Source organism: Actinoplanes sp. NPDC051513 (assembly GCF_044454685.1).
GTDB lineage: Bacteria > Actinomycetota > Actinomycetes > Mycobacteriales > Micromonosporaceae > Actinoplanes.
The window spans coordinates 55100-112049 of sequence record NZ_JBITDW010000006.1 but is presented as its reverse complement, the minus strand read 5'-3'; the positions used below and the strand labels follow the sequence as shown (position 1 = coordinate 112049).

At 70.9% G+C, this 56950-nt stretch carries 53 protein-coding genes (2 of these 53 cut by a window edge); 28 read left to right on the top strand and 25 right to left on the bottom strand.

Translation table 11 applies throughout. The features are described 5' to 3' along the window. Positions 1-259, bottom strand: the beginning of a protein-coding gene (locus ACIA5D_RS20955) for a DUF1996 domain-containing protein (RefSeq protein ID WP_396032188.1). The gene continues 1097 nt to the left of window position 1, outside the view; the window shows 259 of its 1356 coding nt (coding positions 1-259); its start codon is at positions 257-259; its stop codon lies off the left edge, out of view. A gap of 617 nt (positions 260-876) precedes the next feature. Here ACIA5D_RS20955 and ACIA5D_RS20950 point away from each other — a divergent pair. Beyond that, a complete protein-coding gene (locus ACIA5D_RS20950) occupies positions 877-1929 on the top strand; it encodes a LacI family DNA-binding transcriptional regulator (RefSeq protein WP_396031801.1) in 1053 nt (350 codons plus the stop codon). Between the two features lie 71 nt (positions 1930-2000). Here the strand turns inward: ACIA5D_RS20950 and ACIA5D_RS20945 are convergent, their stop codons facing one another. Beyond that, positions 2001-3086, bottom strand: coding sequence for a calcium:proton antiporter (locus tag ACIA5D_RS20945; RefSeq protein WP_396031800.1), 1086 nt, complete (start codon positions 3084-3086; stop codon positions 2001-2003). Between the two features lie 26 nt (positions 3087-3112). Between ACIA5D_RS20945 and ACIA5D_RS20940 the strand changes: the two genes are divergently transcribed. Further along, a complete protein-coding gene (locus tag ACIA5D_RS20940; RefSeq protein WP_396031799.1) occupies positions 3113-4111 on the top strand; it encodes a glutathione S-transferase family protein in 999 nt (332 codons plus the stop codon). Here the strand turns inward: ACIA5D_RS20940 and ACIA5D_RS20935 are convergent. Continuing rightward, a complete protein-coding gene (locus ACIA5D_RS20935) occupies positions 4104-4727 on the bottom strand; it encodes an epimerase (protein ID WP_396031798.1) in 624 nt (207 codons plus the stop codon). The genes ACIA5D_RS20940 and ACIA5D_RS20935 overlap by 8 nt on opposite strands. Before the next feature lie 82 nt (positions 4728-4809). Between ACIA5D_RS20935 and ACIA5D_RS20930 the strand changes: the two genes are divergently transcribed. The 7 genes from ACIA5D_RS20930 (at position 4810) to ACIA5D_RS20900 (ending at position 14735) form a co-directional block, all read left to right on the top strand. Continuing rightward, complete coding sequence (locus ACIA5D_RS20930; protein WP_396031797.1) at positions 4810-7548, top strand: DUF5691 domain-containing protein; 2739 nt, start codon at positions 4810-4812, stop codon at positions 7546-7548. Next, complete coding sequence (locus tag ACIA5D_RS20925; RefSeq protein ID WP_396031796.1) at positions 7545-8606, top strand: AAA family ATPase; 1062 nt, start codon at positions 7545-7547, stop codon at positions 8604-8606. Before ACIA5D_RS20930 ends, ACIA5D_RS20925 begins: the two co-directional genes overlap by 4 nt. Beyond that, a complete protein-coding gene (locus tag ACIA5D_RS20920) occupies positions 8599-10761 on the top strand; it encodes a DUF5682 family protein (RefSeq protein WP_396031795.1) in 2163 nt (720 codons plus the stop codon). The genes ACIA5D_RS20925 and ACIA5D_RS20920 overlap by 8 nt, the downstream gene beginning before the upstream one ends. After that, on the top strand, positions 10758-11927 hold the full coding sequence (locus tag ACIA5D_RS20915; protein WP_396031794.1) for a VWA domain-containing protein: 1170 nt from the start codon (positions 10758-10760) through the stop codon (positions 11925-11927). Before ACIA5D_RS20920 ends, ACIA5D_RS20915 begins: the two co-directional genes overlap by 4 nt. Before the next feature lie 3 nt (positions 11928-11930). Beyond that, positions 11931-12692: a class I SAM-dependent methyltransferase gene (locus ACIA5D_RS20910; RefSeq protein ID WP_396031793.1), complete on the top strand. Its 762-nt coding sequence runs from the start codon at positions 11931-11933 to the stop codon at positions 12690-12692. Positions 12693-12931: 239 nt separating this feature from the next. Further along, positions 12932-13372 carry a nitroreductase family deazaflavin-dependent oxidoreductase gene (locus ACIA5D_RS20905; RefSeq protein ID WP_396031792.1) on the top strand — a complete coding sequence of 147 codons (441 nt, stop codon included), beginning with the start codon at positions 12932-12934 and terminating at the stop codon, positions 13370-13372. Positions 13373-13589: 217 nt separating this feature from the next. After that, positions 13590-14735: a DUF5925 domain-containing protein gene (locus ACIA5D_RS20900; protein WP_396031791.1), complete on the top strand. Its 1146-nt coding sequence runs from the start codon at positions 13590-13592 to the stop codon at positions 14733-14735. A 1-nt stretch (position 14736) separates the two neighbouring features. Here the strand turns inward: ACIA5D_RS20900 and ACIA5D_RS20895 are convergent, their stop codons facing one another. The 5 genes from ACIA5D_RS20895 to ACIA5D_RS20875 form a co-directional block, all read right to left on the bottom strand. Continuing rightward, entirely contained in the window at positions 14737-16155 is a 1419-nt protein-coding gene (locus ACIA5D_RS20895; protein WP_396031790.1) for a multicopper oxidase family protein, read from the bottom strand. Between the two features lie 3 nt (positions 16156-16158). Beyond that, complete coding sequence (locus tag ACIA5D_RS20890) at positions 16159-16587, bottom strand: hypothetical protein (RefSeq protein WP_396031789.1); 429 nt, start codon at positions 16585-16587, stop codon at positions 16159-16161. A 20-nt stretch (positions 16588-16607) separates the two neighbouring features. Further along, entirely contained in the window at positions 16608-17177 is a 570-nt protein-coding gene (locus ACIA5D_RS20885) for a TetR/AcrR family transcriptional regulator (RefSeq protein ID WP_396031788.1), read from the bottom strand. Between the two features lie 17 nt (positions 17178-17194). Beyond that, positions 17195-17581 carry a PPOX class F420-dependent oxidoreductase gene (locus ACIA5D_RS20880; protein WP_396031787.1) on the bottom strand — a complete coding sequence of 129 codons (387 nt, stop codon included), beginning with the start codon at positions 17579-17581 and terminating at the stop codon, positions 17195-17197. Positions 17582-17917: 336 nt separating this feature from the next. Next, positions 17918-20365, bottom strand: coding sequence for an IPT/TIG domain-containing protein (locus ACIA5D_RS20875; RefSeq protein WP_396031786.1), 2448 nt, complete (start codon positions 20363-20365; stop codon positions 17918-17920). A gap of 382 nt (positions 20366-20747) precedes the next feature. Here ACIA5D_RS20875 and ACIA5D_RS20870 point away from each other — a divergent pair, with 382 nt between their 5' ends. Next, positions 20748-22205, top strand: a complete 1458-nt coding sequence (locus ACIA5D_RS20870; RefSeq protein ID WP_396031785.1) for a plasmid pRiA4b ORF-3 family protein — start codon at positions 20748-20750, stop codon at positions 22203-22205. Between the two features lie 110 nt (positions 22206-22315). Here ACIA5D_RS20870 and ACIA5D_RS20865 read toward each other — a convergent pair whose 3' ends face one another. From ACIA5D_RS20865 to ACIA5D_RS20845, 5 genes are all read right to left on the bottom strand, one after another. After that, positions 22316-22609 carry a DUF1540 domain-containing protein gene (locus ACIA5D_RS20865; RefSeq protein WP_396031784.1) on the bottom strand — a complete coding sequence of 98 codons (294 nt, stop codon included), beginning with the start codon at positions 22607-22609 and terminating at the stop codon, positions 22316-22318. Between the two features lie 77 nt (positions 22610-22686). Continuing rightward, on the bottom strand, positions 22687-22821 hold the full coding sequence (locus ACIA5D_RS20860; protein WP_396031783.1) for a hypothetical protein: 135 nt from the start codon (positions 22819-22821) through the stop codon (positions 22687-22689). After that, positions 22818-22964 carry a hypothetical protein gene (locus ACIA5D_RS20855; RefSeq protein WP_396031782.1) on the bottom strand — a complete coding sequence of 49 codons (147 nt, stop codon included), beginning with the start codon at positions 22962-22964 and terminating at the stop codon, positions 22818-22820. Before ACIA5D_RS20855 ends, ACIA5D_RS20860 begins: the two co-directional genes overlap by 4 nt. A gap of 107 nt (positions 22965-23071) precedes the next feature. Beyond that, entirely contained in the window at positions 23072-23419 is a 348-nt protein-coding gene (locus ACIA5D_RS20850; protein ID WP_396031781.1) for a hypothetical protein, read from the bottom strand. A gap of 321 nt (positions 23420-23740) precedes the next feature. Continuing rightward, positions 23741-24049 (bottom strand): hypothetical protein, encoded by a 309-nt coding sequence (locus ACIA5D_RS20845; protein WP_396031780.1) that lies wholly within the window; start codon positions 24047-24049, stop codon positions 23741-23743. Between the two features lie 301 nt (positions 24050-24350). On the opposite strand from ACIA5D_RS20845, the gene ACIA5D_RS20840 reads away from it, so the two are divergent. After that, positions 24351-25961 carry an IPT/TIG domain-containing protein gene (locus ACIA5D_RS20840; RefSeq protein ID WP_396031779.1) on the top strand — a complete coding sequence of 537 codons (1611 nt, stop codon included), beginning with the start codon at positions 24351-24353 and terminating at the stop codon, positions 25959-25961. Positions 25962-26048: 87 nt separating this feature from the next. On the opposite strand, the gene ACIA5D_RS20835 is transcribed toward ACIA5D_RS20840, so the two are convergent. Beyond that, positions 26049-26696: a hypothetical protein gene (locus tag ACIA5D_RS20835; RefSeq protein ID WP_396031778.1), complete on the bottom strand. Its 648-nt coding sequence runs from the start codon at positions 26694-26696 to the stop codon at positions 26049-26051. A gap of 162 nt (positions 26697-26858) precedes the next feature. Between ACIA5D_RS20835 and ACIA5D_RS20830 the strand changes: the two genes are divergently transcribed. After that, positions 26859-28121, top strand: coding sequence for an IPT/TIG domain-containing protein (locus ACIA5D_RS20830; protein WP_396031777.1), 1263 nt, complete (start codon positions 26859-26861; stop codon positions 28119-28121). On the opposite strand, the gene ACIA5D_RS20825 is transcribed toward ACIA5D_RS20830, so the two are convergent. After that, entirely contained in the window at positions 28118-28828 is a 711-nt protein-coding gene (locus ACIA5D_RS20825) for a hypothetical protein (RefSeq protein ID WP_396031776.1), read from the bottom strand. The two genes, ACIA5D_RS20830 and ACIA5D_RS20825, sit on opposite strands and share 4 nt — an antisense overlap. A gap of 173 nt (positions 28829-29001) precedes the next feature. On the opposite strand from ACIA5D_RS20825, the gene ACIA5D_RS20820 reads away from it, so the two are divergent. Beyond that, positions 29002-30795 carry a S8 family serine peptidase gene (locus ACIA5D_RS20820; RefSeq protein WP_396031775.1) on the top strand — a complete coding sequence of 598 codons (1794 nt, stop codon included), beginning with the start codon at positions 29002-29004 and terminating at the stop codon, positions 30793-30795. Between the two features lie 155 nt (positions 30796-30950). After that, complete coding sequence (locus ACIA5D_RS20815) at positions 30951-32873, top strand: S8 family peptidase (protein WP_396031774.1); 1923 nt, start codon at positions 30951-30953, stop codon at positions 32871-32873. A gap of 44 nt (positions 32874-32917) precedes the next feature. Here ACIA5D_RS20815 and ACIA5D_RS20810 read toward each other — a convergent pair whose 3' ends face one another. Further along, positions 32918-33694 carry a hypothetical protein gene (locus ACIA5D_RS20810; RefSeq protein ID WP_396031773.1) on the bottom strand — a complete coding sequence of 259 codons (777 nt, stop codon included), beginning with the start codon at positions 33692-33694 and terminating at the stop codon, positions 32918-32920. 125 nt (positions 33695-33819) lie between these two features. On the opposite strand from ACIA5D_RS20810, the gene ACIA5D_RS20805 reads away from it, so the two are divergent. The 4 genes from ACIA5D_RS20805 to ACIA5D_RS20790 are packed head-to-tail and all read left to right on the top strand — an operon-like array spanning position 33820 to position 37186. After that, complete coding sequence (locus ACIA5D_RS20805) at positions 33820-34419, top strand: sulfite oxidase-like oxidoreductase (protein ID WP_396031772.1); 600 nt, start codon at positions 33820-33822, stop codon at positions 34417-34419. Beyond that, on the top strand, positions 34389-35147 hold the full coding sequence (locus tag ACIA5D_RS20800; protein ID WP_396031771.1) for a ferredoxin reductase: 759 nt from the start codon (positions 34389-34391) through the stop codon (positions 35145-35147). Before ACIA5D_RS20805 ends, ACIA5D_RS20800 begins: the two co-directional genes overlap by 31 nt. After that, positions 35144-35407, top strand: a complete 264-nt coding sequence (locus tag ACIA5D_RS20795; RefSeq protein WP_396031770.1) for a DUF6510 family protein — start codon at positions 35144-35146, stop codon at positions 35405-35407. The genes ACIA5D_RS20800 and ACIA5D_RS20795 overlap by 4 nt, the downstream gene beginning before the upstream one ends. Before the next feature lie 15 nt (positions 35408-35422). Further along, entirely contained in the window at positions 35423-37186 is a 1764-nt protein-coding gene (locus ACIA5D_RS20790) for a HelD family protein (RefSeq protein WP_396031769.1), read from the top strand. Here ACIA5D_RS20790 and ACIA5D_RS20785 read toward each other — a convergent pair. Next, positions 37183-37563 carry a hypothetical protein gene (locus tag ACIA5D_RS20785; RefSeq protein ID WP_396031768.1) on the bottom strand — a complete coding sequence of 127 codons (381 nt, stop codon included), beginning with the start codon at positions 37561-37563 and terminating at the stop codon, positions 37183-37185. The two genes, ACIA5D_RS20790 and ACIA5D_RS20785, sit on opposite strands and share 4 nt — an antisense overlap. Positions 37564-37800: 237 nt before the next feature. Here ACIA5D_RS20785 and ACIA5D_RS20780 point away from each other — a divergent pair, with 237 nt between their 5' ends. The 5 genes from ACIA5D_RS20780 to ACIA5D_RS20760 all read left to right on the top strand — a co-directional run bounded on the left by ACIA5D_RS20780 (position 37801) and on the right by ACIA5D_RS20760 (position 42741). Further along, the gene (locus tag ACIA5D_RS20780) at positions 37801-38592 is read left to right on the top strand and encodes an SGNH/GDSL hydrolase family protein (RefSeq protein WP_396031767.1); all 792 of its coding nucleotides are present in this window, start codon (positions 37801-37803) and stop codon (positions 38590-38592) included. 96 nt (positions 38593-38688) lie between these two features. Further along, positions 38689-39105, top strand: a complete 417-nt coding sequence (locus tag ACIA5D_RS20775) for a PLD nuclease N-terminal domain-containing protein (protein WP_396031766.1) — start codon at positions 38689-38691, stop codon at positions 39103-39105. 78 nt (positions 39106-39183) lie between these two features. Continuing rightward, entirely contained in the window at positions 39184-40233 is a 1050-nt protein-coding gene (locus ACIA5D_RS20770) for a hypothetical protein (protein ID WP_396031765.1), read from the top strand. A gap of 304 nt (positions 40234-40537) precedes the next feature. Beyond that, positions 40538-42109, top strand: a complete 1572-nt coding sequence (locus ACIA5D_RS20765; RefSeq protein WP_396031764.1) for a glucosylceramidase — start codon at positions 40538-40540, stop codon at positions 42107-42109. Continuing rightward, entirely contained in the window at positions 42106-42741 is a 636-nt protein-coding gene (locus tag ACIA5D_RS20760; RefSeq protein ID WP_396031763.1) for a carbohydrate-binding protein, read from the top strand. The genes ACIA5D_RS20765 and ACIA5D_RS20760 overlap by 4 nt, the downstream gene beginning before the upstream one ends. A 55-nt stretch (positions 42742-42796) precedes the next feature. On the opposite strand, the gene tuf is transcribed toward ACIA5D_RS20760, so the two are convergent. The 7 genes from tuf to ACIA5D_RS20725 form a co-directional block, all read right to left on the bottom strand. After that, on the bottom strand, positions 42797-43987 hold the full coding sequence (tuf, locus tag ACIA5D_RS20755) for an elongation factor Tu (RefSeq protein WP_396031762.1): 1191 nt from the start codon (positions 43985-43987) through the stop codon (positions 42797-42799). Positions 43988-44313: 326 nt separating this feature from the next. Further along, positions 44314-46995, bottom strand: coding sequence for a serine/threonine-protein kinase (locus ACIA5D_RS20750; protein ID WP_396031760.1), 2682 nt, complete (start codon positions 46993-46995; stop codon positions 44314-44316). 246 nt (positions 46996-47241) lie between these two features. Beyond that, the gene (locus tag ACIA5D_RS20745; protein ID WP_396031759.1) at positions 47242-47901 is read right to left on the bottom strand and encodes a DUF998 domain-containing protein; all 660 of its coding nucleotides are present in this window, start codon (positions 47899-47901) and stop codon (positions 47242-47244) included. An 18-nt stretch (positions 47902-47919) separates the two neighbouring features. Next, positions 47920-49947 carry a response regulator gene (locus tag ACIA5D_RS20740; protein WP_396031758.1) on the bottom strand — a complete coding sequence of 676 codons (2028 nt, stop codon included), beginning with the start codon at positions 49945-49947 and terminating at the stop codon, positions 47920-47922. Between the two features lie 80 nt (positions 49948-50027). Further along, positions 50028-50765 (bottom strand): metallophosphoesterase, encoded by a 738-nt coding sequence (locus ACIA5D_RS20735; RefSeq protein WP_396031757.1) that lies wholly within the window; start codon positions 50763-50765, stop codon positions 50028-50030. A gap of 9 nt (positions 50766-50774) precedes the next feature. Further along, positions 50775-51449, bottom strand: coding sequence for a GNAT family N-acetyltransferase (locus tag ACIA5D_RS20730; RefSeq protein WP_396031756.1), 675 nt, complete (start codon positions 51447-51449; stop codon positions 50775-50777). A 109-nt stretch (positions 51450-51558) separates the two neighbouring features. Continuing rightward, positions 51559-52458: a Sir2 family NAD-dependent protein deacetylase gene (locus ACIA5D_RS20725; RefSeq protein WP_396031755.1), complete on the bottom strand. Its 900-nt coding sequence runs from the start codon at positions 52456-52458 to the stop codon at positions 51559-51561. Positions 52459-52716: 258 nt separating this feature from the next. Here ACIA5D_RS20725 and ACIA5D_RS20720 point away from each other — a divergent pair, with 258 nt between their 5' ends. Continuing rightward, positions 52717-53835, top strand: coding sequence for a lytic polysaccharide monooxygenase (locus ACIA5D_RS20720; RefSeq protein ID WP_396031754.1), 1119 nt, complete (start codon positions 52717-52719; stop codon positions 53833-53835). Positions 53836-54163: 328 nt separating this feature from the next. Then, positions 54164-54565 carry a hypothetical protein gene (locus ACIA5D_RS20715; RefSeq protein ID WP_396031753.1) on the top strand — a complete coding sequence of 134 codons (402 nt, stop codon included), beginning with the start codon at positions 54164-54166 and terminating at the stop codon, positions 54563-54565. A gap of 109 nt (positions 54566-54674) precedes the next feature. On the opposite strand, the gene ACIA5D_RS20710 is transcribed toward ACIA5D_RS20715, so the two are convergent. After that, positions 54675-55613, bottom strand: a complete 939-nt coding sequence (locus ACIA5D_RS20710) for a ribose-phosphate diphosphokinase (protein ID WP_396031752.1) — start codon at positions 55611-55613, stop codon at positions 54675-54677. Positions 55614-55685: 72 nt separating this feature from the next. On the opposite strand from ACIA5D_RS20710, the gene ACIA5D_RS20705 reads away from it, so the two are divergent. The 3 genes in view from ACIA5D_RS20705 to ACIA5D_RS20695 are tightly spaced (at most 5 nt apart) and all read left to right on the top strand, a layout consistent with a single transcriptional unit that may run on beyond the window. After that, positions 55686-55997, top strand: a complete 312-nt coding sequence (locus tag ACIA5D_RS20705) for an ArsR/SmtB family transcription factor (protein ID WP_396031751.1) — start codon at positions 55686-55688, stop codon at positions 55995-55997. Beyond that, positions 55994-56773 carry an SRPBCC domain-containing protein gene (locus ACIA5D_RS20700; RefSeq protein WP_396031750.1) on the top strand — a complete coding sequence of 260 codons (780 nt, stop codon included), beginning with the start codon at positions 55994-55996 and terminating at the stop codon, positions 56771-56773. The genes ACIA5D_RS20705 and ACIA5D_RS20700 overlap by 4 nt, the downstream gene beginning before the upstream one ends. Before the next feature lie 5 nt (positions 56774-56778). Further along, positions 56779-56950, top strand: the 5' portion of a protein-coding gene (locus ACIA5D_RS20695) for an ABC transporter ATP-binding protein (RefSeq protein WP_396031749.1). 671 nt of this gene lie beyond the right edge of the window; 172 of the gene's 843 nt are visible here — the first part of the coding sequence; it begins with the start codon at positions 56779-56781; its stop codon lies off the right edge, out of view.

The following is a 56950-nucleotide window of genomic DNA, read 5'->3' as shown; positions in this document are numbered from 1 at the left end:
CCTTGGCGTAGGCGGCCTCCCATTGCAGCTGGACGGATGTGATCGTGGCGGCGCCGCCGAGATCGACGCGCAGCCACTGCGGGTCGCTCCAGGCGCTGCCCCAGCGGGTGGACGAGTTGCCGTCGACGGCGGCGGCCGCGGGGGCGCCGCCGTTCTCGGTGGATGAGGCGAGCGCAGGTCTGCCCTGCGAGAGGAGGGTGTCGGCGGCGTGGGCGGCCTGGACGCCGGCGATCGCCAGGGTGCCGGCGAGGGCGGCCACGGCGGTCGAGGCGAGGACGACGCGCGATTTGCTGGTGGAGCTGCTCTTTGGCCGGGCGGCGAGCCCGGCCGTCGCTGGATTCTTCACTCAGATCTCCACAGTTCTCCGCGGGGATGGGGGTTATGCACCCGCCCAGTGCGGGGAACATTGGGCGGCGTGTTTGGAGAGCGCTTTCCGAGTGTTACGCCTGGATGTCACGCCCGTCAATGCCGTGGGGCCGTTGAGCGGTTCCGGAACTGGCGGGCGGGCGCTTTCGCGGATGATCGCCGCGTTCGAAGAGGGCCCGCCGCTTTCGGTGTTGATGAGGTCGCGTTCGAACCGAACAGCAGCTCATCAAGACCTCAGTCCGGCGCCGCGGGCGGGGCCGGCGCGGGCGGAGGCGCGCCACAAACATGGGGAATTGCCGTTAGGGGCGCGCGAGAACTTATCAAGATCTCGACTCGGCTCTGCGGGGCGATGGGCGCGCTGCGGCCTTGGGTGGCAGGCGGTCGCGTGGAGTGGTGGGGCGGGCGCTGCCGGGCGGGGCGGCGTGGGCGCGTACGCGTCGCGAAGACGGTGATCGGCAGCGGGCGTGACGTGGTCGGAGAGCGCTTTCCCTCTGTGCTATAAAGGCGGGCATGGAACGCGGACGCGCCCCCGTTGGCGAACGGCTGCCGACGCTCGAGGATGTGGCGCGGGTGGCGGGAGTGTCGCGCGCGACCGTTTCGCGGGTCATCAATGGGATTCGCAATGTCGACCCGCAGCTGCACGAAGTCGTGTGGGAGGCGGTGGGGCAGACGGGATACGTGCCCAACCGGCTGGCCCGCTCGCTCGTGACGCGGCGGACGGGGACGGTGGCGCTCGTCGTCTCCGACTCCGAGTCGCACGATGACGACCCGTTCATGGGGCGGTTCTTCGCTGATCCCTACTTCGGGCGCGTCGTCGGCGGGCTGATGAGCGTGCTCCGGCGTACGGGTGTGCAGCTCGCGTTGCAGATCGTGGGAACCGAGGAGGGGCGCCGGCGGCTCGTCGGGGACCTGCGGAACGGGCAGGCCGACGGGGCGATCGTGCTGTCGCTGCCGGCCGTCGATCCGTTGCCGCGGATGCTCACCGAGGGTGGTGTTCCGTCGGTGATGATCGGGCGGCCCGGCGAGGCGGTGCCGATCAACTATGTGGACCTGGCGAACGAGACGGGGGCGACGCTCGCGGCGGAGCATCTGCTCGGGCGGGGGTGCCAGCGGATCGGGATGATCTCGGGACCGGCCGACGTGCCGGCCAGCCATGATCGGATCTCGGGGTTCCGGCGGACCATGGCCAAGCACGGGCACGGATGGGTGCCGATCGTGGCGGGGAACTTCACGCAGGAGAGCGGCGAGGCGGCGATGCGGTCGCTGCTGGCGTCCCATCCCGAGCTCGACGGCATGTTCGTGGCGAACGACCTGATGGCGGTGGGTGCGCTGATGGCCCTGCGTGAGGCGGGGCGGCGCGTGCCGGACGACATCGCGATCGTGGGATTCGACGACAGCAGCGCGGCGATAGCGGCTGCGCCGGCGCTGACCACGGTGCGGCATCCGCTGGAAGACATGGCGGCCGAGGCGGCGCGGTTGCTGCTGGCGCGGATCGAGGATCCGGGGATGCGGGTCTCGTCGGTGATCTACGAGCCCACCTTGGTGCGGCGGGACTCTGCCTGACAGAAGGCCGGACAGCTCGGGCGGGGCGTCGATCACGGGGGACGCCCCGCCCGTTTGTCACGGTGCGTGCGTCAGGGGCTCGCGGCCAGGAACAGGAAGACGGCCAGCAGGGAGAGGTGCACGCCGCCCTGCAGGACGTTGGCGCGGCCGGGAACGATCGTCAGCGTTCCGACGGCGGCGGTCAGCGCGAGCAGCACCATCTGGGTGCCGCCGAGGCCGAGCAGCAGCGGGCCGGGCAGCCAGATCATCGCGATGGCGATCGCGGGGATGGTCAGGCCGATGCTGGCCATCGCCGAGCCGACCGCGAGATTGAGGCTGGTCTGCACGCGGTCGCGGACGGCCGCTCGCACGGCGGCGATCGTCTCGGGGAGCAGCACCAGCAGGGCGATCGCGACGCCGACCACGGCCTGCGGCATGCCGAGGTCGCCGACGACCTTCTCGATCGCGGGCGAGACGCCCTTCGCCAGGCCGACCACGCCGATCAGGGCCACGAGCAGCAGGCCGAGGCTGGTCAGCGCGGCCTTGCCGGTCGGCGGATCGAGGTGCTCCTCGGTGTCGATGACCTCGCCGGCCGTGGTGATCGGCAGGAAGTAGTCGCGGTGCCGGCGGGTCTGGACGGTGACGAACAGCGCGTAGAGGGCCAGCGACGTGACGGCGGCGAAGCCGAGCTGGGCCGGCGAGAACTGGGGGCCGGGGCGGCTGGTGGTGAAGCTCGGGAGCACCAGGCTGAGCGTGGCGATCATGATGACCGTGGCGAAGGCGCCGCCGGTGCCCTCGGAGTTGAAGACCGCGACGTGCCGCCGGGCGGCGCCGACCAGCAGGGACAGGCCGAGCAGGCCGTTGCAGGTGATCATCACGGCGGCGAAGACGGTGTCGCGTGCCAGGGACTGGGTCTTCTCGCCGCCGCTGATCATGAGGGTGACGATGAGCGCGACCTCGATGATGGTGACGGCCACCGCGAGGACCAGGGATCCGAACGGCTCGCCGACCTTGTGGGCGACGACCTCGGCGTGGTGGACGGCGGCGAGCACGGCGCCGCCGAGAAGCAGGGCGACGATCACGACCAGGGGCGGTGGCAGGTCGCGGCCCCAGGTCAGGATCAGGGCGGCGACGGCGACGACGGGGACGGAATTGGTCCAGCGAATCTTGGCCAACATCCGACAACTCTGCCAGATTGGAACGCATGGCCTATGCGAATCCAGCGGGCGAGTTCGTCCGGGACCAGCGGTACATCACGACGCGGATCACCGAGGACGGGCGGGACGGCTATCCAGTCGAGCCGGGGCGATATCGGCTCGTCGTGAGCCGGGCATGCCCGTGGGCGAACCGGGCGATCATCGTACGGCGGTTGCTCGGGCTCGAGGACGTGCTGTCGATGGGCATCGCCGGGCCGACCCACGACAAGCGGAGCTGGACCTTCGACCTCGACCCGGGCGGGCGCGACCCGGTGCTGGGGATCGAGCGGCTCCAGGAGGCGTTCTTCAAGCGCTTCCCCGACTACGACAAGGGCATCACGGTGCCGGCGATCGTCGACATCCGGACCGGGCAGGTGGTGACCAACGACTTCGCGCAGATCACGATCGACCTCTCGCTGGAGTGGGCCAAGCATCACCGGCCGGGAGCGCCGGCGCTGTATCCGGTCGCGCTGCGCGACGAGATCGACAAGGTCAACCGGTTTGTGTTCGCCGATGTCAACAACGGGGTCTACCGCGCCGGTTTCGCGGGGTCGCAGGAGGCTTACGAGCAGGCGTACCAGCGGCTCTTCGACCGCCTCGACAAGTTGTCGGCGCATCTGGCCGAGCACCGCTATCTGGTCGGAGACACGATCACCGAGGCCGATGTACGTCTGTTCACGACGCTCGCGAGGTTCGATGCCGTTTACCACGGCCACTTCAAGTGCAACCGGACCAAACTGAGCGAGATGCCGGTGCTGTGGGCGTATGCGAGGGATTTGTTTCAAACGCCGGGGTTCGGCGACACGATCGACTTCGTGGACATCAAACGGCATTACTACGTGGTGCATCGCGAAATCAACCCGACCGGCATCGTGCCGGCCGGGCCTGACCTGCGGAACTGGCTCGAGCCGCACGGGCGAGAGGCGCTCGGTGGGCGGCCGTTCGGGGACGGCACTCCGCCGGGGCCGCCCCGCGAGCCGGTGCCGGCGGGCCACGGGGCTATCTGAGGTCGCGGTTCTCGAGGATGCGCCGGGGGAAGCCGACGCGGGCGACCTGGAGCATGGCGCGGCTCAGGCGGTCGGTGGTGGTGACGTAGCCCGGCGCCAGCCTGTCCAGCACGGGGAGAAGCGGCGCGGTGGCCGTGTAGATCGCGTTGTAGAGGCGCGTCTTGGACCGTACGCCGTGGGTGGGTTGAATGATGCCCGGACGCACCGCGTAACCGTTGGGCAGAAGATCGATGATCTCCTGCTCGGTCCGGGCCTTGACCCGGGCCCACATCTGGCGGCTGCTCGGGCTGGTCCCGGCGCCGGAGACGTAGACGAAGCAGGCGTCGTGGTCGACCGCGCGGGCGGCGGCCATCGGGTACGTGTACGAAATTTCGGTATAAGCCGCCTCGTCCATGCCGACCGAGCTCACGCCCAGGCAGTAGAAGCAGGCGTCGTACGCCTTCAGGTCGTCGATCTGGGCGAAGTCGTCCACCCGGCGCTCGTGGAGTTTGGGGTGGCGCACGTCGGTGGGGGTGCGGACCACGGCGAGCACCTCCTCGACGTCGGACGCCAGCAGGCTCTCCCGCAGCACGCCCTGGCCGACCATCCCGGTCGCGCCGAAGATGACCACCTTCATCCCGTCCTCCTCGTCTTTTCCTGCGTGATCATCATCGGCTACCACGTCCGAAAATGTCGTACGGCGCGTCTAGGGTTTGCCCGTGGTTGTTGAGCGATGGTCCCTTTCGCAGGTCGAAGCGCTGGCCCCCGATCCCGCGTCGGTGAAGGCCGCGCGCAGCCTCTCCGGCGAGGGCTCGTGGTCGGCGAGCGGGCGGCTCGACGACATCCTGTGGGGACTGTGCCGCAGCTACCAGGTCTGTGTCGACCTCGCCGGGCCCGCGTTCCGGTGTTCCTGCCCGAGCCGCAAGATCCCCTGCAAGCACACGCTGGGGTTGTTGATGCGGTGGGCTTCGTCCGATGTGTCCTCCGCGCCCGCGCCGGCCTTCGCCCACGAGTGGCAGGCCGCCCGGGCCGCCGCGGCGGCCCGGCCCAAGGCCGCTTCCACCCCCGACCCTGAGGCCGCCGCCCGCCGGGCGGAGCAGCGGGCCGCGCGGGTCGCCGGCGGCATGGCCGAGCTGAGCCGGTGGCTCGACGACCAGGTCCGGCAGGGTCTGGCGGGGGCGCAGCGCACCGGGCCGCAGCCGTTCGACGCGATGGCCGCGCGGCTGATCGACGCGCAGGCGCCGGCCGCGGCCGGCGCGGTGCGGCGGCTCGGCACGATCGCTGGAATCGGGCCGCATTGGGCCGACCGCCTGCTCGGCGAGCTGGCGCTGCTGCAGCTGCTGATCGACGGCTACGAGCGCCTGCCCGACCTGCCGCCCGGCCTGGCGGCAACCGTGCGCTCGCGCATCGGCTTCCCGGTCGCCACCGACGATGTTCTGGCCGGCCCGCGGGTCACCGACCGCTGGCAGGTGCTGGGCCAGGTCGAGGTCGACGACGGCGCGCTGACCACCCGGCGCACGTGGCTGCGCGGCGTGGCGACCGGGCGGTTCGCCCTGGTCCTGGCGTTCGCGGCGCCCGGCCAGCCGATGGTGGCCGACCTCGTGCCCGGCACCGAGTTCCGCGGCGACCTGACCTTCTATCCCGGCGCCGCGCCGCTGCGCGCCCTGGTCGCCGAGCGGGCCAGCGCGGCCGAGCCGTTCCCCGCGCCCGACGGCGCGATCCCGCTCGCCGAGGCCCTCGGCGGCTGGGCCACGACGGTGGCGGCCGAGCCCTGGCGGTACGACGCTCCCGTGCTGCTCGCCGGGGTGACGCCGAGCGACGACGGCTGGCTGGTCGACGAGTCCGGCGCGGCCCTGCCGCTGGCATCCGGGCACCGCGAGCCGTGGTGGCTGCTCGCCGCGGCCGGCGCGAGCCCCGCGACCGTGGCCGCCGAGTGGTCGCCGTCCGGCCTGCGCCCGCTGGCCGCCTGGGTCGACGGCCTCTACGTGCGGGCCGGCCTGCCCCTTCCCGACGCCGGCGCGACACGCCACCCCGAGCTTCCGCCCGACCTGCTCGCCGCCGCGCTGGTCGGCACCAACCGGCGTCCCTGGCCGACCGCGTCGCTGCTGGAAGACGCGGCGGTCGCGCTCGCGCGCCACCGGGCCGGCGTGACCCCGGGCGCCGGGCACGCGCCGGTGCCGGCCGCGCCGGCCGAGCCCACTCCCCCGCTGCCCGCGGCCGCCGGCGCCCGGCTGGTCCGCATCCTCGGCGACGGCGTGCCCGGCGGCGCCCAGATCGCGAACGAGTTGTTGTCGCAGTGGCTCGAGGCCGCCGCGGCCAAGGGCGGCCACGCGCCACCGGTCGCGCTGCCCGCGCTGCTCGACGCCGGCCGCCGCAACTCGCTGATCCGCCCGGCGATGGCCCGGGTGGCCGGCCGGCGTGGCGCCTGGCTGGCCGGTATGCGCGGCGACTGGCGCTGGCTGCGCGACGAAACCGTCTCCTCGCTGGACTGGGAAACCGGCACGATCGGGGAACGGCTGGGCTACCTGATCGAGGTGCGCCGGGCCGATCCGGCGCGCGGCCTCTCGTTGCTCGAAGCCTCGTGGCCGCAGGAATCCTCCGACGACCGCGCCCGGTTCGTCGCGGCTCTCGGCACCGGCCTCAGCCTCGACGACGACGCGTTTCTCGAGCAGACGCTCGACGACCGGCGCAAGGAGGTGCGCGAGGCCGCCCTCGATCTGCTGCGCGGCCTGCCCGGCTCGTCCCTCGGCAAGCGGATGGCTTCCCGGGCCGCGGCGGCAGTGCGGCTCGACCCTCGCGGCCGGCTCGTCGTCACCCCGCCGGAAGATCTCGACGCCGGCCTGCGCCGCGACGGCGTGGCCGCAACGCCGGCGCGCGGGCTCGGCGTGAGCGCCTGGCTGCTGGAAGAGGTCCTGGCCGGCGCGCCGCTCGACACCTGGTCCGACCCGGTCACGATGCTGCGACTGGCCCGCGGCAACGACTGGGAATCGGCGCTGCTGCAGGGCTGGGCCAAGGCCGCGGTCGCGCAGAACGACGCGGGCTGGGCCACCGTGCTGCTGCAGGAGGCGGCCGGTTCGCTGCGCGAGTCGGTCCGATGGGACCTGCACCTCGTGCTCCCCGCCGACGAGCTCGGCCGCCTCGCCGCCGAGGCGCTGCGCCAGGAAGACCCGATGGCGCACCGGCTGCTCTCCATCCACCCCGGCCGGTGGCCCGAGGAGCTCTCGATCACCGTGCTCGAGACCATCGCCCACCGGGCCCGCACCGACCGGCACAGCTGGCAGCTCGGCGAGCTGTGCCGGTCCGCCGCGCTGGCCATGCCCCCGGCGTACGCCGATCTGGTCGGCCGCCTCGCCGTCCAGCTCGACCAGGAGCCGGCCGACCAGTCGCGGGTGCGGCCGGTCGCCGAGCTCGCCCGCACGCTCACCTTCCGCCACGAGATGTTTCAGGAGTTCGAGTGACCGCTCTGCGCCCGCACGCCGAGGACCAGTACTCCGAGGAGCTGGCCCAGCTCGCCCTCGACGACGACCGGCCCCGCCCGCCCGGCTGGCGGCTCTCCCCGCAGGCCGTGGTGACCTACCTGCTCGGCGACGGCGCCAAGATCACACCGAAGTACGTGGGGCCGCGCCGGCTCGTCGAGGTCGCGGTGGCCACGCTCGCCACCGACCGGGCGCTGCTGTTGCTCGGCGTGCCGGGAACGGCCAAGACGTGGGTGTCGGAACATCTCGCGGCGGCGATCTCGGGCGACTCGAAGCTGCTCGTCCAGGGGACGGCGGGCACGGCGGAAGAGGCGATCCGGTACGGGTGGAACTACGCCCGCCTGCTCTCCGAGGGGCCGACCGACGCGGCGCTGGTGCCCAGCCCGATCATGCGGGCCATGCGCACGGGCGCGATCGCGCGGCTCGAGGAGCTCACCCGGGTGCCGTCCGACGTGCAGGACGCGCTGATCACGATCCTGTCGGAGAAGACGCTGCCGGTGCCCGAGCTGAACACCGAGGTGCAGGCGCAGCGCGGGTTCAATCTGATCGCCACGGCCAACGACCGCGACCGCGGGGTGAACGAGCTGTCCAGCGCCCTGCGGCGGCGGTTCAACACGGTGGTGCTGCCGATGCCCGCCTCCGCCGATGAAGAGGTCGAGATCGTGGCGCGCCGGGTGGCTCAGCTCGGGACGTCGCTCGACCTGCCCGCGGTGCCGACGGCGCTGGAAGAGATCCGCCGGGTCGTGACGGTCTTCCGCGAGCTGCGCACCGGGCTCACGGAAGATGGGCGCACCAAGCTGAAGTCGCCCACCGGCACGCTGTCCACGGCCGAGGCGATCTCGGTCATCACCAACGGGATGGCGCTGGCCGCGCACTTCGGCGACGGGACGCTGCACGCCGGCGACGTGGCGGCGGGGATCCTCGGCGCCGTGGTGAAGGACCCGGTGTCGGACGGCGTCGTCTGGCGGGAGTACCTCGAGACCGTCGTGCGGGAGCGGCCCGATTGGATCGACTTCTATCGGGCCGCCCGCGATGCCTGAACAGATCTACGGGATTCGCCACCACGGGCCGGGATCGGCCCGGGCGGTGGTCTCGTCGCTGTCTGTCCAGCGACCGTCCATCCTCCTGATCGAAGGCCCGCCCGAAGCCGACGACCTCGTGCGGTGGGTTGCCTCGTCTTCGTTGGAGCCGCCGGTCGCGCTCCTGGGTTACGCGGCGGACGATCCGCGGCAGGCTGCCTTCTGGCCGTTCGCGGTCTTTTCGCCGGAGTGGCAGGCTCTCAACTGGGCGGTGTCCGCGGGCGTTCCCGTGCGGTTCTTCGATCTGCCGTTCGGTTACCGATTCTCCGGGGGCGATTCGTCCGATCTGCCGCACCGCCCGGTCGATCCGATCGGCGAGCTGGCCGCCGCGGCCGGGTACGACGACCCCGAGCGCTGGTGGGAAGACGTGGTCGAGCACCGCGGGATGCCGGCCTTCGAGGCAATCGCCGAGGCCATGGCGGCGATCCGGGAAGACTCGCCGGACGATCCTTCCGACCTCGTGCGGGAGGCCTACATGCGTACGGTGCTGCGCGAGGTCCGCAAGACGCACGACGAGATCGCGGTGGTCTGCGGCGCGTGGCACGTGCCCGCGCTGACCCGCAAGGTCGCGCTCAAGGACGACGCCGCGCTGCTCAAGGGGCGCAAGAAGGCCAAGGTCGCGTTCACCTGGGTGCCGTGGACCTACGGGCGGCTGGCGTCCTGGTCCGGGTACGGCGCGGGGGTGCGCTCCCCCGGCTGGTACCACCACCTGTTCACCTCGGCCGACGAGGTCGTGCCGCGCTGGCTCGTCGACGCGGCCGGCGTGCTGCGCGCCGAGGGTGTGCCCACATCGTCGGCGCACATCATCGAGGCCACCCGGCTCGCCGAGGCCCTCGCCACGATGCGCGGCCGGCCGCTCGCCGGGCTGGCCGAGGTGACCGAGGCCGCCGAAGCGGTCATGTGCGACGCCGAACCGCTGCGTGTCGAGCTGATCAACAAGCGCCTCGTGGTCGGCGAGCGCCTGGGCGGCGTGCCCGAGGAGATGCCGGCCCTGCCGCTCGCGAAGGATCTCGCGGCGCAGCAGCGCAACGTGCGGCTCAAGCCCGAGGCGCTGGAGCGGGCGCTCGACCTCGACCTGCGCAAGGAGACCGACCTCAAGCGCAGCCGCCTGCTGCACCGGCTGCGCTTGCTCGACCTGCCGTGGGGCGAGCCGATGGCCGGCAGCCGGGGCATCGGCACGTTCCGCGAGGAGTGGAAGCTGCGATGGCAGCCCGAGTTCGCGGTCCAGCTGGTCGAGGGCAGCATGTACGGCACCACCGTGGTGTCGGCCGCGACGGCGAAGATCACCAAAGCGGCGGACGACGCGCAGACGCTCGCGGAGGTGACCGCTCTGGTCGAGACCTGCCTGCTGGCCGACCTCGCGGAGGCGTACCCGCCGGTGCTCGCGGCGCTCGACGTGCGCGCGGCGCTGGACGCCGACGTCGGTCACCTCATGTCGGCGATCCCGGCGCTGGCCCGCACGCTGCGCTACGGCGACGTGCGCAAGACCGACGTCGAGGGGCTCGCCACGGTGACCGCGAGCTTGCTCATGCGGGTCTGCGCGGGCCTGCCGTCGGCGGTCGGCTCGGTCTCCGACGAGGCAGCCAAGCTGCTGCGCGACCGCATCGACGGGGTGCACTCCGCGGTCGGGCTGCTCGCCGACGACGACCTGCGCGGGCGCTGGCTGACGACGCTCGCCTCGCTGGCGGGCCGCGGCGATCTGCACGGGCTGCTGGCGGGGCGGCTCACCCGGCTGCTGCTCGACGCGGGACGGCTGGACGCGGCCGAGGCGCGACGGCGGTTGCGGCTGCCGCTCACCGTGGGGACGCCGCCGGCGCACGGCGCCGCCTGGGTGGAGGGCTTCCTCTCCGGGGGCGGGCTGCTGCTGGTGCACGACGACGCGCTGCTCGACCTGCTCGACGGGTGGCTGGCCGACATCCCGGCCGCCGCCTTCGACGACGTGCTGCCGCTGCTGCGGCGGACGTTCGGGGCGTTCGAGGCCGGCGAGCGGCGGGCGATCGGCGAGAAGATCGCGGGTGGTCGCGCCGGCGGGAACGCGTCGGGGCTCGGCTTCGACGAATCCCGCGCCGACCTGGTGCTGCCGACGCTGAGTGCGCTGCTGGGGAGGAAACTATGACCGAGGTTTCGCCGGAGAGGGCGCGGCGCTGGCGGATGGTGCTCGGCGGGCCCGCCGAGGAGGCGCTCGGCAAGGCCGAGGGCCGCGACGGGCAGATGGACGCCGCGATGGCGGCCCTCTACGACTCCGGCGGGCCGGGCGACGGCGAGGCGGGCAACAAGCGGTCGGCCGGGCTCGGCGGATCGGCGCCCAAGGTGGCCCGCTGGCTCGGCGACATCCGGGAGTACTTCCCGAGCACCGTCGTGCAGGTCATGCAGTCCGACGCGATCGAGCGGCTCGACCTGACCCGGCTGCTGCTCGAGCCCGAGATGCTGGCCGCCGTCGAGCCCGACGTGCACCTGGTGGGGACGCTGCTCTCGCTCAACCGGGTCATGCCGGCCAAGACCAAGGACGCCGCCCGCGCGGTGGTGCGGATCGTCGTCGATCAGCTGGAGAAGCGGATCTCGCAGAAGACGCGGGCGGCGGTCAGCGGCGCGCTCAACCGGGCCTCGCGCATCAACCGCCCCCGCCACGCCGACATCGACTGGGATCGGACGATCCGGGCGAACCTCAAGCACTACCAGGCCTCATTGGGGACAGTCATCCCCGAGCGGCTGGTCGGCTACGGGAGGCGGACCACCGCCGTGCAGCGCGATGTCGTGCTCTGCGTCGATCAGTCCGGGTCGATGGCCTCCTCGGTGGTGTTCTCCGGCGTGTTCGCGGCGGTGCTCGCCTCGATGCGGTCGCTGCGCACGTCGCTGGTCGTCTTCGACACCGCCGTGGTCGACCTCACCGAGCAGCTCAGCGACCCGGTCGAGGTCCTGTTCGGCACCCAGCTCGGCGGCGGCACCGACATCAACCGGGCCATCGCCTACAGCCAGCAGCTGATCACGCGGCCGCGGGACAGCATCTTCGTGCTGATCAGCGACCTGTACGAGGGCGGCGTGCGCGAGCAGATGCTGCGGCGGGTCGCCGAGATGACGTCGGCGGGGGTGCAGGTGGTCGTGCTGCTCGCGCTCTCCGACGAGGGTGCGCCGGCCTACGACCACGAGAACGCGGCGGCGCTGGCCGCGCTGGGGGTGCCGGCCTTCGCCTGCACGCCGGACGCCTTCCCCGACCTGATGGCCGCCGCCATCGAGCGGCGCGATCTGATGGCCTTCGCCGAGCGATTGGTAACTACCATGTAGCTTATGAGTGCTTACCTTTCTCGTCCGGACATGTGGCAGACCAGCTGGGACCGGCAGCAAGAGGCGTTCATGCCCGACCGGGAGGAACGGTTCGCCGCGATGCTGCGAGGGGTCGCCGCGATCACCCGCGGCGCACCGCCGTGCCTGCTCGACCTGGCCGGCGGCACCGGCACGATCGCGCTGCGTGCGCTGGCGCGCTTCCCCGGGGCCGAGGTGACCGTTCTCGACCAGGACCCGGTGCTGCTGGCCATCGCGTCGGCCTCGCTGCGCGACCGGGGCACGGTGGTTGACGCCGACCTCGGCGACCCGTCGTGGCGGAGCAAGCTGCCGGTCGAGGGCTTCGATGCGGTGCTCACGGCGACGGCGCTGCACTGGCTGCCGGCGGACCGGGTCGCGGCGCTCTACGGCGAGGTCCGCGAGGTGCTGCGGAGCGGCGGGATCTTCGTGAACGCCGACCACATGCCGGAGGAGTCGCTGCCCTCGTTCTCCGAGCGGCTACGGGCGCACGCGCGGGAACAGCGCGAGATCGCGTACGCGTCGGGCGCGGCCACCTCGTGGGGCGACTGGTGGAGGCACGCCGCCGCGGACGAGTTCCTCCGGCCCAAAGTGGTCGAACGGCAGAACGTCTACCCGGACGCCGGGCACACGCAGGAGTGGACGCCGCCGGCGATCTGGCACGTCGACGCGTTGCGGTCAGCCGGCTTCGCCGAGGCCGGCGTGCTGTGGCGGGGCGGCACCGACGCGGCCGTCGTAGGTGTCCGCTGATCCCTGGGCCTGCCCGAACGCAAGCGGGCGCGGGCTGGCCAGCGACACGCCGACCGCGCCGGGCAGCGGGGCGCCGGGCGACGGCGCCGAGCGACGCCGGCGACCGGGGACAGGCGACGTCACTGACCGGCGCGAGAAGCGCGGGCGCCGGACGGTGGGTGGCGCGGGCGGCCGGCGGCGGCGTAGCCCCACACCGTCGGCGCCGGACGTTTGTAGGCGGCAGCAGATAGGTTGGGGTCGTGCCACTTAGCGGAGAGTATGCGCCGAGCGCGACCGGCTGGGCGCGTAAGCAGGCAGAGAAGATCGAGGACAGCGGCGGCTCGGAGGGCGGCTTCCTGCGTGGGATGCCGGTCATCGTGCTGACGTCTCGAGGGGCCAAGAGCGGGAAGCTGCGTAAGACCGCGCTCATGCGAGTCGAACACGGCGGGCAGTATGCCGTGGTGGGCTCGCTCGGCGGGGCGCCCCAGCATCCGGTCTGGGTCCACAACGTGCGCAAGGAGCCGCACGTCGAGCTCCAGGACGGTCCGGAGAAGAACGACTATGTCGCCCACGAGACCACGGGCGAGGAACGCGACCTGTGGTGGAAGCGGGCCGTGGAGGCGTACCCGGACTACGCGGCCTACCAGAAGAAGACCGACCGGGTCATCCCGGTCTTCGTCCTCACCCGCGCCGACGCCTGAAGCCTGCGGCCGGCTCGCCGTCTGAGGCAGCGAGCCGGCTGAGGCGCCAAGCCGCGCGGGACAGCGGGCCACGCGCGAAAGCCGGCCTCCGGCGGTCGGCGGCTGGGGACGTGGCCTTGTGGGTGGTGCGAGAGGCGGCCCGAGGAGGGCAATCCCGATTGGGCAAACCTCGGGAAAATCGGCTGCCCCAGGGGCATCGATGGCCGATCATGGCACCATGCGCACTCCCCATCAGTCCGTCGACCGGCATGCCGGGCGCGCCGTCGAGCAGGCGGTCACCCCGCCGGCTCACGTCGCGCTGCCGCTGTCCGGGTCCGTCGACGACGGCGACCGGCTGGTGGATGTCGTCGACCTGCTCGCGCTGGACGCGTTCGTCACCGGGCGCGAGCCGTACGGCCGCAGCAAGTACCTCGAGAACGTGCGCGCCGACGCGCCGCTGGCCACCGACGACGCCCGCGTGGTGCGCGACGCCGTCGAGGACGACGGGCAGGGCCGGCTCTGCGTGGGCGACGGGTGGACGCTGCACGTCACCCGCTGGAAGCAGAGCCGGCGGGCACGGGTCACGGTCACGGCGGTGACGGCCGAGCTCGCCGAGTCCGTGCTGGACAAGGTGACGGCCAACGCGGTCGAGGAACCCGAGCCGGCCGACGACTCCGTACCCATCGGCTTCTGGCATTTCGGCGCGCACGGACCGCGACGTGTGCAGCGAGAGATCGACGCCGCGCCCTGGGAGAAGATCCGGGCGAACTACGCGCGGCTGGTCGCGCAGACGCTCGAGCGGCTGATGGCGCTGGACGGCTCCGTCGTGAACGGGCGGCTCCTGCTGCTGCACGGCGAGCCCGGCACCGGCAAGACGACGGCGCTGCGGGCGCTCGCGCAGCAGTGGCGCTCGTGGTGCCAGGTCGACTGCGTGCTCGACCCCGAGCGGCTGTTCAGCGACCCGGCCTATCTGATGAGCGTGGCCCTCGGCAGCGGCGACGAGGAAGAGCCACGCTGGCGCCTGCTGATGCTCGAGGACTGCGACGAACTGGTCAGCGGCGAGGCCAAGGCGAGCGCCGGGCAGTCGCTGTCGCGGCTGCTCAACCTCACCGACGGCCTGCTCGGTCAGGGGCGCAACGCGCTCATCGCGATCACGACGAACGAGGACCTGGCGACGCTGCACCCCGCGGTGATCCGGCCGGGGCGCTGCCTGGCGAGCATCGAGGTGGGCCGGCTGCCCTACGCCGAGGCGGCCGCGTGGCTGGGCTCGGCGCGCGGCATCGGGCCCGACGGGGCCACCCTCGCCGAGCTGTACGCGCTGCGCACCGGCGCCCGGCCGGTCACGGTTCCCACCACCGCCCCGGCGACGGGCATGTACCTCTAGATCACTCGGGCTGGTTGCCGACCGAACCGCCGATGCGGAACGGGGTGGAGACGTTCGTGTACGCCACATGGGCCAGCAGGCCGTCCGCCGCGTGCTTGAGGTTGTGGCAGTGGTCGACCCAGATGCCCGGGTTGTCGGCCACGAAGGCGATCTCGTACGTCTCCCCGTCGCCCACGTCGAGCGAGTCGAACCACCACGGACTCCCGGTCGCGGCCACCCCGTTGCGGCTCAGCACCACCGCGTGATGCCCGTGCAGGTGCATCGGGTGGACCTCGCCGCTGCTGTTCGCGATCGTCATCCGCACGATGTCGCCGGTGCTCACCATGAACATCGGCACGTCGGGGAAGAGGTGCCCGTTGATCGACCACCAGAGGCCGGGCTTGCCGTCGAGGAACCCGGCCCGCCGCCCGATGCGGTAGTCGAAGTTGCGGGTGGCCTTCGCCGGGTCGAAGCCGAGCGGCGCGGGCGTGCCGTAGGAGAGGAGGTCGACGACGCCGGGCGGCTCGGGACCGGCCGCGAGCCCGCCCGCGACCAGCGCCACGCCTGTTCCCACATCGACCCGCGCTGCTCCCGAGGCCGGCATGGTGAAGGTGAGATCAACCCGTCCACCCGCGGTGACCGTAACGTATTTGTCGGAAATATCGGTCGGTGAGGAAACCGGCCGGCCGTCGATCGCTGACACTCGATACGGCGCGCCCGAAACCCAGGCCCGCAACGGCCCGGCGTCGGTATTGATCACCCGAGCCCGCACCACCTGCCCGGCATGCGCGGCCAGAGCGGACTCGCCGACGGCTCCGTTGATCGTGCGGCGGCCGTCGTAGGTGTGCACCTGGACGACCTGGTCGATGCCCTCGGAGAAGACCGGCTCGGCGACGACGAGCGCCCCGAACAGCCCGAGCCGCACCTGCTCGTGCGACACCTGATGGGAGTGGTACCAGTACGTCCCGGCGTCCTGGACGACGAACCGGTAGACATAGCTCTGCCCCGGCCGCACGGCGTCTTGCGTGACGCCGGCGACGCCGTCTTCGGCGTTCGGCACGTCGACGCCGTGCCAGTGCAGCGTGATGCCGTCCTGGATGTTGTCGTTGACCAGCGTCACCTGGACGAGCTGGCCCTTGACCGCGCGGATCTCGGGCCCGGGCGTCGCGCCGTTGAGCGTGTACTTGCCCTTCTCGGCGCGGGCCGTCAAGGTCACCGCGACGTCGGGGTCGCCGGTCGAGGGCCCCTTCAGCGCGGCGACGTCGAGGCCACCGGTCGCGTGCGCGTGGCCCGCCTGCTGCCCGCCGCCGTAGTCGGGATAGCCCATCGACGCCATGTCGTACGTGGACGGAACGAGACTCTGCTGCCAGAAGTAGCCCAGGGGTCCGAGGATCGCCACCGTCGCCCCCGCGGCGATGGCGATCTTGAAAGACTTGCGCACGGGTCAGGCCGCGACGGGCGTGCTCGCCTGAGGCGTGCCGGCGACGCGGGCCTGCCGCATCGCGAGCGAGGCGACCGCGGCCAGGGCGAACGCGTTGATCGCGTGCAGCGTGCCGAGGATCGGCACCGGGAAGCCGGCGTAGGCGAGCACAACCTGCAGCACCATCACCCCGAAGGTGATCGCGGCCCACTTGACCCCGCCCGGGATGCCGGCGAAGAACGACACGATCAGCAACAGCAGACAGATCAGCGGGACGATCATCTCGCCGACCACCGCGTGCACGGCGATGCCGGCGTTGTCGGAGTCTTTGGTGAAGACCTGACCGTCGTCGGTCTTGTTCAAGATGTCGAACAGGGCGTAGGCGATCGCCGCCGCCTGGACCACCACTCCGATCGCGATCAACATGGCGAGAACCCGATACACAGCGCGCACGACACTCCCCCTCCAGTGGCCTACGTTTCCGTAGGCACATCCTGCCCCTCGGGTACGACAAGACGCACGAGGGCACTCAGGAAACGCTCAGTATCGACCTCGTGCGGGTGGTTGCCGCCGAACACGTCCGCCATGATCCAGTAATGGCTGACCGCGGCCATGATCACGGCGGCCAGTGCCGGCGGGTCCTCCGTGGCGGGCAGCTCGCGCTCGAGGAAGGCGGTCACCGCCACATGCACGCGACGCAGCTCGTTCTCCCGTACGAAATCCAGGAGATCGGGAAAGGCGGCCAGGTCGCGAAGCAGAAGCCGGTTGACGTCACGCTCCTGCTCGAGGCGCGCGAGCCCGGCCCGAGCGACGGCGAGAAAGCGCTCGCGCCGCGACAGCGGCGAGGCAAGCGCCAGATCATCCATCAGGCCCTGGCCCGCCGACGCCTGCCGCGCAAGACCTTCCGTGAGCAGCGCCCGCTTGCTCTTGAAATGCCGGTACAGCCCGCCGGCCCCCGCCGAGAGCCCGGCCGCCGCCTCGATCTGGGCGATCGTCGTGGCGTGATAGCCCTGCCGCCCGAAGAGGTCCATGGCGGCCGTCACGATCGTGTCCTTGGTGCTCAGTTCGGCTCCAGCGTCAGCTCGTAGAACAGCGTCGTCAGTCCCTTGCGCTTGTGAAAGGCCGGCACGAGCCGCCCCTGCAGCAGCGGATGCTTGCGCGCGAGCAGCGCCGCGGCGCGTGACGCGTCGGAACTCTCCCCGCCGAGCAAGGTAGCCCGTCCCGCCACGCGCGAACCCGTGACCCGCCCCCGGTAGGTGCACGGCGCGATCCGCACGTCCGGGAAGTTTCGCAGCCGCTTGACCTTTCCCGACGGGTCGTAGGTCTTGAAGAACGCGCGCCCGTCCTCCACGACGAGGTTCACCGGCGTCCCCACCCAGCTGCCGTCCCGCTTCCGCGTCTCCAGCAGCAGGTAGCGTTCCCGCCCCAACGTCTCCAGCTTGCTCATCCGACTCACCTCTTGGTCAGTAAGTAAGTACCTACTTACGAGGTTAGCCACACACGTCAGCTCGCGCAAGTAAGTACTTACTTGCGCGCGGAAACCGGCAAAGCCGGACGTATCTCTCGCACATTCTTTCCACGTACGCGTCGACGGCTCCCCACCCGCAGCGGAGACAGCCCGGGCCTCTGGGGGTCGTCGGTACCGAGGTCCGGGACCATCTTTTCGAAAGTCGAACGGGTGGTGGCCCGGCGCGTACCGCGCCGGGCCACCAAGCGCGTCGTCAGGAACGATGCGATCGTGAAGGGTCGGACTGCTGGTGAGGGCCGTATCGCCGGCCGTCGGTCAGAACGGGCCGACCGTGAAGACGGAGCTGCTCGTGACGGCCGTCTGGAAGTAGTCCGGATCGGTCGTCTGGGCGTCGAGGGCTCCGTTGCTCACCACGGTGAGGTTGTAGGAGCCGCTCGGCACCGGCGACGCCGGGAACAGCGAACCGCTCACGGCACGGTTGATGGTGATGGTGCCCGAACCCACCGTGCCAAGAGCGCTGGTCGCATTGGCGGAGAGGACACCGGCGGTGCTCGGGCTTCCCGTCACCGTGGTGATCGTCGTTCCGACGGGAATGCCGATGGTGTTGGGGCCGATGACACCGTTTTGGTCGGCCGCCGCGAGAGCACCGCTGGCGTACGTGATGTTCGCGGAGTTGTTCGAGGTCGTGACGGTTGCGGTGACCACGTTCGGGTTCGGGCTCGAGGCCGGCGCGGACAGTGTGGCGCTGGCGCCGCCGGGCGCGACCGCCACGATGGTCGTGCCGGTGGGGATTCCGGTGGTGCCGCTGAACACGCGGCCCACATCCGCGGACGTGAACGCCGCGCCGGACGCGAGACTGACGGTGGTGCTGTCAGCCGTCGTGATCACCGCGTTGCTGAAGGAATGCACCGCGGGGCCACCGATGACCGCCGTAAGGGTGGACCCGGCCTGCGACGCCGGAGCCGAGATGACCGCCCTGGTCGGTCCCAGCACCGACGTGATGGTGGTGCTCGCCGGAATGTGGGCCGGCGAGGTGTCCTCCACGATCATCTGCCCGACGTCGTCGGGAATGAACTTGCCCCCGACGGACGTGATGACGCGGCTTCCGGCGGTCGTCCCGATGTCGCTCGCCAGGCTCCTGTTGACCGAGACGGGGTTGAAGGAAGCGCCCGTGGCGTCGAGCCGCCGGTTGAGCTGGAGGTTGCAGATGAGCTCCTCGTCGCTGATCGGCAGGACGTTCGTGCACTCGGTGACCGGGCCGTTGGCCCGCGCGCCCCCGCCGGCATCCGCGCCGTTGTAGACGCCGCGGACCAGGAACACCCGCGCCGAGTTCCCGCCGGTGCCGAAGTTCATCCCCAGGAAACCTATGCCCTGGACGTCGACGTCCAGGGTCGGCGTCGTGTTGGGGGCGGTGTTCGGCGTCACCTTCACCGGGTTCACGAAGGAGAACGCGTTCTGCAGGGCCTTGGTGCCCGCCGGCGTCGTCACGACCAGCGACACGTTGTCCTCGACGGCATGCGCCGGCGTACGTGCCGTGAACATCTTGTCGCCCTGCGGCTGGATGTCGGTGAGTGGCACTCCGCCGAGCGTGGCGGTGATGCGACCAGGCTCGGTCGGGAAGTCCGTACCGACGACCGTGATGACGGTGCCGCCGTTGGCGGGTCCGGCCGAGGGGATGACCCCGGTCGGGTTGGCGACGACCGTGGCGGCATAGGAGCCGCTGCCGACCAGCGAGCCGGTCGTGGAGTTGGAGAAGAAGCAGATCGAATAGAACAACGGCTGGTTGGCGTTCGGCGTCTGCTGGGTCAACGGCGGAATGGTGACGGCCAGCCGATAGTTCGTCAGCTTCCGCACGTACGGCGCGGAAACGGGTACCGGCGCCGGGTTGAAGCCCGACGTCTGGTTGACGTTGCCGGGGCAGCCTCCGCCCGGTACGACGAGCACCCCGGGCGCGGCGACGCCGGACAGGAACGGCTGCGTCGAGCTACCCGTGATGCCATTGCTCGCCAGGTACGAGCCGCCGGCGGGGCTCAGCGTCACGGAGTAGACGTTGTAGTTGGCGATGGACAGCAGCAGCGCGCCCGAGCCCGTGTTCTCGTAGAGGCAGACGTTGTAGTTCGTCGCGTTCGGGGTGCTCCCCACGGCGCCGGGCGGCACGTTGAGACTCACCGACGTGCTCGTCTGCCTGGTGACACCGGTCGCGACCAGGTTGGACGTGCCGGGCGTTCCATACGTGCCGGCGCATGTCCCGGTGGTGAAGAGGGCACCGGGCGTCGCGGCGAAGAGCGGCGCGTTCGCCGGCGTGGTGATGGTGATCTGGCCGCCGGCGCCGGTGGCGCCGGCCATGGGGTTCGCCATCGCCTGCGCGCCCACGTAGAAGGGCGCCGAGCTCTGCGCAGCGCCGGTGACGCTGTCGTACACGCAGGCGTTGTACGCCCTGATCGCATAGTTCGCGCCGGTCGTGGGACCGCTGGTCGAAGGCACCGTGAATTGGACCGTGTTCGTCGTGAGGTTGCCATCGATGGTCCTGGTGGCGCCCGTGGCGTTCCAAACACCGCTGGGCAGGGGAACGGAGGTGACCTTCGAGGCGGCGCAGGGGGCCGTGGATATCTGTACCACGGGAGTCGTCGTCGTGAACGGCGAGCTCTGATCGAAGATGTTCGCATTGGTTCCGGGCATGACGATCATCGGTCCGATATTGCCCACGCCGGCGTACGCGGCCTGCGGCGCGACAAGCAGGGCGGCGCCGACCGCACCCACCACCAGGCCGCACCGTATCGACCTTGTTCGGGATCTGGACTGGGACATACGTGCTCCTCCTGCGGCCCTGTGGGACCGCATCGGTATCGGGATGGGGCCCGCACGGAGAAGTCACCTGCCGGGCCGTCTCGGGGAGGAGCGTAACGTAGAGAAAGTAGACAATTGCGCTGAGTAACCAATCTGACGGATAAGTCCGACATGGGGTGTCTGCAGTTTGCTCCAGGCTGACGGTCGTATCCGTTGTCATGAGGTGTGCAAATCCATCGAGTGTGGGTGGATTGCAGCCATCTGCCGCCGCGGTGGAAAGATGTGGCCGATGAGTCCCGTGAGTCGCGGCCGCAAACGCGGCAGGTCCCGGCGATCCGATCAGCGAACCCTGCGCGCCGTGCCGCCCCTGGTGCCCGGCACCTGCGATTGCCCGGCCTGCTCGGGCGAGGATTTCGACCCGCAGCAACTGATTGACGGCCTGGTCGCCGGCGGTGCCGAACTGCTCGAGGCGGACGATCCGCTGGAGGCGGAGCTGTTCGGTGCGACGTTCCTGGCCGCGGGCAGCGTCGCCGGTGACGGCTTCGCCGACGCATTCGCCGACGGCATCGTGCCCGCCGTAGCCGCGCAGGCGGGCCGGCAGTCGCTCGCCGTGCTGATCGCGCTCGGCGCGCTGGACGATGGACCGGCGGCCGCCGATGCCGCCGCGCGACTGATGAGCGCGGGCGTGCCCTCGCCGGCCTGGGCGAGCGAGCTCGGCGAGCCGGTCCGTGTCGGTCCGTGTCGGCGTTTCACGGATCCGGACGACACCGCCTCGATGCTCGTCTGCACCTTTGACCGCGGTGGGCGCTCACACGGCTTCCTCATCCATGTCGATCACACGGACTGCCATGCCGCGGTCAACATCATGCTCGTTCCCGCCGAGATTCTGGGTGACGTCCTCGATACGATCCGGACGAACGGCCGCCACACCGGCCTGAAAATCGAGGCGGAGGACCTCCTCCCGGCCGAGTTCCGCTGGCAGGTCGAGCGGGCCCTCGACGCCCGCGCGGTGCACGACGCGGACCTCGGCCCGGAGGCGCTGGAGGAGGACGACGACGAGAACGCGCCCGGCTATCACCAGCTGGCAGTGCTGCTGCGAGCCCGGATGCGGGCGCTGCCCGAGCCGCCGCGGCCGCCGGCCCCGCACACCGACGCGTCCTCCCCTCAGGACATGCTGGACTTGCTGAAACAGCTCAATGCCGGCCCGCGCGCACCGCGGCAGCGAAGAGCCACCGCGCCGAAGCTGCCGGTGAAACGGAAGAAGTCGAGCGCGACGGCGCCCATCTACCAGATCAAGGTGGCCCTCAAGGGCACGAAACCGCCGATCTGGCGGCGCCTGGAGGTCCCCGCCGACACCAGCCTGGCCAAGCTCCACGAGATCATCCAGGTGGCGTTCGGCTGGGACGACGCGCACATGCATGTCTTCGAGACCGCGTACGGGGATTTCGGTGTCGCCGACCGGGAGTTGGGCCACCGAGCGGAGGCGCCGGTGACCCTGGAGCAGATCGCGTCCGCCGAGGGTGACAGGTTCCAGTACACGTACGACTTCGGCGACGACTGGACGCATGAGATCGTCGTGGAGAAGGTGCTGGACCGCGCCGCCGGGCCGTACCCGAGGTGCACCGGTGGCCGGCGCGCCGCCCCGCCGGAAGACTGCGGCGGCGTCTGGGGTTACGCCGAGTTGGCCGAGGTGCTGGCCGACCCGGGCCACCCCGAGCACGCCGAACGGCTGGAGTGGCTCGGCTTGGACTCTGCCGCCGACTTCGACCCCGCCCATTTCGACGCCGCCGACATCACCGCGCTACTCACCACCTGAACCCCCTTTTCGTGAATGTCGGCGCCGTCGACCAATAACGAAGGCATGCCTTACCTAAAACGCGAGCGCCCGCCGTCTCGACCGGAGACGGGCGGGCGCGGCGAAATGGATTATCGCTTCTCGTACGTCAGGCAGTCGGCCTTGTCACCCGACTGACCGACGACAATGGCCGGCGCGTGACACTCGAGGTCGGTGTTGTGCATGCAGTCGGCCCGCTTGCATGCGCCCACCTGTGCCAATGCCTTGCCCATGCCGCCCTTGCCGGCCGTGTCGACGAACGTGTCGCACTCCGCCGACTGGGTCGTTCCGATGGTGATCGCGAACGCCGTACAGCCGTCGTGGTTGTAGCCACACTCAGTCACTGTGCAGGTCTGAACTCGCGGCATTTCCAGCATCTGCGTCATGTCGGCCTCCAGTTTTCGAGCTCGGATACGACTTCGACGATAAACCAGTATCGGTTCCGCCGAAAACGACGCCACGATTAACTTATATGAGGCAAGACACCCCTAAATTGCCGCGACTCGATACCGCGCGACGTGAAGACCGAGCTGCTGGTCAGCTCGGACTGGTGGTATCCGGGATCGGTCAGCGCGGCGTCGACCTCGACGTTGCTCACGACGACCAGGTGGTATCCCCCGCCTTGGGCACACCGACGGCAAAGAACAGCACGCCGGACGCCGGACGCTGGAGCTCGATGGTCGCCGGGCCGCCGGAGCTCGTGGCGGCCGCGGAGAGCGTGCCGCCGACGCCGCCGTTCACGCTCGTGATCGTCGTGCCGGCCGGGATGCCCAGGCTGATCGCTCCGACGACACCGTTCCAGTCGGTCGACGTGACCTTGCTGGTGGTGAAGGCCGTCGACCCGCCTGTCAGGGTGACGTGGCGAGAGTGCCCAGCGTGCTCGCGATCGCGGGCTGCGAAATGGTCGCGGTGAGGCCGTCGGCGGCGACCGAGACGACGGTGGTCCCGTCCGGGACGGTCGGGGCGAGGCTGAACATCCGCCCGATGTCGTCCCTGGTGAACCCGCCCTCGGCCAGGCCGATCGTGGTGGTCTGCCGGCGGTGGTGAGGAACTTGTTGTTCAGGTGGTGGCCCCAGGCCGTTCGGCCGTGTGCCATCGCCCGGTCGAGGCCGTTTGTAGACGCCGTCCACCAGGAAGACCCGAGCCGCCGTCCCGCCGTCGCCGAACGCCATCGACAGGAAGCCGGAGCCCTGCACGTCGACCTCGCTCTTCGAGCCCGCCGGGCGTGGTCACCACCAGGCTGACGTCGTCCTCGGCGGAGTGGGCCGGCGCCCGCGCGGTGAAGATGATGTCGCTGATCGGGCGGACGTCGGTCAGCGGGATGACGCGAGGGTGGCCGTGATCTTCGTCGGGTCGGTCGGGAACCGGCTGCCGGTCACGATGATCGTGTTGCCGCCCCGGAGGGGCTGCTGTCCGGCGAGATCGCCGTCGGGGTGGCGAGCGCGGCCGCGGTATAGGCGCCGGACGGCAGGGCGCCGGCGTAGACGCAGATCTGGTACGTGGTGGCTGGCCGTTGGTCAGGGGCAGCGGCGGGGCCACGACCAGTACTCGATTGGTGGAGATTTGCCTACGGCGGCGGGTGCGACCGCGCCCGAGGCGTCATAGCTCGCCAGGCAGGGTCCACCCGGGACGAGAAGCGCGGCAGGCGTGGCGACACCGGCGAGGAATGCGGTGGTCGACGAGGTCATCACCAGGCTGGCGGCGGTCAGATAGGAGCCGCTGGGCGGGTTCACGATGGCGACCGGCGCGGCCTGGGCGGCCTGCGGGCCCGCGAGCAGGGCGGCGACGACGCCCATCCCCGCCGCGGCCGGGAGCGTTCTGGACATGTGCGGTCCTTCCGCGATCGCGGGGAGTCAGGCAGCAGCGTAACCCTCCTTTTCCCGGCAATTGCCGCCAGGCACATAGATCAGACAAACGCCCGGAAAAGCATTCGGCGAACGGCCATCCGCCCCTCGTGCTATAGGCCCATAGGGGGTAAAGGTTGCAAATTCAGCGAACTTCATCACTCTGGGCAAACCCCCGCATACCGGGGGTTAGGCTCCCTTCCGAGATGGCCCGCGACGGTTCACCGGCAGCCGGGCCCCACCCAATCAGCGATGCGGTCTGCGGGCCGCAGGAGGACCTCGCATGCGAAAGATCAAGTCCGAATCAGGATCCCGGGGGCTTCGAACCCGCATCGGGATCGCGACCGGAGCCGCGGCGGCCACGGCTCTGGCCCTGACGGCCGCGCCGGCCTACGCCGCGGCGGGAACGCTGTCTCTCAGCTCGATCTACGGCCCGACCGCCGGTGGCAACACGATCACCGCGACGTTGTCGCCGGGCAGCTCGCCCAACCCGACGGCGTTCACGAGCTCGACGAACGCCCAGTTCGTAGCCATGGCGACGACCTCGACCGCGTGCCCGGCCATCTACACGGCCCCGGGCACCAACCTCGGCGCGACCGTCCGATACCTCAGCGGAACCAAGGTCGCCGTCACGGTGCCGACGGGTGTGGTGCTGGCGAGTGGCGCCGCGTCCACCAACTACAAGCTGTGCACATACAACGGCACGACGATCGGTACGGGCGGCAGCGCCCTGGTCGGTCAGACCACTTACACGGTTGGCACGCCGCCGACCATCGTGAGCGTCAGCCCGTCGTTCGGCCCGTCCCTGGGCAACACGACCATCACGGTCACGGGCACCAACTTCACCAGCACCAACCTCACTGCCACGCTGGACAACGAGCCGCTCGGCGACGTCACCTACATCGACTCGTCCCATTTCAGCGCCAAGACGCCCGCGCACGCGCCCGGCGGCCCCTACACCGTTGCCGTCACCACGCCGGGCGGAATGGTGAACACCCTCGGCAGCGGTGCCCGGGCCGACTTGTTCACCTACTCCAACGGCGTCGTCACCGCGCCGAACACCGCGCCCATGTCGACCACCCCGGTCGACGTCGACCTCCAGGGCGTCGGCTTCTCCGTCCTCGACTTCACCGCCACGACCGGCGCGCACCCCGGACAGAACAAGGCGCACGTCTACCTGGTCCGCGGCGACTACGACCCGACCCTCACGGCCACGGCCACGCTCAAGACGAACGGCCCGGTCGACGAGTGCACCGGCGTCATCGTGATCAGCGACAAGGAGCTGCTCTGCAGCCTCGACCTGAGCGCGGGCGTGCGTCAGACCCGGACCGTCAAGGACGCGGTGACGAACACGGACACCAGCCTCGTGTCGGCCACGGCCAGCTTCGCCGCTGGCGATGTCGGCAAGTCCGTCGTGGGCACCGGCGTTGCGGCCGGCACGACGGTACTGACCTACACCAACCCAACCACGGTTGTCCTCTCGGCGCCCACGACGGCCACCGCCACCGGCGTCACGGTCAGCATCGGCACCTCCAAGACGCTCACGGCCGTCGGCGTCGCGAATTCGGGCAGCACCGCCATCACGGGCGGCGGCACGGGGTACGTCGCCACCACCGGGACCCAATGCGTCACTGGCACCGGTATTCCGCTGGGCACGACGCTCGGCACCATCACCAGCAGCGGCGCGGCCGCGGTGCTGTCCAAGGCCGCCACGGCGTCTGGCACCGGCCTGACGATCAGCATCGTCGACTGCCCGGTTGCGAACGACACCTACACGCTGACCGTCGTCAGCAACGGCCTGTTCGACGTGCAGACCGGCGGCACGAACGTGGACACCACCTACAAGGAGGCCGTGATCTCGAGCGGTTCCACCTTCACCGTCTCGGACTTCTGATCCGACCTCGATGAAGACCAACTGAAGATCTGAAAACGGTGGCCCGGAGCGCAAGCTCCGGGCCACCGTCGATCGTGGAGAGAACGGTCAACGCAGCGCCGCCCAAGCCTTGCCGATCTCCGCGACACTAGCCGCCATCGACGGCCGCGCTTGGGTGTCCACCGCGAGCGTGTAGACGCTCTTCTTCGCGCTGAGCCGCCAGCAGAGCAGCATCGTAGGGCGCTCCCTGGCGGGCACGTTCGCGCTCGGGGTGAACGTCTGGGTGCAGGTTGCGCTCCCAACGGCCCGGCCGTTGCGAGCCCAGGCCAGCTCCCGATACCCGGTGAGATCCTGCCGGGCCGAGGACACCCTCAGCGTGCGCCCCGCGGCGTTCGAACCGACCTGCCGCACCTGGACGGCCGCCGGGTCGACCTGGCCGGCCACCGAGAGCGGATGACGCACCTCCGTGCCGAGGCGCTGGTTCGCATCGCGGGCCGCGTTGGCACGCTCACGCACGCTCTTCGGCGACGCGGAGGCCGCAGCTTTCTCCGGCTCGACCGGCCGGCTCTGCTCGTCGGCGCGCGTGGACGAATGTCGCACCATCGTGGCGGGCGGTGGCGCCACCTCGGCCGTGGTGCCGGCGTCGCGCGTGGCCCGGTCGGTCACCAGAAAGGCGCCCGTACCCAGCAGCGCCGCAAGCCCCGTGACGCCGATCGCCATTCGAAGGCGTCGGCGGCCATGGTCGGTTTTGTTCATGTGCTCAGTCCTTCGCAGGTTTCGGCCAATGGGCCGCCCGGCGATTGGACAGCGGGGCGACCCCCGATCCCTCATGCTCTCGCATTAAGCATGACAAAAACGCTAAAAGTCATTATTTCTCACATTAGGCTGCGATGGAGTCGAGCTTCTGGAGGATCCGTCATGCCCACGCCGCGATTCGTTCGCTCCGCCATCGCCGCCGGCACGGCGAGCGTCGTCACCCTGGCCGGTCTGGCCGGCCCCGCGACGCCCGCCTTCGCCGCGGCCACGATGACGCTCAACACCGCGACCGGCCCGAGCGGCGGCGGCAACACGGTCATCGGGACGATCGCGACGACCTCCTCCTACCCGTCCCCGATCGCCGCGGGAACAGTGCCCAACGTGCAGTTCCAGTACTTCGGACTGGGCAGCACGGCATGCGACGCTGCCCCCGAGACAGAGACGCAGATCGACGGCAGCGGGCTGAACACCAGTGCCGGCGCGCTCACCGTCGACCCGGAGGACGTCTACCGGCTCTCCGGCACCAGGGTCGCCTTCACCGTGCCGACCGGCCCCTATCCTGAGCTCGACGGCAACAACCAGCCCAGCACGATCAACACCGAGGGCCTGACCCTGTTGCCGTCGCAGACGACCGCGAAATGGTTCGTCTGCGTCTACGACTCCGTCTCCAACGTCCTCATCGCCTCCACTTCGTACACGCTCGCCGTGCGCCCCACCATCACCTCGATCGTGCCGAACGGCGGGCCGGCGCTGGGTGGACAGACCATCACGGTGAACGGCACCGGGTTCTTCACGGGCGCGACCGCTACCGTCGGCGGAGTCGCGCTCACCGAGGTCAAGGTGTCGCCCACCGGCACCAGCCTCACCGGGACCACGCCGGCCCACGCACCCGGCGCCGGCCAGACGGTCTCGGTGACCACCACCGGCGGAACGGTGGAGAGCAGCGACCCGGACAACAACGGCCAGCCGCAGGACAACGACGTCGCGACCGACGACGCCCCGCGCTACTACACCTTCACGAACGGCATCGTCATCACGCCGGACACCGCGCCGGCCGAATCGACAATCAGCGTCGACATCCAGGGCGCCGCCCTGGGCTCGCTCATCTTCGACACGAGCGGCCTGGGCTCACCCACCGATGCCACCGCGCACATCTTCCTGGTCAAGGACGCGTACGACCCCGGCAGCAACCGCGGCGTGCAGGAGTGCACCGGCATCGTCCCGATCGGCGATGGTGAGCTCATCTGCACCCTCGACCTGTCGAGCAGCCTGGACCCCACCACCAGCGCACCTCAGATGACCCCGGTGGCGGAGGGCACCTACACGCTGACCGTGGTGGCCACCGGCGACCCCCTCGCATCGGCCGGCGATGCCGCCGCGAGCATCGTGAGCAGCAACGCCACGTTCACGGTCGCCTCGTACTAGCCGAGCTTCGCCCATTCCCGGTCGATGATCTCGAGGCTGTCCTCGGCGGCCGGCTTGTCCTTTCGCGACACCGCGAGCGTCACCACGCTCCGGTCGGCGGACGTCCGCCAGCACAGCAGCAGCGTCGGGATCTCCCGGGCCTTCACCCGGTTGGCGAACGCCACCCGTTTCGTGCAGCGCGCCGTGCCGACCAGCTTGCCCTCGTCCGCCGCCAGTCGCAGGTCGGGCCCGCCGGTGAGGTCGCCCTTCGCCGTCGTGATCCGGATCGTGCCGTCGGCGGTTGGCTCGGTCCTGGTTGCCAGCTCCGGCGCGTTCATTCCCTTCGCGGAGACCGGCTTCTGCGAGTTCTTCTCATCCTGCTCCCGCGCCTTCTTGATCTCCCGGCGGAGCTTGGCCGCGTCGGCCGAGGACATCGGCGCGGTGGAGACCTTGGGCACCGGCGACGAGGCGGGCGCCGAGGACGCGGGCACGGAAGATGCGGGCGCGGAGGTCGGATCCACGGCCTGGGCGGCCGCCGTCGGCACGTCCGAGGTCGGCGCGCTGACCGTGCCGACCGCGTCCACATCGCCGGTCGCGGTCAGGTGGCTGGTGAGCAGATAGCTTCCGACCCCGAGCACCGCGAGCCCGGTCACCGCGCCCACCACGATCCGCGCCCGCCGCCCACGCGGCACGGCGTCGCCGGGCTGATCTTCGTCGTGAACAGTCATGTCCCCATGGTCGCAACGGATCGGACATAGCGGGCGAAAACCAGCAACCGCCGGCTGTGAGTTTGCCGAGTGCGGCATGGTTGCGCTGCAACCGTCCTGCTCCCCCGGCATCACCAAGCAGGGCCACATCCGTCCGACTGTTAATCCTCGATTCCCCTACGCGAGGACGACAGATGAAGCACATGCATCGGTACGCCGCCACCGCCCTGGCGGCAGGACTGTTCGCAGGCAGCACCGCCGTGGCCCTTGCCGTGAAACACGACGAGGCCGGCCGGTTCGGCCTGACCGCCACCCCCGACCAGTTGCTACCCAGCACGGTCAGCCCGACCCACCCGGTACGCGTGGTCGGCACCCAGCTGGACGCGGACGGCCGCCCGGTGGTCAGCGCCGGCACGGCCACCGACCGGCAGACGGCGACGTCGCTGGTCACCGCGGCCCAGCGGGCGAAGAACGCGCTCGGCGTCGAGATCGACGCGCCGATGTCCGCGCTCAGCGCGCCCACCGGCGCCGATGTGCTCCGCGCGGACCAGTGGGGCCTTGCCAAAATCAACGCACCTGAGGCCTGGCAATCGTCGACGGGCGCGGGCGTGACCGTGGCCGTCATCGACACCGGCGTGGACGAGACGCACGAGGACCTCACCGGGCAGGTGCTGCCGGGCATGGACTTCGTGACCGGCATCGAGGGCGGCACGAGCGTCGACCCCAACGGGCACGGCACCCACGTGGCCGGCACCATCGCCGCGCTCACCGGCAACGACACCGGCATCTCGGGCGTCGCCCCGGACGCCAAGATCCTTCCGGTCCGGGTGCTGGACGAGAACGGCAGCGGCTACATGTCCAACGCGGCCAACGCCATCGTCTGGGCGGCCGACCACGACGCCGACATCATCAACATGTCATTCGGCTCCACCGTGCGCACGCTGGCAGTCACCGCCGCTGTCAACTACGCCCGCAACCAGGGCGTCACCGTCATCGCAGCCGCCGGCAACGACCGCGGCCTGGGCAGCCCGGTCAGCTATCCGGCCGCCGACCCGGGCGTCATCGCGGTCGCCGCCACCGACGAGTTCGACCTGGTCGCCGGCTACTCCAGCGCCGGCACCTACGTCGATGTGGCGGCGCCGGGCAACGCCATCGTGAGCGCATCCGTCGACGACCCGTACGCGACCATGTTCGGCACCTCGATGGCGGCCGCGCAGGTCTCCGGGGTGGCCGCCCTCGTGGCCGCCCGGCAGCCCGGACTCACACCCGACGACATCGAGGACGCGATCGAGGGGTACGCGGTCGACAAGGGCGCCCGGGGCAAGGACAAGGACTTCGGCTGGGGCCGGATCGACGCCGCCGCCGCGATCGAGGGCGCGGACACGATCGCCGGCACCCCACCGGCGTCGCCCACGGCGTCGGCCTCCCCCACGGCCAGCCCGAGCCCGACCACGGCCAAGAGCCGCGTGTCCGTCACGGCCGTCTCCTCGAAGGCGAGCGTCACGTACGGCGCGGCCACGACCACCACGTTCACGGTCCTGGTCAACGGAAGGGCGGCGGTCTCGCGCCCGGTCCAGCTCTGCACCGCCGAGTCGGGCGAGGCGTTCGTGTGCTCGGACACCACCACGTCGGGCGTCGGCAAGGTCACCGTCAGCCGCACCGCCACCGGCTCCTACCAGCTCCTGCTCTCCGTCCCGGTCACGGACACGTCCTACGCGGCGGGCTCGAAGGTGGTCAGCTACAACGTGGGAAGCACAGTCGTGGCGACCAAGACGGCCTCGGGCACGATCAGCATCGCGATCACCGGCGACGCCGACCAGGCCGTCCAGGTCCAGCGGCTGGTCAAGAACAAGTGGGTTCTGGTCACCGCGTACAAGGCCGTGCCCAACCGCACCGTGAGCAACCTGATCCGCGGCCAGCAGTACCGCGTCATCGTGCCGGACCTGCCCGGCATCACGGGCGTCACCAGCAAGCCCATCCTGCTCTGACGGTCCGCGCCAGTGTGCCCCGGAAGCCGATGGCTTCCGGGGCGCCGCCGTGTCCGCGCCCGGCCGGCGCCGCAACGGATCTGCTCCCTACGGATCACCAAGTAGCGCTCAGCGTGGCCGATTTTTGGGCTCGTCCCCAACCGGAGGTTGCAAACATGAGGAACCACCTGCGTCGTTACGCGATCGGCGCGCTGGCTGTCGGAGCCGTTGCCGGGGCGTCCGCCATCGGCTTCGCGGGCGCCGGGGCCCAGGCGGCCGCGGCCGCCCCGGCCTGGCGGCCCACCACGTACGGCCTGACCGCGAGCCCGGCGCAGCTGCTTCCGGCCAACGTCTCCACGGGCCGCCCGGTGCGGGTGGTCACCACGACCGTCGACAGCAAGGGCCGGCCCGTGATCACCACCCGGACCGCCACCGACAAGACCGCTGCCACCGCGCTGATCACGGCCGGTCAGCGCGCCAAGGGCGCTGTCAGCGTGAGCCTGGACTCGCAGGCGCACGCGATGGACGTGCCAACCGGCACCGACCCCTACCGCTCCCAGCAGTGGGACTTCACCAAGATCCGCGTGGCGGACGCCTGGCAGAAGTCGACCGGCGCCGGCGTCACGGTCGCGGTGATCGACAGCGGAGTCGACGCGAGCCACCCGGATCTCGCCGGCCAGGTGCTGCCGGGCAAGGACTTCGTGGCCGGCGCCGAGGGCACGAGCACCGACCCCAACGGCCACGGCACCCACGTGGCCGGCACCATCGCCGCGCTGACCGGCAACAGCGCCGGCGTGTCGGCGGTCGCGCCGAGTGCGAAGATTCTTCCCGTACGCGTGCTGGACGCCAACGGATCGGGCTGGACCTCCGACATCGCCAACGGGATCATCTACGCCGCCGACCACGGCGCGAACGTCATCAACATGTCGCTCGGCGGGGCCGGCCAGTCCGCGACGATGAGCAACGCGATCACGTACGCCCGCAGCAAGGGCGTCACCGTCATCGCCGCGGCCGGAAACTCGCGCCAGTCGGGCAGCCCGATCAGCTACCCGGGCGCCGACGCGGGCGTGATCGCGGTGGCCGCCACCGACTCGGCGGACAACGTTGCCAGCTACTCCAACCAGGGCAGCTACGTCGACGTGGCCGCACCCGGCAGCAACATCTGGAGCACGGTCCCCGCCGCGAAGGGCAACTACGCCAGCTACAACGGCACGTCGATGGCGACGCCGCACGTGGCCGCGGTCGCCGCGCTGATGAAGGCGTACAACCCGTCGCTCACCCCGGACGCGATCGAGTCGGCCCTCGAAAGCTCGGCCGTCGACCTGGGCACGGCCGGCAAGGACACCGACTTCGGCTACGGCCGGATCGACGCGGTGGCCGCCCTGAACGCCGTCGCACCCGCGACGACCGCACCCACCACGGCCCCGACGACGGCGCCGACCACTGCTCCCACGACGGCTCCCACGGTGGCGCCCACAGTGGCCCCGACCCCGTCGAAGACGACCACCGTCGCGCCGACCCCCAGCAAGACGGTCACGCCGACGCCGACCAAGACCACGCCCAAGCTCCGCCCGGCCGTCAAGGTCGTCGCCTCCGCCTCCTCGCCGGTCTACGGCGCCACCGTCACCGTCGCCTACACGGTCACCGTCTCGGGCAAGCCGTACGCCGGCAAGACGGTGAAGATCGGCACCGCCGCGCCGAAGGGCACGTTCACCTTCACCGACGCGACCACCAGCACCGCCGGCGTCGTGACCTTCAGCCAGAAGGCGACCGGCAACCTCCAGGTGAAGCTCGTGGTCCCCGCCTCGGACACCACGCTCGAGGTGAGCTCGGCGGTCGGCTCCTTCACGGTGAAGACGAAGATCGCGGTGACCTCGCCGGCCAAGGGCACGCTCAAGGCCACCCTGACCGGCGCGACCGGCCAGGCCGTGCAGGTGCAGCGCCTCGAGAAGGGCCGCTGGCTGGTCGCCAAGACGGTGACCGCGTCGCCCTCCGACCTGACCGTGACCGGGCTGACCTCGGCCGTGCAGTACCGGGTCGTCGTGCCGTCGACCGCCACCCTCACCGGCGTCACCAGCACCGCGGTGAAGATCGCCTGACCTCTCGCCCACCATGGGCCCGGGACCGCATCTGGTCCCGGGCCTCAGCCCATGCTCGCCCACTCCCGCGAGATCACGACCCCGCCGACCGCCGGGTCCGGCCGCCCCGCGGCCCGCGTGGCGACCACGACGATGCTCTTGAACGGCGACGTCCGCCAGCACAGGAGCAGCCCCGGCCGGCTCTCCGGAACGGCCGACCCTTCGGCGCGGAAGTTCTGCGTGCACCGCGCCGCCCCCACCGGCAGCCCCGCGTCCGCCACCCCCAGCAGCTTCCACCGCGGGGTGAGGTCGAAGCGCGCCGACACGATGCGCAGCTGGGAGCCGTCCGGCCCGACCTCGTTGCGCACGGTGGCGCCGATGTCGGCCGCCGCCACCCCGCCCGGGTTGGGCTCGAGCAGGCGGCTCACCTGCGAGGCGGCGAGCTCGTCGTCGGTGAGCCCGCTCGGCGACGGCACCGGCGACGGGAGCCAGGAGCGGCGCGCGGCCGAGATCGTCCCCGGCGGCGGACCGGAGCCCGGCACGGTCTGCGGCTCGTTCGGGGTGGGGACGGGCGTGGCGGGAGTGGGCGTGGCGGGAGTGGGCGTGGCGGGCGACGGGGCCGGCTCGAGGGCGACCGTCGACCCGCGGCCCAGATACCAGGTCGTCCCGCCGTACGCGATCGCCCCGAGCGTCAGCCCCACGGCCGCGACCGTCGTCCCGATCCGTCGCCGACGGCGGCGGCGCTGCCGCGCCGAGACGTAGATCCCGTCGTCGTGGCCCCTGCCCATGCCCAGCTCTCCGTCACGGTCCTTGGTCGCCTCGATGATCTCACCCAGCCGCACAAACCGCTCCAAAACGGCAAACCGCCGCGACGATCGGCCACCCGGTCCGGCTGTGAGCGCGGGCACCCGGAAATGCGCCGCAACCAGTAGTACGGGGAATTCATCGTGGGGTTTACTCATGCTTCATGGGCATCATTTCGAGAGGCTTCGGCGGCCGTCGACGCGAGTCGATCCCCGGCCTGCCACCCGGGCAGTACCTGACCCACGATTTCCCCGTGCTCTCCGCGGGCCCCACGCCCCGCGTCCCGCTCGACCGGTGGAGCTTCACGGTCACCACCGAGACGGGTGAGCGCAAGAGCTGGAACTGGCAGGAGTTCACCGCTCTGAAGCACGACGATGTGACCGTAGACATCCACTGTGTCACGAAATGGTCGAAGCTCGGCACCACCTGGCGCGGCGTCTCTATAGACACGCTGCTCGAGGACGTCGAGACTGCTGCGGACTACACGATGGTGCACAGCTTCGGCGGCTACACCACGAACGTGCCGCTGGAAGACCTGCTGGACGGCAAGGCTTGGATCGCCTATAAGTTCGACGGAGAGGATCTTGAGCCGGAGCACGGAGGCCCGGCCCGGATGCTCATCCCTCACCTGTACTTCTGGAAGTCCGCGAAATGGGTCAACGGCCTGCAGATGATGCAGGAGGACGAGCCGGGCTTCTGGGAGGCGGCCGGCTACCACATGTACGGAGACCCATGGCTCGAGCAGCGGTATCAGGGCGACTGATCTGGCGTGCGGCGACCCTCGCCGAGGCTCGCCAGGAGACACCGTCCGCGCGCACGCTGGTGCTGGATGTGCCCGACTGGCCGGGACACTTTCCCGGCCAGCACGTCGACGTGCGCCTGACCGCGCCCGACGGCTACCGGGCCCAGCGCAGCTACTCGATCGCGTCCGCCTGGGCTTCCGAAAGACCCGGAATGGTCGAGTTGACCATTCAAAGGCTCGACGACGGCGAGGTATCGCCGTACCTTACCGACGTGCTCGAGGTGGGCGATCAGATCGAGTTGCGCGGCCCGGTCGGCGGCTGGTTCGTCTGGCGCGAGACGCAGCAGCGTCCCGTGCTGCTGCTCGGCGGCGGATCCGGCGTGGTGCCGCTGATGGCGATGGTGCGCGCCCGCGGGCTGGCGAGGGCCAAGCAACCGTTCCGCCTGATCTACTCGGTGCGCACGCCGGAGGACGTCCTCTACCGCGACGAGCTGCCCCGGCACGTACGCGATGACCCTGGTTTCGATCTTTATCTGAACTACACGCGCAAGGCGCCGGAGGGTTCGCCGAACGCTCCGAAGCGCGTCGACGTGGCCACGATCAACACGCGCGGATGGCCGCCGGACTTCGAGCCGGACTGCTATGTCTGCGGGCCGACCACGTTCGTCGAGGCCGCCGCCGACATCCTGGTCGCGCTCGGCCACGACCCCAAGCGCATCCGGACGGAACGCTTCGGAGGCACGTCATGAGAGAGCTCGACGGGAATGCGATGGCGGGCGACCTGCGCGAGATCTTCGCGTTCGACGTGACCGCCGCGCAGTACACCTGCGCCGGCTGCGGCCACGCCGAGGCGATCGGCGCCCTGATGCTGTGGGGACAGGAGATGGGCCGAGTGGCCCGCTGCCCGCACTGCGGCGACGTGGTGCTGCGCCTGGTACGGGCGAGCGACCGCGTCTTCCTCGACATCCGCGGCGCCGTCCGCCTCGAATTGCCCCTCGCGGGCGTCTGAACCGGCCGGCCGCCCGTGTTCCGCCAAGCCGACCCGGGCGTTCCCGCCGACGACGACCTGCTCGCCGAGCTGGGCCGCGATCGCCTTGCGGACGGGCCCGATCTGGTCGCGACGATCCGCGCGTTGCAAGACGAGGTGGTTCACGCCCCGCTCGACCGCCTGGTGGTCGTCCAGGGCGGCCCGGGCACCGGCAAGACGATGACGGCGCTGCGCCGCGTGGCCTGGCTGATCGACGAGGGCCTGGTCGACGACGCGGAGACGCTGGTGGTGGGCCCGTCGGCGGCGTTCGCCCGGTTCACCGACGACGTGCTGACCGCCTGGGGCTACGACCGGGTCGAGCACCGCTCGGTGGCCGCGCTGCTGCCGCCTTTGGATCACGCGCTGGAGGAGTCGCCGCAGGTCACCCGGCTCAAGGGCGAGGCGCGGATGGCCGGGCTGCTGGCACGCGCCTTCGAGGAGCGCCCCGGCAGCGCGACCGGCGAGCTGCCCAGCTCGATCGACATCGACGGCAGGACCGTCACGCTCGATCCGGTCGCGCTCAAGCGGGTGATCGACACGGCCCGGGCCAGCGAAGCGTCCCCCACCGACCGGCGCATCCTGCTGCGTGCCACGCTCGTGGCCGGCACCCGCGACCCGCGCCTGGTGCTGGAGGCCGCCAACCGGCTCGCCGAACGGCTGTGGCCGTCGCTCGACCCCGAGGGTTTCCTGCGCGAGCTGTTCGACTCGCGCGAGCTGCTGACCTCGGCGGCCGGCGGCGAGTTCACCGACCGTGAGATCGCTTCGCTGCACCGCGCGCCCGAGGAGGCGTGGAGCGAGGCCGACCTGCCGCTGCTCGACGAGGCGGCGCACCTGATCGACGGCGACCCCAAGGGCTTCGGGCACGTGGTGGTCGACGAGGCGCAGGACCTCTCGCCGATGCAGCTGCGGGCGATCGCCCGGCGGTCGGCGACCGGGTCGATGACCGTGGTCGGCGACGTCGCGCAGTCGACCGGGCTGTGGGCGCGCGACGACTGGCACGACCTGGTGGCGCAGCTGCCGTCGGCCCAGCCGCACGAACACCGCGAGCTGCGCTTCGGTTACCGCATCCCGCGGCAGATCTTCGATCTCGCCGCGGAGCTCCTGCCGATGGCCGCGCCGAGCGTCACGGCGCCCAATACCGTACGCGATGGCACGGCCGACCCGGTGATCGTGCCGGCCGACCCCGGTGATCGTGCCTCGCTGGTCGCCGCCGCGGCGGCCGGGCACGCGGAGCAGGGCCGGTCGGTGGCCGTGGTGTGCCCGGCCCGGTGCCGCGCGGAGATCGAGGCGGCGCTGAACGCGGAGGGCCTCGAGTGGCACTCGGCGGCCGAGGACGCGCCGGGGATCGCGGGGGTGGCGCTGCTGGCGCCGCACGAGGCCAAGGGGCTCGAGTTCGACGCCGCCGTGGTGGTCGAGCCGGGGCACATCCTCGACGACGATCCGCGCGGGCACCGGTTGCTGTACATCGCGCTGACCCGGGCGACCGGGCATCTGCACCTGATCGGGGCGCCCGAGGACCTGCCGATCGAGCAGCTCCCGCCCGCGCTCGTCGAGCCTTCGCCCGAGCCATCTCATGAGCCGGTGGCCGAGGTCGCCGCGCCGGCGCCCGCCATGATCGAGATCGAGCTGGACCCGGCCACGCACGAGACGATCAACATGGTGGTGCAGGCGATGGCGGAAACGCTGCTGGCCGGCCTCACGCCCGAGCTGTGGCCCGTGGCGATGAGCCGGCTGGAGCAGCTGATCAACCCGGAGGTTTAGCGGAACCCTCCGCGCAGGCGCTGGGCCAGGGAGGCCGGCGGTCGCGGCGGGACGGTTGCCGCCGTCGTCGATCTGGCCGGGCGCGAGCGGCCCACCGGCCGGTCGTAGTCGGCGGTCGCGATGGCCTCGACGATCTGGCCGTCACCGTAGTTCTCCGAGTCGGGGATCGAGGCGACGAAGCCCACCAGGATCCCGTTCAGCATGATCTGCGCCTCGAGGCCCGCCGTGCCGTCGTTGTCCCAGATCGCCTCGCGCCCGTCCGGAAGCACCACGCGGATGCCGTACTGAGTGACGCCGGCCTGCGGCAGCTTGACATGGGCGAAGACGTTGCGTGCCCGAAGCGTTTCGACGACCCGACGTGCCCGTTCTTCTTCCATGTGAAGACGGTAATGCGATCAACTGTGCGCACGCTGAGGGCCGCCTGTGGCACTCATGAAAGATCACCACGAGCGGTACGCGGTCGATCACTGCACGACATAGATGCAGGTCACATCGACGGATGTTACTCCGTCGTAACAGGAAAATCACCGTATTTCTTTTCCCACTCCCTTGACTTACGGTCCGGTAACCGGAGCGCTCCGGCTTCCTCTCCCTCATGGACCGGAGGCCATCCGATGAGCAACCGTTCCGTCGTCCTCGGCTGTCTCGTCACCATCGCACTACTCAGTCTCGGCATCGCGGCCCCCGCCGCCGCGGCGTCCTCCGTCGACTACGTCGCGCTCGGCGACTCGTATTCCTCGGGCGTCGGCGCCCCCGGACAGGCCGGGCTGTGCCTGCAGAGCCCGAACGGCTACCCCGGCCAGTGGGTCAGCCGCAACACGCCCAAGTCGTTCACCAACCTCAGCTGCGGCGGCGCCGTCACCGGCGACGTCCGGAGCCTGCAGGTGCCGCTCATCCCCGGCGGCACCGACCTGATCAGCATCACCATCGGCGGCAACGACGCCGGCTTCGCGCCGACGGTGCTCAGCTGCCAGGTCTCCAGCGACGCCGCCTGCGCCCGGACGGTCGCCGACGCCGAGGCCGACATCCGGGCCACGCTGCCCGGCAAGCTCGACGCGACCTACGCGGCGATCAAGGCCAAGGCGCCGCAGGCCAAGGTGGTCGTGCTCGGCTATCCCCTGCTGTTCGACACGTCATCGTCGTCGTGCGGCCTCACCGGCATGAGCCTGGCCAAGCGCCGCGTGCTCAACGACGGGGCCAAGGTGCTCGACGATCTGATCGCCCAGCGCGCGCCGGCTGCCGGGTTCACCTTCTCCGACGTACGCGACGAGTTCGCCGGCCACGGGATCTGCGCGTCCACGCCGTACCTCAACAGCCTGACCATCTCCCCGCCGCAGAACTCCTTCCACCCCAACAAGAGCGGTTACACGTACGGGTACCTGCCCGCCTTCGCCGCAGCGGTGTAGTAACGGTGGCCCGGTTTCCACAAGCCGGGCCACACTACCGATTTGCACCTTTTCCGGGACCACAGGATCTTCCCAGGTTTGGCAGTATCTACGGCCATGATCCGCCTCTACTCGCTGTTCGTCCTCCTCGACCTGGCGCTGCTGGTCGTCGCGCTGATCGACTGCCTGTCGGCCGAGGAGTTCGCGATCCGTGCCCTGCCCCGGGTGGCCTGGGTGTTCATCATCCTGCTGTTCTCGCCGGTCGGCGCGATCGCGTGGTTCGTGGCCGGTCGCCCCGCCCCGCCGGTCCGCCTGAGCAACGGCAAGGTCTGGCGCCCCGGCAACGGCTTCCCCGAGTCCGATCGCCCCCGGCAGCGAGGCGCCCAGCTCGCGCCCGACGACGACCCCGAGTTCCTCAAGAACCTGGCGACGTCCCTGCGCGACGACGAGTCGATGATGAAGAAGTGGGAGGCCGACCTCCGCCGCCGCGAGGAAGACCTCCGCCGCCGCGAGTCGGACGACAAGGAGCAATAGCCTCCCGCGCGCGTCACCCGCCCGGCTTCGTCGCCGGGCGGCAGGATGGCCCACGTGACAACGTGGACGGTTCGAACCGTGGCCGCGGCCGATTCCCGCCTCGGGCTCTTCCCCTCGATGGGCGAGTACCAGGTCTACGACGACCACGTCTTCGACGCCTTCGACGCGGCCGACGACCGCCACCGCGCCTACCGGGACGCCGTCCGCGCAGCCTCACCCGGCAAGGTGGTCCTCGACATCGGCACCGGCCGGGACGCCCTCTGGGCGATCGAGGCGGCCCACGCCGGCGCGCGGCACGTCTACGCCATCGAGGCCGACCCGGCGATGGCCGATCGCGCCGCGGCGGCCGCGGATGCGGCCGGGCTGAGCGACCGGGTCACGGTCCTGCCGGGCCTCTCCCAGGAGCACACCCTCCCCGTACGGGCGGAAGTCTGCGTCTCCGAGATCGTCGGCAACATAGCCACGGCCGAGGGCGCGCTTCCCACGCTGGCCGACGCCCGTTCTCGCCTTTGCGCTCCCGGCTGCGCATGGATCCCGTTCCGCATGCAGACCTGGGCCGCAGCGGTCGACCTGCCCGAGACCGGCCCACCGGCGATGGCCGCCGAGTCCCTCCCGTACCTGTACTCGATCTTCGAGGCCACCGGCAGCCCCTTCGACCCGCGCCTCTGCCTGGCCGGTCCCGCCCACGAGAACGTGATCTCCTCCTGCGCCCCGATCGAGAGCGCGACCTTCGAACCCGACGCCACGAGCGCCGGCAGTGGCGAGGGCAGCAACGAGGCCACGAGCGACGGCAGCAACGAGATCACGCTGCGGATCGCCATGAACGCGACCATGACCGGAATCCTCCTCTGGGCCCGCGTGGCGGTCTCCGCCCGAGGTGGCCGCGAGGTCGACGCCCTGACCGGCGACACCCGAGCCTGGGCGCCGATCTACGTCCCGCTCCCCCGCGCTCACCCGGTCGGCGCCGGCGATCACCTCACGCTCGCCCTGACCCGCACCACCAGCGACGACGGAATCCACCCCGACTACGACCTCACGCTCGACGGCCGCCCGGTCTGGCACAGCCCGCACCACGGCGGCCCGTTCCGCACCACCCCCTTCTACCAGGCGCTCTTCCCACCAGCCTGACCCGTTGACGAGTTGCCCGCCCGCCGCGACTCATCAACGGTGAGTTGCGGCGCGGAGCGTGCAGCAAGTCATCAAGGTCGCGCGGCGTCGGGTGGCTGGCAGGCCGGCGTTGATGAATTGCGGTGCGGAGCGCGCAGCGCACGCGAACTCATCAAACATCGGTGGGCGGCGGGCGGAAACGGACACCGGGGACGGTGCTGAGGGCGTACGCGAAAGTGGTTTGGGGTTTCAGGGGTGTTGCGGCTTAGTTAAAGAGGTTAATAAACTCCGCGGGATAGCGATTGATCTATTCCCGGGAGGTCTCGTGAGGCGATCGACAACCGCGGCGCTGGCCGTCGCTTCGACGGCGGCACTGGTGCTGGCGGCGGCGCAACCCGCCACGGCGCACGGTGGCAGCGGGCGAGGCGAGACTGTCAGCGGCACCTATTCGACCGGGGCCGCCCACGCCTGGGAGAAACTGCCCAGCGCGCGAGTGGGCCACGACGGCGGGCAAGCCGCCGACGCCACCGTCGTAGTGGACCCCAGTCAGGTCGAACAGGCCTACAGCGGCATCGGGTTCTCGCTGGACGAGACCTCGGTGTCCAACCTCTGGAAGCTGACGCCGGGCGAGCGGGAGAAGGCGATCCGCCTGCTGGCCGACCCGAAGACGGGCGCGGGGCTCGACCGGTTCCGGCTGACGATCGGCAGCCCCGACCTCATCGAGCACCTGCCGTTCTGGTCCTACGACGAGCTCCCGGCCGGCGTGAGCAGCGACTTCGGGCTCAAGCACTTCTCCATCCAGCGGGACGTCGACCTGCACATCGTGGACACCGCGCGGCTGATCCTGAAGTACAACCCGAAGGCGACTTTCTTCGCGTCGGCGTGGAGCGCGCCGGCCTGGATGAAGACGAACAACAAGTTTCTCGGCGAGGTGGCGCTCAAGCCGGGCAGCACGACCGACCACTACCAGGTCGGCAAGCTGCGCGACGACTGCATCGACGTTTTCGCGCGGTACTACGTGAAGTACCTGCAGGCGTACGCCCGCCATGGCATCCCCATCGACGCGTTGACGCTGCTCAACGAGCCCGGCATGGACGTGGTCTATCCGGCGATGGACATCAGCGTCGAGCAGCAGCAGAAACTCGCGGTCGCCATCAAGCGCGAAACTCGCAAGGCCGGGTTGCGCACCGACCTCTACGTGCACGACTTCAATTTCTGGGACTGGCGCGACCCGAACAGCACCGCGACCAAGAACTACTACCGGATCATGAACGACCCGGCGACGCGGCAGGCGGCCGACGCGATCGCGTTCCATCCGTACTGGGGCGATCCGACCGTGATGCGGGACGCCTACGAGGAGTTCGGCAAGCCGGTGCACATGACCGAGACCAGCGATCTCAACCCGGGCACCGTGCTGAGTTACTTCCGGCTCGACGCCAGCTCCTACGTGCTCTGGGCGCAGGCCACCGACCAGGACGGCGGCACCCTGCACTGGACCGACAAGCGCGACAACAACGTCGACTGGGACGAGATCGCCGCGACGACCAAGTGGCCCGACCGGCTTGTCAAGGTCAACACCATCACCAAGACATTTTCCGTACGCGATGAGCTGTACCCACTGGGACAGTTCGCTCGCTACCTCTCGCCCGGCGACCGTCGCGTCGAGTCGAGCGGCGCTTCCCATGGCGTGAGCAACGTCGTCTACCGGAACGGCAACTCGTACAAGGCGATCGTCGCGAACGCGAACGCGGTTCCGTCGACGGTGCGCGTGGTCCTCGGCGGCGAAAGTTTCGTGGTGTCCGTGCCGGCGGGTGCTTACGCCACGTACACGTGGAAGTCGGATTTCCGAGGCAGCCACCGCAACCACGCGCCGGTTTCGCGCCGGCGGCCGCGGTGACCGCGGACCAGTACGTGACCACGTCCTTCCGCCTCGCCGCGTCCGACCGCGACCGTGACCGGCTCGCGTTCTACGCGACCGACCTGCCCGACGGGGTGACCCTCGACGCCCGGACCGGCGTGGTCACCGTGCACCCGACCACGGCGGGCACACAGAGTCTCACCTTCTACGTCACGGACGGTGCGGCCCGGGCCGCCACGACGGTGCAGCTGACGGTGGCCCCGCACGGCGCGCCGATCGGCGAGAAGGTCGAGGCCGAGGCGTACGTGGCGCAGCACGGCTGGACCGAGGGCGTCAACTTCGTCGAGTCGAACGCGGCGGCCAGCGGCGGCAAGAACGTGGGCTGGACCGCGGCGGGGAACTGGCTGCAGTACCGGCTCGATGTCGCCACGGCCGGTGCCTATGACCTGGAACTACGGGTTGCCAGCGGGACCGGCGCCGTGGCCACGGACGCGGTGTCGTTGCGGGACAGCTCGGACGCGACGCTGGCGAAGGTGAGCGTGCCCGACACCGGCGGCTGGGGTTCCTACCAGTCGGTGCACGTGCCGGTGACGCTGGCGGCCGGCGACCAGGTGGTCACGGTCTACTGCGAGACCGGTGGCTTCAACATCGACTACTTCCGGTTGAGCTGAGCCTTGGTGGAACCGCGGCCCGGCAGGTTGTGCACCCGCCGGGCCGCGGTCACTCTCAGTCCAGCAGCTCGGTCACCGTGCCGGCCGCGACCGTACGGTTGCCCTCACGCACCGCGAAGCCCAGGCCGGCCTCGAGCGCGATCGGCTTGCCCAGCGTCACGACGACCGCGTCGAGCGTGTCGCCGGGCATGACCAGGTCACGGTCCCCCAGGTCCATCCCGCCGGACACGTCCGTGGTGTGGAAGTAGAACTGGGGGCGGTAGTCGGCCGCGAACGGGGTGTGCCGCCCGCCCTCGGCCGCCGTCAGCGCGTACATCGTGGCCCTGAACTTCGTGTGCGGCGTGACGCTGCCGGGCACCGCGACCACCTGGCCGCGCTGCACCTGCTCGCGCTTCACCCCGCGCAGGAGGATCGCGGCGTTGTCGCCCGCCTCGGCCTGCGCGAGCGACTTGCCGAACGTCTCCATGCCGGTCGCGACGGTGCTGATCGTCTCGCCGAGGCCGACCACCTCGACCGGCTCGCCGATCCGCAGCGTGCCGCGCTCGACCTTGCCGGTCACGACCGTGCCCCGGCCGCTGATCGAGAGCGTGTTCTCGATCGGCATGAGGAACGGCTCGCCAAGCTCCCGCGGCGGCACCGGCACGTACTCGTCGACCGCGTCCAGCAGCCGTCCGATCGAGTCGACCCACTGCGGGTCACCCTCGAGGGCCTTGAGCGCGCTGACGCGTACGACCGGAACCTCGTCACCGGGGAAGCCGTACTCGCTCAGCAGCTCGCGGACCTCGAGCTCGACCAGGTCGAGCAGCTCGGGGTCGTCGACGGCGTCGCTCTTGTTCAGCGCGACGACCAGGTACGGCACGCCGACCCGCTGGGCGAGCAGCACGTGCTCGCGGGTCTGCGGCATCGACCCGTCCTGCGCCGACACGACGAGGATCGCGCCGTCCACCTGCGCCGCCCCCGTGATCATGTTCTTCACGTAGTCGGCGTGGCCGGGCATGTCGACGTGAGCGTAGTGACGGTTCGGGGTCTCGTACTCGACGTGCGCGATGGTGATGGTGATGCCACGCGCCGCCTCCTCCGGGGCCTTGTCGATCCCCTCGAACGCGACGTACCGGTTGGCGGCCGGGTCGCGGTCGGCGAGGACCTTGGTGATCGCGGCGGTCAGGGTCGTCTTGCCGTGGTCGACGTGACCCATCGTGCCGATGTTGACGTGCGGCTTGGTGCGGATGAACTGGCTCTTCGCCATGGTCGTCTTCTCAATCCTTACTGGAGGTAAGGCTGTGGTCTTTCGGTACGCGGCCGCCGCCAGCCTGGGCGGGGGCGCGTCGGAACCCGGTCGTCGCACGCTTTTGCTCGTACGGCAGCCACCCTTCCCCGGGGTTCCGCTGCCGGTGGGGAAGGGTCAGATTCGGGTATCGGCGCCGCTGAACGCGGGCACGCACACGGGAGCCACCGAGGGCAGCTGCAGACCGTGGGCGAACATGCGGATCACGGTAGACCGCAACGCCCGGCGGGTCGAACTAATTTCCGGTCACGCTCTGGTGATGTCTGCCCCCACCAGCCTCACCAGCCTCACCAGGCGAAGATGGATCCCTTCGACGTGCTCGCCACCGTGCGGCCTTCGCGGACGTATCGGAAAGACATCACCACGGCGTATTTCTTGCCCTTCGCCGGACTCGCCCCGGCCGGCCCGCATCCCTGCGTCGCCGCGTCCCCGCCGAACGTCAGGTTGCCGCAGGTCTTCGGGCCGGCCACGGTCCGCCCGCTGGCGGCCTCCTGGAGGGCGACGGTGATGCTGCCGGTCCCGCCGCCGGGCGCGGTCAGCGATGCCTGGTACTGGATGTCGCGCCCGAGCATCTGGCACGGCTTCGGCGCGAGCGGCAGCCGGGTGCTGAAGTCGAACGCGATCGAACGCGTGCACTGCCACGGCCCATAGGGCTTGGCTTCGGGTTGCGGTGACCGAGATTTGGTCACCCTGGGTGCAGAAGCATGTGATCGTACGGGTGACGGAGTAACCAACCGCAACCCGTCGGCGGGCACGGTGCCGGCGGGTTCGGGCCGCGCCGCGGTCCTGGTGACGGCCGCCGTGCTCGGCTTGCCGGCAACGACCGCCCCCCGGTACGGCCGCGCGGACGCGGTCGGGGCCGCGATGATCCGGGTCGTCTCCGGTCCGGCCTGCTTCCCGCCGCCGCCGCGCTGGTAGTGCCACACCGTGGCCGCCACCGCCGCCGCGATCATCGCCGCGGCGATGATCGTCATGGTCGCCCGGGGGCGCGCCCATCGCCAGTTCGGCGCCGCGTTGCCCCTCTCCGGCTTCCGGGGCAGGGGCAGCAGACTCACCGCCTCCGGATCGTCCGCACCCTCGCCAGTGTTCCCGGTAAGACTTCCCGCGGCCCGGCTCATGCCGTTGGCGTTCTCGTGCCCCGCGACGGCGCGACCGTCCGCGGGCGGGCGACCGGCGCCGCTGCCGCCCTGCCCGCCGCCGCCCTGCCCGCCGCCGCCCTGCCCGCCGCCGCCCTGCCCGCCGCCGCCCTGCCCAGCGCCGCCCTGTCCGCTGCCGCTCTGCCCGCCGCCGTCACTGGCCGGGCCGCGCCCATAGTGCCCGCCGCCGTCACCGGCTGGGCCGCGCCCACCACGCCCGCCGCCGTGATCGGCTCGGCCGCGCTCACGCTGCTCGCCGCCGTGATCGGCCGGGCCGCGCCCGCCCTCCCCGCCGCCGTCACTGGCCGGGCCACGCGGGCCCGGCCGCGATCCGTCGCGGCCCTGGGAGTCGATCTGGGCCCCGGCCGGGCGATCCCGGCCCCCACCGTCAGCCGGGTTGTCCACCCAGCGCGCGTTTCCCCACCGCTCGTTCCCTCGGCCATCATTCACCCGAGCGACATTCGCCGGTCCCGCCGAGGCCGCCCCCGCGCTGACGTGGCCCGTCCCCGCCGAGGCCGCCGCGTCACGACCCGCGCCGCCCTGCCGGGGCATGCCCCGCCGCGTCGGCCCATCACCGCGACCCGGCTCATCACCGCGACCCGGCTCATCACCGCGACCCGGCTCATCACCGCGACCCGGCTCATCACCGCGACCCGGCTCATCACCGCGACCCGGCCGCCCGTCGCTGCGGCCCGGCCCATCACCGCGGCCCGGCCCATCACCGCGGCCCGGCCCATCACCGCGACCCGGCCGCCCGTCGCTGCGGCCCGGCCCATCACCGCGGCCCGGCCCATCACCGCGACCCCTCCCGTCACCGCGACCCGGCCGCCCGTCGCTGCGGCCCGGCCCTTCGCTGTGCCAGGCCACGTCGAGCCCCGCGTCGGCCAGGTCCGATTTGTTCGGGTCGATCTCGCTCGCGCCCGACGTCGCCGGCGGGGGCAGCGCGGGCACGTCCCGGAAGAGCCCCGCCGCGTCCGACAGCTCGGCCACGAGCTCCGCCGCGGTCGGCCGGAGCCGTGGCTTGATCGACATGCAGAACGTGATCAGCTCCCAGATCCCGTCCGGGATCCCCGGGTGCCGTTCCGGGTTGCCCTCCATGTGCCGGCGCATCAGGTCGGGGATCGAGTCGCTGTCATACGGCGGACGCCCGCTGACCAACTCGTAGAGAAGCACGCCCAGCGCGTACACGTCAGTCGCCGCGCTCGCGGTGACCCCGTGGAATGCCTCGGGCGCCATGTAGTGCGGCGTCCCGACCACCGCGTTGGGCGTGGTCATGCTGGGCGTGTTGAGGATCCGCGCGATGCCGAAGTCCGTGAGCCGGGTGTCCAGCCTGCCGTCCTCCACGCGCAGCAGGATGTTGTCCGGCTTGAGATCCCGGTGGATCACGCCGAGCTCGTGCGCCTCGGCGAGCGCCGCCGCGACCTGCGCCGCGAGCCGGGCCGCCTCCCCCGACGGCACCGTGTGGTGCTCCCGCAGGTGGTCGCGCAGGCTGCCGCCGTCGACGAGGTCCATGACCAGCCCGAGCGTCTCGCCGACGCTGAAGAGATCACGTACGCGCACCACGTTGCGGTGCCGCAGCATCAGCAGGATGGTCCGCTCCTGCACGAACCGGGTGACCAGCTTCGGCTGCCGCAACAGGCTCTCGTGGAGCAGCTTGACCGCGACCGGCGCCCCCGAGGCCCGATCCACGCCCCGCCACACCGTTCCGGTGGCGCCCTGCCCGATCGGATGCTGGAGGACGTACGAGTTCCCCACGCATCGCCCGCTGAGGTCCATGGTCGACGCGCCGTCGGAATCCGCGCGTGCGACGCTGCTCGTGCGATCCTTGGTCACTCAAGCTTCCTTCCGGGCTGCTAGCGATGCCCCGGAATCCTGCTGTTTGTCCGGATCGCCTGGCAAGTCCGCGCGCCCGAGTTCGCACCTTTGGTAGGAGTGGCCGGATTCGCGTCACCCCCAGCGCCGGCATTCGTTCGTGTGATCGAATCAGCGCTCAACCGCCCGCCGCGGCATGCGCCCGGCCTTTGAACTCCCGCATGTAGCTCGCGGCAACTCATCGATGACGAATGCCGTTCCGTGCAGTCACGCGATGGGCGCGCTATGGCCTCTCGCCGCAGGTGGTCGCGCTTGCGACGGCGGAGACTGCCGCTGCTCGGCGTGGGAGTCGTCGTCGCGTACGCGATGAAGTGATTTCCAAGCCAGGACGGCGAGCCAGGTGAATCCCACCGCGATCGCCAGGCGCTGGAAGATGCCGGTCTCTGATTCGACGCCGCCGGCCAGCACGAACAGGACCGGGACGAGGACGCCGACGGCGCGGCAGTACCACCGCCAGCGCCGCGACGGCCAGCGGCGGGCGGAGACGAAGGCGGCCGCGGCGAGTGAGGCGAACACCACGACCGAGATCAGGTTGTGGACGGTGCCGTGCGCGGTGCTGGTCGTGTGCGGCGCCGGGTCGGAAACGAACACGCCGGCCAGCATCAGGCCGACGCCGAACACGCCGATCAGCCAGCCCGCCCAGCCCGACACGACCCGGCGGGCGGCGAACGCGAACGCCACTGCCAGCGCCCCCGTGACGAGGAAGTTGCCGATCTGCAGCCAGCCACCCGGACCGATCGCGGCCTCGCTCACGAAGTCGCGCACCGGGTCGTAGTGTTCCCGAATCCGGTCGTTGACCAGGAAGACGACGACGAACAGCGGCCCGCCGACCACCCCACACCAGAGCAGGACCCTTTCCCTCGCCATTCTCCGGACGATAGGCGTCTATGCCTGAGCGCCGGCTGAGCGATCGGGTTGCGGGCCGCACAGGTTGCGGATGGCGCCCAACAGCGTCGAGCGGGTGAACGGCTTCTCGATCAGCATGCTGTTCTCGTCGAGATGCAGCTGCGGGCCGAGCGACGCCGCCGTGTAGCCCGACATGTAGAGCACCGGCAGGTCGGGATGGTGCGTGCGCAACGCCGAGGCCAGCTCGGGGCCGGTCATCGTCGGCATCACCACGTCGGTGATCAGCAGGTCGGGATGGGCGCCCGCGGCCACCTGGGTGACCGCCATCAACGCGTCCGTCGCCACCGTGATGACGTACCCGGCCGGCTCGATCAGGCGCTGCACCAGCTGCGCCACCTCGGGCTGGTCCTCGACGATCAGCACGTTGCCGATCACCTGGGTGGCGCCCTGCCGGGCCTCGGCGGGCTGGCGCTCCTCGGCGGCGGGCAGATAGAGGTGGACCGTGGTGCCGAGGCGTGGCTGCGACTCGAGCTCGATGTGGCCGCCGATGCCCTGCACGATGCCGGCCGTGGTGGCCAGGCCCAGCCCGGCCGCGGTCGGGCGGGTGGTAAAGAACGGCTCGAGCGCGCGCCGGCGGACCTCCTCGGTCATGCCGGTGCCGGTGTCGGTGATGACGAGGTGGACCAGGCGGCCCTGGGGCGCGCCCTCGGGCGGCTCGCCGGTCTCGTGCACCTCATTCACCGCGGCGACCCGCAACATGCCGCCGTGCAGCATCGCGTCCCGCGCGTTCGCCGCGAGGTTGACCAGCGCCTGCTCGAGCGGCCCGCGCTCGGCCTTCACCGGCCACACGTCGGGCCCGAATGCCAGGTCGAGCCCGATGCGCTCGCCGAGCGTGCGGCTGAACAGCGACTGCACGTCGGTGAGCAGGTCGGGGATCGGGATGATCTCGGGCCGGTTGCCCTCGCTGCGGCCGAACGCGAGCAGCTGGTGGGTGAGGGTGCGCCCGGTGCCGACCGCCTCGAGGACGTCCTGGGCCAGCCGGTGCTGCGGCGACCCGTCCTCGGTCTGAGAAAGGATCATGTCGGCCGAGCCGCCCACGACCGTGAGCAGGTTGTTGAAGTCGTGCGAGATGCCGCCGATCAGCTGGCCGAGGCTGTCGAGCCGGCGCAGGTGGTCGAGCTGCCGTTTGAGGCCGCGGGCGTCGATGTGGTCGGTGGTGTCGGTGACCATGCAGACCACGCCGTTGAACTGCCCTTGCTCGTCCATCAGCGGCATCATGCTCATCCGGACGCTGCGCTTCGAGCCGTCCGCCCGCATCAGCCGGGTCGCGCCGACCGTCGACCGGCCGGCCTGACACTCCGCGATGCGGCGGGTCAGCTCCTTCTGCCCCTGGTCGTCGAGGAAGCCGCGCAGCGACACCCCGACGAGCTGGTGCCGGGGCATGCCGAGCACCACGCCGATCGGCTCGTTCGCGTACGTGGCCACGCCGTCCGGATCGAGCTGGAGCACCCCCTCGGGGATCGTCTCGAGCACCCGCCGGTAGCGCTCCTCGCTGGCCCGCAGCCGTTCCAGGGTCCGAGCGCCCGAGCATGCCAGGGCCAGCTCGCCGGCGATGTCGCGGGCCAGTTCCACCTCGGCCGTCGAGTAGAAGGCGCCGGGTGTCTCGCGGGTCAGCACCAGGTATCCGGCGTACGTGTTGTCGACGATCACCGGGCAGAGCACGGCCGCGTGGATGTGGTGCTCGTCGCCCGCCAGGGGCTCGACCCCGTCGCCGGCCAGCACGATGGGCCGGCGGCTCGCGGCCAGCGCGGTGGAGAAGTCGTCGTCGGGCAGTTGCCCGACGTGGTCGAGCACCCGGCCGAGCGACGCCGACCGCTCGTCGTCGATGTGGTGGTAGGTGATCGCTTCGTACCGGCCGTCGTCGCGCAACAGCTGAACGCCGGCCCCGTCGCCGATCATGTCGGCGGCCGCGCGGGCCGCCGTCGAGCGGACCTCCACGGTGTTGTCGGCGACCCGGCTGAGCGCCAGGGCGAGGTCGGCGAGCGCGTACCGGAGGGGGTAAGCCATGACACCCATGCCGACATGATCCGTGCCTGGTGGGGTGCGTGCGGCCGGTTCGCCAGCATTGCAACCGTCGAAGCTTGTGGTCAGAGGACGACGCGGTAGTGCGTCGTGAGACGGCGATCATCGTCGAGCACGTGAAAAGCAATCATCGGCGGCTGCCGGAGATCGATGATCTCCTCGGTCTCGAAGGGCAGCATCGAGGTCGAGACGACACCCGGCGCGACCACCAGCGGGCGCCCGGCGAAGGTCGTGGCGGCTGCCGTGTGCGCGTGCCCGCAGAGCAGCGCCACCACCTGCGGATGGCGCTCCACCACCGCGGCGAGCCGCTCGGCGCCGAACTGCCGGATGCTGTCGACGAAGGGCATGCCGAGCATCACCGGCGGATGGTGGAAGCAGATCAGCGCGGGCAGCTCGGGCCGCCCCGCCAGGGTCGATTCCAGCCAGGCGATCGTCTCGCCGGCGAGCACCCCGTCGTTCCGCCCCGGAATGCTGGAGTCGACCATCAAGATCAAGACACCGGCGATCTCGTACGCCCGATTGGCCGGCTCATCGCTCGCATCCTCGCCGAGCAGTGCCTTGCGGTAGGGCCCTCGCTGGTCGTGGTTGCCCGGGCACCACAGCACTGGCGACGGCAGGCTGACCAGGCCGCGGACCCGTTCGTACTCCGCCTCGGCGCCGTGATCGGCGATGTCGCCGGTGACGATCACCGCGTCGGGCGGCGAGGGCAGCGCCGCCAGGTAGCGGAAGACCCGGGCGGTGCGCTCGGCGCTGCGCTCCCCCGAGTCGACGTGGATGTCGCTGACGTGCGCGATGAGAACCATGCGCCGACGCTACGCGGGAACGGACGGCCGGCTCGACGGCCAAAGGTCGGTGAGTGGCGTTCGAAGTCGACCTTCGGCGCCTTCCGAAGTCGATGCACCGACCGGCTTCGGTCGGCTACCGCCGCGACCCGCGCCCTGGTGGGTTGGAGGGTTGGAGGGCAGCGCAGCCAGGCGATAGAGGACGTGGCGGCGCCCGTCCCACTCCGCCGGCACGGCGGGGTGGTCGAAGTCCTCGGACGGGTCGCGAGTCATGCCCAGCTTTTCCATCACCCGCCGCGACGCGATGTTCCGCTCCGTGGTGAACGAGACGATCTGCGGGAGGCCGATGGTGTCGAAGGCATAGGTGACGACGCGGCGAGCGCCCTCGGTGGCGTACCCGTGGCCGTGGAACCTCGCGGCCAGCCGCCAGCCGATCTCGACGCCCGGGGCGAACGGCAGGGTCGGTCGCAGCGGCTGCAGGCCGATGAAGCCGGCGAACTCGCCGTCGACGTCGACCGCCCACAGGCCCCAGCCGCGCTCGGCGATGCCGGCCTCGCTCCGGTCGGCGAAGGCGTCGCTCTCCTCGCGGGTGAGCCGCGCCGGGAAGTGGGACATGACGACCGGGTCGGCGTTCATCGCCGCGAAGGGCTCGCGGTCGGCGACTCGCCACTGCCGGAGCAGAAGGCGGTCGGTGGCGAGGCTCACGCCCGGCCCGGCCTCAAGCTCGTGCCCGGCCCCAGGCTCATGCCCGGCCCCAGGCTCATGCCCGGCCCCAGGCTCATGCCCGGCCCCAGGCTCATGCCCGGCCCCAGGCTCATGCCCGGCCCCAGGCGCGGGCGACCAGGTCGGGAAGGATCTGGGCGGCGGGGCCGCGCAGGTTGACATCGGCGACCGCGTCGAGGGCGGTCGGCTCGGGGTTGATCTGCACCACCGCGGCGCCGGAGCGGGCCGCCACATAGGGGATCTCGGCGGCCGGGTAGACGAGGCCGGACGTGCCGATGGTGAAGAGCAGGTCGCACCCGAAGGCAGCCTCGGTGGCGGCGGAGAGAGCGTTCGGCGAAAGCTGTTCCCCGAACCAGATCACTCCGGGCCGCACGGGCGCGCCGCAGTACGCGCAGGCAGGCGGCATGACGCGCCCGTCGCGCTCCCCTGCGGCCGGCCCGGGCGCGCTCGACCCGGGCGCGCTCGACCCGGGCGCGCTCGACCCGGGCGCGCTCGACCCGGGCGCGCTCAACCCGGGCGCGCTCAACCCCGGCGCGCTCGACCCGGGCGCGGGGGTGCTTGAAGGCAACCCGGGCGGCGCGGAAGCGGTCGGGGCAGGCTTGGCGCAGGCGGAGCAGCGCGGGGCGAACAGACTCCCGTGCAAGTGGATGGGGTCCCGCGAGCCGGCGCGTTCGTGGAGGTCGTCGACGTTCTGGGTGATGACCACCGTGTCGGGGACCCGGGCCTCGATGGCGGCCACCGCTTCGTGGCCCGCGTTGGGGCGGACCCGCTCGACCTCGGCGCGACGCCACTCGTACCAGCCCCAGACGAGCGCCGGGTCGGCCGCGAACGCCTCGGGGGTGGCGAGGGCCTTGGCGTCGAAACGGGCCCAGAGGCCAGTCTGGGCGTCCCGGAATGTGGGAACGCCGGATTCGGCCGACATGCCGGCGCCGGTGAAGACGACGACCCGTTTCGCGTCGCGGAGCAGTTCCGCGGCGTCACGCTCCGGCATCTTTGCGGACCTCCTGGCGGTACACGGCGTGAACCCGCAGCCCCAGTGCCGCGACGCCTCCCGGGCATTCTCGCGCAACTTGCACGCCGGGCGCGTCCCCGTAACCCTCCAGCATTGACAGATATCGATTCAGACGAGATGGTTGGGCCGCACCGCCGGGTCACGCGACGGGTGAAGGCCGAGGGCAGCCTTCGCCGATTCCCCCATGACCAGGCCTCGTCCACCGGGGCCGTTCACCCGCCGGAGCAATGAGCCCTCATGAAGACAAGAAAACGTATGCGTTTCCTCGTCAGCGCCGCCGTCGGCGCTCTCGTCGCCACCATCGCCCTCGTGGCCCTCCCGTCCGGGCCCGCCCAGGCGCACGGCAACGTCATCAGTCCCGCGTCCCGCAACTACGGCTGCTGGCAGCGCTGGGGCGACAAGTTCCAGGACCCGACCATGGCCACGCTGGATCCGATGTGCTGGCAGGCCTGGCAGGCCGACCCCAACGCCATGTGGAACTGGAACGGACTCTTCCGGGAACAAGTCGCCGGCAACCACCAGGGCGCCATCCCGGACGGCCAACTGTGCAGCGCCGGTCACACGCAGAGCGGCCGGTACAACGCGCTCGACACGGTCGGCGACTGGAAGACCACCTCGATCGGTAACAACTTCACGGTCCAGGTGTTCGACCAGGCGCTGCACGGCGCCGACTACCTCTGGGTGTACGTCACGAACCCGGGCTTCAACCCGGCGACGACCGCCCTCAAGTGGTCGGATCTGACCCGGGTCGCGGTCGTCGGCAACACGCCGGCAGCGCAATGGACGCCGGTCACCGGCGGCGTCCAGCTCAACATCCCGGTGTCGCTGAGCGGCCGTACGGGCCGGGCCATGGTCTACACGATCTGGCAGGCCAGCCACCTGGACCAGTCGTACTACTGGTGCAGCGACGTCACCTTCGGCGGCACCAACCCGACGACCCAGCCCACGACCACTCCGCCGACCACTCCGCCGACCACGCAGCCCACCACCACGCCCCCGACCACGCAGCCCACGACGACCCCGCCCACCACGCAACCGACCACGACACCTCCGGTCAGCGGCGCCTGCTCGGCCACGTACGCGCTGAGCAGCCAGTGGTCCGGCGGGTACCAGGCGGGCGTGACGGTCACGGCCGGATCGTCGGCGATCAAGAGCTGGACCGTACGCCTGACGTACGCCGGCGCGCCGAGCATCCAGCAAACCTGGAACGCGACATCGTCCGTGAGCGGCAACGTCCTGACGGCCACGAATGTCAGCTACAACGGGGGCCTGAGCGCGGGCGGCAGCACCACATTCGGCTTCCTGGGGTCGGGCACGGCCACCACGCCGACGGTCACCTGCACAGCAACGACCTGACGAACCCTTCTCAACTCCCGGACATACCGCTACAGTCGTCTGGGAGCGCTCCCAACATCGATACCGGCAAATGAAGGGAGGCCCCCCACCTAACGCGTGACACCGGTTCCCAGAGACACCAATCCGTCCGCATGGACTGGAGCGGGGGTCGGGACGCCCTCCCCGTCCCCCGCTCACCGGACCACCCTGCGTGCCGGGTATCTCACCCGGACGTCGGGACATTCGGATTAACCCCGGAGCCCGCCGGGCATCCCGTCCGCATGACGGAAACACCCATGACGGACACACCCATGACGGACACACCCGGGCCGGCCGCGAGGCGGCTCTCATGAACCTTCTGCTACGAGCCGCGATGCTGGGCGCGGCGACCGGCGGCCGCAGCATCACCCCGCTGGCCGCGCTGGCCGATCGGGGCTTCCTCCGCATCGCCGCCCGGGCCGCCGCGCTGGGCGAGCTCATCGCCGACAAGCTGCCGAGCACGCCCAGCCGCCTGTCCCCGGCGCCGCTGGCCGGCCGGGTCGCGCTCGGCGCGTTGTCCGCCGGAATCTACGCCCACCGGCGGGGCCGATCCGTCGCCCTACCGGCAGCGGTCGGAGGCGCCGCGGCCTTCGCGGGCAGCTATGCGGGCGCCGGTTGGCGCGCCTTCGCCGCCCGGCACGACTTCGCCGTCCCGGCGGCGCTGGCCGAGGACGCCGCAACCGTGGCCCTGACCCGAACCGCAATCCGCTGAGGGTTATTCAGGGCGGTGGAGACCAAGCTGCTGACGTTCGGCGAGGTGCGGCTCAAGGTGGGCCCTGAATAACCCGCACTGACCGCAGTCGCGCCGACGCACGACCGCGCTAGGCGAACAACGCGCTCACCGATTCGCCATTGTGGATGCGGCGCATCGCCTCGGCCAGAGCCGGCGCCACCGAGAGGATCGTCAGCTTGTCGGTCTGATTCTTCTCGGGAATCGGGACCGTGTTGGTGCAGACGATCTCTTCTATCTCTTTTTCCTCCGAGAGCCGGCGAATGGCGTCGCCGGTGAAGAGGCCATGGGTGCACGCCACCCGGACACTGCGGACGTTGCGTTCCCGCAGGCGCGAGAGCAATTCGAAGACGGTGCTCCCCTTGGCTATCTCGTCGTCGAGGACGATCACGTCGCGGTCGGTGACGTCGCCGATGACCGTGCTGATGACCACCTTGTCGTCGGCGTAGCGTTGCTTCGCGCCGGCCGCCACGTCGATGTCGAGCATGCGGGCGAAAGCCGCCGCCTCCTTCGCATTGCCCAGGTCGGGCGAGACGACCACGGTGTTGCTGAGGTCATAGCCGCGGAAATGGTGGGCGAGCTCGCGCAGCGCATGCAGATGGTCGACCGGAATGCTGAAGAAACCGTGCACCTGGGGGGAGTGCAGGGTCATCGCGAGAACCCGATCGGCGCCGGCCGTGCTGAGCAGATCGGCGACCAATCGGCCGCCGATGGAGATGCGGGGGGCGTCCTTCTTGTCGCTGCGCGCGTAGGCATAATGCGGCAGCACGACCGTGATCCGGCCGGCGCTGGCGCCCCTCGCGGCGTCGAGCATGAAAAGCAGTTCCACCAAATTCTCCTGTACGGGTGGAACGAGCGGCTGAATGAGGAAGACGTCCCGTTCCCGGCAGTTGCCCTGCAGCTGCACCTCGATGCAGTCGTTGGCGAAGCGGGAGATTCGGGTGGGCATCAGCGGCACGCCCAGATGCAGGCAGATCTCGGCGGCGAGCTCGGGGTGGGCGGATCCGGAGAAAACGGCGATGTCACGCACGGGGACCACCCTAAGAGGATACCGGCCGACACTTGCGAGCGACCTTTGGTTCCTCTACGGTGACCGTTACTCATGAGTGACCAATGGGAGCGAACCCTCGACGCGCTGGGCGATCCCACGCGCCGGCGAATAGTGGAGCGGCTGCGGGCGTCGGGCCCGTCGCCGGTCGGTGCGCTGGCGGCCGCGCTGCCCGTGGGCCGGCCGGCGGTCAGCAAACATCTCAAGGTGCTCGAGGGCGCCGGGCTGGTCGTGCATCAGAGCGCGGGGACGCGAAATCTGTACGCCCTCGCGCCGGAGGGGTTCACCGCGCTGCAGCGGTGGCTGGTCGGCATGTGGGACGACGCGTTGTCGTCCTACTCGGACGTATTTACGGAGAAGTCATGAGCTTGCCGCCACTGCACCGGCAGATCGTGGTCCCGGCGTCGCCCGGGGAGGCGTTCGAGGTCTTCACCGCGCGGATCGGCGAGTGGTGGCCGGTCGGGCGGTTCAGCGTCTTCGGCGAGGGCGCGGTGGCCGCCTTCCACGACGGGGAACTGGTCGAGACCGGGCCCGACGGCGGCACGGCGGTGTGGGGCAAGGTGCTCGACTGGCAGCCACCCCGCTCGTTCCGGATGACCTGGCACCCCGGCCGGGACGCCGCCGGAGCGTCGGTCGTCGAGGTGTCGTTCGCGCCGGTGGGCGACGAGGCGACGCTCGTCACGGTGACGCACTCGGGCTGGGAGTCGCTCGACGCCCGCGGCGAGTATCGGCGCGGGTGGCCCGCGGTGCTGTCGTCGCTGGCCGCGACCTGCAAGCCGGCCGTCAGCGAGCCGGCCCAGAACGAGCCCGCCCAGAACGAGCCCGCCGAGGGTGAGCCGGCCGACCTGGTCCTCGTCCTGAGCCACTCGGCGGCGCCCGGGGTGGGCAACCCGTTCGAGCATCCGCTCTTCGGGGAGCACGCGCGCTTCCTGCAGCGCCTGCGCGATCGCGGCATCCTCGTCGGCGCCGGGCCGTTCGCCGCCACCGGCGAGGGAATGACGATCGTCCGGGTCGGCGGGGCCGGCGAGGCGGCGGCGATCGTGCACGACGCGCAGCACACCGACGGCGCGGTCACCGGCGGTGTGCTGGAAGTTCGGGCCCGGCCATGGGTCGTCATGCTGACCGGTGTTTCGCTAGCGTGAGCGCCATGAACGGACTTGCCGTGGCCTGCCGCCGGGTGGTGCACATCTATCGCGCCGAGGCCGGCGACGTCGTCGCGCTCGCCGGCGTCGACCTCTCCATCGCGCCGGGCGAGACGCTTGCGCTGGTCGGCCCCTCGGGCTCCGGGAAATCCACGCTGATCGCGCTGCTGGCGGGCC

Excerpts from the sequence above, each read along its gene's own strand:
- ACIA5D_RS20950 (WP_396031801.1), top strand. The coding sequence starts at position 877 with ATGGAACGCGGACGCGCCCCCGTTGGCGAACGGCTGCCGACGCTCGAG.
- ACIA5D_RS20945 (WP_396031800.1), bottom strand. The coding sequence starts at position 3,086 with ATGTTGGCCAAGATTCGCTGGACCAATTCCGTCCCCGTCGTCGCCGTC.
- ACIA5D_RS20940 (WP_396031799.1), top strand. The coding sequence starts at position 3,113 with ATGGCCTATGCGAATCCAGCGGGCGAGTTCGTCCGGGACCAGCGGTAC.
- ACIA5D_RS20935 (WP_396031798.1), bottom strand. The coding sequence starts at position 4,727 with ATGAAGGTGGTCATCTTCGGCGCGACCGGGATGGTCGGCCAGGGCGTG.
- ACIA5D_RS20920 (WP_396031795.1), top strand. The coding sequence starts at position 8,599 with ATGCCTGAACAGATCTACGGGATTCGCCACCACGGGCCGGGATCGGCC.
- ACIA5D_RS20915 (WP_396031794.1), top strand. The coding sequence starts at position 10,758 with ATGACCGAGGTTTCGCCGGAGAGGGCGCGGCGCTGGCGGATGGTGCTC.
- ACIA5D_RS20910 (WP_396031793.1), top strand. The coding sequence starts at position 11,931 with ATGAGTGCTTACCTTTCTCGTCCGGACATGTGGCAGACCAGCTGGGAC.
- ACIA5D_RS20900 (WP_396031791.1), top strand. The coding sequence starts at position 13,590 with ATGCGCACTCCCCATCAGTCCGTCGACCGGCATGCCGGGCGCGCCGTC.
- ACIA5D_RS20880 (WP_396031787.1), bottom strand. The coding sequence starts at position 17,581 with ATGAGCAAGCTGGAGACGTTGGGGCGGGAACGCTACCTGCTGCTGGAG.
- ACIA5D_RS20865 (WP_396031784.1), bottom strand. The coding sequence starts at position 22,609 with ATGACGCAGATGCTGGAAATGCCGCGAGTTCAGACCTGCACAGTGACT.
- ACIA5D_RS20845 (WP_396031780.1), bottom strand. The coding sequence starts at position 24,049 with ATGTCCAGAACGCTCCCGGCCGCGGCGGGGATGGGCGTCGTCGCCGCC.
- ACIA5D_RS20840 (WP_396031779.1), top strand. The coding sequence starts at position 24,351 with ATGCGAAAGATCAAGTCCGAATCAGGATCCCGGGGGCTTCGAACCCGC.
- ACIA5D_RS20835 (WP_396031778.1), bottom strand. The coding sequence starts at position 26,696 with ATGAACAAAACCGACCATGGCCGCCGACGCCTTCGAATGGCGATCGGC.
- ACIA5D_RS20830 (WP_396031777.1), top strand. The coding sequence starts at position 26,859 with ATGCCCACGCCGCGATTCGTTCGCTCCGCCATCGCCGCCGGCACGGCG.
- ACIA5D_RS20825 (WP_396031776.1), bottom strand. The coding sequence starts at position 28,828 with ATGACTGTTCACGACGAAGATCAGCCCGGCGACGCCGTGCCGCGTGGG.
- ACIA5D_RS20820 (WP_396031775.1), top strand. The coding sequence starts at position 29,002 with ATGAAGCACATGCATCGGTACGCCGCCACCGCCCTGGCGGCAGGACTG.
- ACIA5D_RS20815 (WP_396031774.1), top strand. The coding sequence starts at position 30,951 with ATGAGGAACCACCTGCGTCGTTACGCGATCGGCGCGCTGGCTGTCGGA.
- ACIA5D_RS20805 (WP_396031772.1), top strand. The coding sequence starts at position 33,820 with ATGGGCATCATTTCGAGAGGCTTCGGCGGCCGTCGACGCGAGTCGATC.
- ACIA5D_RS20800 (WP_396031771.1), top strand. The coding sequence starts at position 34,389 with ATGGCTCGAGCAGCGGTATCAGGGCGACTGATCTGGCGTGCGGCGACC.
- ACIA5D_RS20795 (WP_396031770.1), top strand. The coding sequence starts at position 35,144 with ATGAGAGAGCTCGACGGGAATGCGATGGCGGGCGACCTGCGCGAGATC.
- ACIA5D_RS20785 (WP_396031768.1), bottom strand. The coding sequence starts at position 37,563 with ATGGAAGAAGAACGGGCACGTCGGGTCGTCGAAACGCTTCGGGCACGC.
- ACIA5D_RS20780 (WP_396031767.1), top strand. The coding sequence starts at position 37,801 with ATGAGCAACCGTTCCGTCGTCCTCGGCTGTCTCGTCACCATCGCACTA.
- ACIA5D_RS20775 (WP_396031766.1), top strand. The coding sequence starts at position 38,689 with ATGATCCGCCTCTACTCGCTGTTCGTCCTCCTCGACCTGGCGCTGCTG.
- tuf (WP_396031762.1), bottom strand. The coding sequence starts at position 43,987 with ATGGCGAAGAGCCAGTTCATCCGCACCAAGCCGCACGTCAACATCGGC.
- ACIA5D_RS20745 (WP_396031759.1), bottom strand. The coding sequence starts at position 47,901 with ATGGCGAGGGAAAGGGTCCTGCTCTGGTGTGGGGTGGTCGGCGGGCCG.
- ACIA5D_RS20740 (WP_396031758.1), bottom strand. The coding sequence starts at position 49,947 with ATGGCTTACCCCCTCCGGTACGCGCTCGCCGACCTCGCCCTGGCGCTC.
- ACIA5D_RS20735 (WP_396031757.1), bottom strand. The coding sequence starts at position 50,765 with ATGGTTCTCATCGCGCACGTCAGCGACATCCACGTCGACTCGGGGGAG.
- ACIA5D_RS20725 (WP_396031755.1), bottom strand. The coding sequence starts at position 52,458 with ATGCCGGAGCGTGACGCCGCGGAACTGCTCCGCGACGCGAAACGGGTC.
- ACIA5D_RS20720 (WP_396031754.1), top strand. The coding sequence starts at position 52,717 with ATGAAGACAAGAAAACGTATGCGTTTCCTCGTCAGCGCCGCCGTCGGC.
- ACIA5D_RS20715 (WP_396031753.1), top strand. The coding sequence starts at position 54,164 with ATGAACCTTCTGCTACGAGCCGCGATGCTGGGCGCGGCGACCGGCGGC.
- ACIA5D_RS20705 (WP_396031751.1), top strand. The coding sequence starts at position 55,686 with ATGAGTGACCAATGGGAGCGAACCCTCGACGCGCTGGGCGATCCCACG.
- ACIA5D_RS20700 (WP_396031750.1), top strand. The coding sequence starts at position 55,994 with ATGAGCTTGCCGCCACTGCACCGGCAGATCGTGGTCCCGGCGTCGCCC.